This is a genomic window from Stenotrophomonas sp. YJH_SMC_58, from assembly GCF_059369635.1.
The window spans coordinates 283,108-337,874 of the sequence record NZ_JCAFSW010000002.1 but is presented as its reverse complement, the minus strand read 5'-3'; the positions used below and the strand labels follow the sequence as shown (position 1 = coordinate 337,874).

The following is a 54,767-nucleotide window of genomic DNA, read 5'->3' as shown; positions in this document are numbered from 1 at the left end:
CACCAGGTCGGTCGTGTCTGTACCTGGTACGTGGATGAGGACGCCGCGCTGCTGCGCTGGTCGCCGCTGGCCCGCGAGATCTTTGGGGTACAGACCGACGCCTTGCCGGTCGCGGATTTCTTCGCGCGCGTGCATCGCGATGATGCCGCGCGCCTGCAGCAGGCTTTCGACCAGGCCTTTGCCGGCGGCGCAGTGCTCGACCAGGTGTTCCGCCTGGTGCTGCCCGGTGGTGAAGTGCGCTGGGTCGGCGCGCGCGGACAGCGGGTGGAGGTGGCCGACAGCGAACGACGCATGATCGGCGCGTTGACCGACCTGAGCGAACGCTATCAGGCGCGCGAGCAGATGAGCGAAGTGGAACGCCGCTTCCGCCTGCTGTTCGACCGCAACCCGGCGCCATTCTGGGTGTTCGACCCGGACACGCTGCGCTTCATCGAGGTCAATGACGCTGCAGTGCGCCAGTACGGCTACAGCCGCGACGAGTTCCTGGCGATGAGCATCCTCGACATCCGCCCGCGCGAAGGCTGGGACGAAGTGCGTGGTGCCATCCAGCGGGCGCAGGTGGGCGATCCCCCCGACGCGACCGTGCGCCTGCACCGGCGCAAGGACGGCAGTGTGTTCGAGGTGCGCGCACACCTGTCCAAGCTCGACTTCGACGGACAGCCCGCGTGCCTGGTGCTGGCCGAGGATGTGAGCGAACGGCTGGCCTACGAGCGCGACCTGGCCTACCAGGCACGGCACAACCCGGCCACCGGCCTGCTCAATGTGCGCGCCCTGACCGACCAGCTGGACGAGCAGGAGGAGGGCTACACCATCGCCTTCGTGCAGCTGCGCGGGCTGCAGCTGGTGGCCGATACGCTGGGCCGTGAGATCGGTGATGCCGTGCTGCAGTCGATGGCGACCCGCTTGGGCGGGTTGGGCGCACGCTGCGGCACGCTGGCGTTCCAGCCGGCGGAGGACTTCGTGTTCGCCATCGGTGCCGAGCACGATACCCAGCGCGTGCTGGACGACCTGCTGCAGATCGTGTCGGCGCCGATGCGCGGCAAGGATTCACTGCACCAGTTCGAGCCGCGCATCGGCGTTGCGGTGCATGTGGCCGGTGACGGCCATAGCGCCGAACAGGTGATCGGCATGGCCGCGCAGGCGGCGCACGCGGCGCGTGCCGAGGGCAACGTGGTGGTCTGGTTCGACGCAGCGGTGACCACGCGGCTGGCCGACCGGTTGCGCCTGGCCGGGCGCATCCATGCGGCCATCGACAACGAGTTCCAGCTGTACTTCCAGCCGATCCGGCATGCCAGCGATGGCAGCCCGGCGGCGTTGGAGGCATTGCTGCGCTGGCCGCAGGCTGATGGCAGCTTCATTCCGCCCAATGAGTTCATCCAGCTGTGCGAGGACACCGGGCTGATCCTGGCACTTGGCCGCTGGGTGATCCGAGCGGCAGCGAAGGCGCAGCGGCGGTTGGTCGAGGCCGGGTGGGGCGAACTGCCGATTGCGGTCAACGTCTCGGCCGTGCAGTTCTTCAACAGCGACCTGGTGGCCGAGTTCACCCGCGCCCAGCAGGAGTTCGGGTTGGCGCGGGGTGCGCTGCATGTGGAACTGACCGAGAGCAGCCTGATGCGCAAGCCGGGGCAGGCGATGCAGACCATGCAGCGCCTGCACGAGCAGGGCATCAGCGTGTCGCTGGATGACTTCGGTACCGGCTATTCCAGCATGTCCTACCTGCAGCACCTGCCGCTGGACATCCTGAAGATTGATCGGAGCTTCGTGGCGGACGTGGAAACCAATCCACGCAACGCCTCGATCTGCCGCGCACTGCTGTCGCTGGGCCACAGCATGGGCCTGACCATCATCGCCGAAGGCGTGGAGACGCCGGGACAGCTGGACTGGCTGGCTGCGCACGGCTGTGACCAGGTGCAGGGCTACCTGCTGGGACGGCCGGCGCCGCTGGAACGGATCATCGACGCGCTGGATGAGGTCGCCGCCTAAGTGGTAGTGCCGGCCGCTGGCCGGCATTCGCCCAGGACCGGGAGGTGTCTGATTGCCGGCCAGCGGCCGGCACTACCGCAAACGCCAGGCTCGGCTACACCCCGGTTTCCACCAGGTGGTCGATGAAGCTGCGCACCTTCGGTGCCAGGTGGCTGCGGCTGGTGTAGACCGCGAAGATGCCGATCGGCGCGGCCTCCCACTCGGGCAGGACGCGCACCAGACGGCCATCGGCCAGTGCGTCTTCCAGCAGGAAGTCGGGCTGCAGGATCACGCCCATGCCGGCGATCGCCGCTTCGCGCAGCACATCACCGTTGTTGGCGTGCAGCAGGCTGCTTACCGAGACCTTCACTTCGCCGCCCGGTCCCTGCAGTGGCCAATGGTCGCCAGCGGCCCAGTAGCTGTAGCTCAGGCATGCGTGTGCCTGCAGCTCCTGCGGGGTCTGCGGGGTGCCGTGTGCGGCCAGGTAGGCCGGCGCGGCGCACAGGCTCACCCGCGATTCGCCCAGGCGACGTGCGATCAGCGTGGGACCGGGCTCGCGGGTGATGCGGATGGCCACGTCGTAGCCTTCCTCGACCATGTCCACCAGCCGGTCGGACAGCGCCAGGTCCAGCTCCACCTGCGGGAAGCGCTGGCGATAACTGGCCAGCAGCGGGCCGAGGCGGGCAATGCCCCAGCTCACCGGTGCGTTGATGCGCAGCGTGCCCGAAGGCTCCAGCGCCTGCGCGCCGATACTGGCCTCCAGCGCGTCGAATTCGGCCAGCAGGCGCACGCACTGGGCGTAGTAGGCGGCGCCGGCACTGGTCGGGCTGACCCGGCGCGTGGTGCGGTGGAGCAGGCGGGTGGACAGGCGCTTTTCCAGCGCCGCGACCTGGCGCGTGACGCCGGCGGTGGACATGTCCATGGCCTGGGCGGCGGCACTGAAGCCGTTGCGCTCGACCACCGCCACGAACACGCGCATCGCTTCCAGGGTGTCCATTGTTGCGCCTTGTGAAATAAATACGGTCAAACGATCGTATTTATCGGCCCGTGAAGGCGCAATAACCTGTGCCCACTCCCTTCAAGGTGCTTTGCCATGCACACCACGACCGCTCCTGTTTCGCCGCTGGCGCCGTATGGCGCCACCCTGCTGCGCCTGGCTCTGGGCGTGCTGTTCCTGGTCCACGCACTGACCAAGCTGCTGGTGTTCACCCCGGCCGGTACGGCGGCGTTCTTCGAGTCTCTGGGCCTGCCCGGTGTGCTCGGCTACCTCACCATCGGCGTCGAGCTGGTGATCACCGTCGCGCTGCTGCTGGGCATCTACGCACGCTGGGTGGGCCTGGTCGGCGTGCCGCTGCTGCTGGGCACCATCGTCACCGTGCACGGCGCCAACGGCTTCGGTTTCGCCAATGCCGGCGGCGGCTGGGAATACCCGGCGTTCTGGGCATTGGCGCTGGTGGTGCTGTTCCTGCTCGGCGATGGCAAGTGGACCCTGCGTTCGCGCTGATCGCCGCCTGATCCTGCAACTGGAGAATTCCATGTCCCGCCTGCCTTCGCTGTACATCTCCCATGGTTCGCCGATGACTGCCCTGCAGCCGGGCCAGGTTGGCGTGCGCCTGGCCGAGCTGGCGCGCGATCTGCCGACGCCACGCGCCATCGTGATGGCCTCGGCGCACTGGCTGGGCCGGCAGCCGCTGGTCGGTGCGCATCCACAGCCGCCGACCATCCACGACTTCGGTGGCTTCCCGCGCGCGCTGTTCGAACTGCAGTACCCGGCACCGGGTGATCCGGCACTGGCCGAAGAAGTGGCCGGCCGCATCGCCGCCGCAGGCCTGCCAGTAGCCATCGACCCGCAGCGTGGCCTCGACCACGGCGCGTGGGTACCGCTGCGGCTGTTGCGCCCTCAGGCGGACATCCCGGTGGTGCCGGTGTCGATCCAGCCGCTGCTCGGCCCCGAGCATCAGTTCGCGCTGGGCCGTGCGCTGGCGCCGCTGCGCGAACAGGGCGTGCTGCTGGTCGGCTCCGGCAGCATCACCCACAACCTGCACGACTGGGGCGACTACCAGGACGGCAAGGAAGCGGCGTACGTGCGGCCCTTCATCGAATGGGTGGAGCAGCGCCTGGCCGCCGATGACCGCCAGGCCCTGCTGGATTACCGTCGGCAGGCGCCGTTCGCCGAACGCGCGCACCCGACCGACGAGCACCTGCTGCCGCTGTTCTTTGCAATGGGCGCGGCCGGCGAGGGCGGTTTCGGCGCACGCCGCATCGATGCCGGCATCGATGCCGGCTTCCTTGCCATGGATCTGTACCGCTTCGACGGGGCATGAGCCGGGGCTGACGCGCGGCGGCCCCGGCCGTCGCGGCCATGGCCGCATGTGGTAGTTTTTTCCGGGTTTCCGGCGCTGGCCTCCAAGCCTCCCCACGCGCCGCTTCCTGGAAGAAGCATGCATACCATTGAAGTCGTCCTGGCGATGCTGGTGGCCGTTGTCGCCAGCGGCTACCTGGTTCGCGTCCTGCCGTTCTCGTTGCCGCTGCCGCTGGTGCAGATCGGCCTGGGTGCGGTCATCGCCGGGGTGTTCAACCGTGGCCACGCGCTGGAGCCGGAAGTGTTCTTCCTGCTGTTCCTGCCGCCATTGCTGTTCCTCGATGGTTGGCGCATCCCCAAGCAGGGCCTGTTCCGCGACAAGGGCGCGATCCTCGAACTGGCGTTCGGCCTGGTGGTGTTCACCGTCATCGGCGCCGGCTTCCTGATCCACTGGTTGATTCCAGTGATGCCGCTGGCGGTGTGCTTCGCGCTGGCGGCCATCGTCTCGCCGACCGACCCGGTGGCGGTGGGCGCGATTGCTTCGAAGGCGCCGATTCCCAAGCGCCTGATGCACATCCTGGAAGGCGAGTCGCTGCTGAACGATGCCTCGGGCCTGGTCTGCTTCCGCTTCGCGGTGGCGGCGGTGATGACCGGCACCTTCTCGCTGGCCACGGCCTCGCTGACCTTCGTGTGGGTGGCGGTGGCGGGATTGGCGGTGGGCGTGGCGGTGACGCTGGGTGTGTCCACCTTCCAGCGCTGGCTGTGGCGCCGCTTTGGCGAGGAGCCCGGCGCGGCGATGCTGGTCAACCTGCTCATTCCGTTCGCGGCCTACCTGCTGGCCGAAGAGATCCATGCCTCGGGCATTCTCGCCGCGGTCGCCGCCGGTATCGCGATGAGCTATGTCGAGCTGACCGGTCGCGTCTCCGGCAGCATGCGCGTGCAGCGCGCCGGGGTCTGGAACATGCTGCAGTTCAGCTTCAACGGCATCATGTTCGTGCTGCTGGGCGAGCAGCTGCCGGGCATCGTCGAACGCGCCACCACCACCATGAACGAGACCGGCCACCAGAGTGCGTGGTGGCTGCTGGTGTATGTGGTGGTGATCAATCTGGCACTGGTCGTGCTGCGCCTGTTGTGGGTGTGGTTGTCGCTGCGCTGGAACCTGCTGCGCGCGCGCCGTCGCGGCCTGGAGCGGGGCGAGGCACCGAACTGGCGCATCGTGGTGGCGACCTCGGTGGCCGGCGTGCGCGGTGCGATCACCCTGGCCGGTGTGTTGACCCTGCCGCTGTTCCTGCCCGACGGCAGTGCGTTCCCGGCGCGTGATCTGGTGATCTTCCTGGCCGCATCGGTGATCCTGTTCTCGCTGCTGGGCGCCAGCATCGCGCTGCCACAGCTGCTGAAGGGCCTGCAGCTGCCGGCTGACTCGGGCGAGCGCAAGGAAGAGGACCTGGCACGCCGGCTGTCGTCGAAGGCCGCGCTGGCCGGGGTCGAGCGCATGCGCCAGCAGCTGGTGATGAACCAGAACACCGAGAACGTGCAGCTGTACAACGACGCCGCCTCGCGGGTGAGCCTGCTCTACCAGCGCCACCTGGAGCGCGACAGTGATGGGCCCGACGTGGACCCGGAGAAGGTACGGCGCATGGAAATGGGCTACCGCCAGCTGCGCAGCGCCGGCCTCAATGCCGAGCGCGAGGAGCTGTTCCGGTTGACCCGGCGCGGGGTGATCTCCGATGAGATCTCGCGGCGCCTGATCCGCAACCTGGACCTGCTGGAATCGCGCAAGCGCGAATGACCGTGTACTCCGGGTGGGTGCGGACCTTGGTCCGCGTTGATCGGGGTCAGATCCCTTTCCGCAGGAAAGGGATCTGACCCCAGGATCCGGGAGCCGTGCTTATTCCGGCTTCTGGTCCAGGAAATACACCTCGACCTTGCCCTTGACCTTGATGGTCATCGGGTTGCCGCGGCGGTCGCGGGCCTTGCCGGCCTGCACGCGGATCCAGCCTTCGCTGACCGAGTATTCCTCGACGTTGTCACGCTCGACGTCGTTGAAACGCACGCCGACGCCGCGCTCCAGCGCCTGCGCATCATGGAAGGGGCTGGCCGGGTTGATCGCCAGGTGGTCGGGAGGGGTATCGCTCATCGCTTCATTCACAGTGACGGCCACCAAGGCCGGCTTCAGCGGCACAGGATAAACCGTAGAATGCCGGCCTGCCCCAGAGGAAGTTCCGCCATGCCCGACAACAGCGACTATTTCGACTTCGAGGAAGACATCCACGACTTCGACGAAGATGGCTTCGAGGCACGGGTCTGGAACCTGCTGGTGCTGATCAACCCGGGCGACGAGGAACTGGCCCTGCAGCAGTTCAACCGCTGGCGCGAGCACCTGGCCGAGGACGGGCAGCCGCTGGAAGCGGACAGCGACTGGCTGCCGGCCCTGTTCACGGCCATCGCCTGGCAGTCGGGTTTCGAGGTGGAACGCGACGATCTGGAATCGCTGCAGTCGGCGGTGAACGAGCTGTCGGCGCGCTTCAACCTGCAGCTGGACTGGGGCGGCGACCTGGATGACGAGGACTTCGCCGAAGACCTGGACGGCGTGCAGCTGATGTCCACCGCCTTCGACCGCCTGCGCGAGCACAACTACACGCTGTGGAGCGTGGATGCCGGCAGCGACGGCTTCACCGGCGTGATGGCGCTGACCCGCGACGACGACGCAATGCTGGCGCTGTGCTCGCTGCTGAACGTGGAAATCCGCCTGGGCAGCGACCCGTTCTGAGCGATGGGCCGATCCGCCCGGCACCACCCGGCGGGGACGTTCTGCTGGGCCCGCCCTGATGGGTTGATCCGCTGGAGACGACCCGACGGGGTAGCGTCGACTGTTGGTCGACTATCGCGCGCAGCGCGGGGTTCTCGCGGCCGGATGGGAGAGCAGTCGACTGACAGTCGACTCTACCCGGTCGGTGCCGGTTGGTGGCCGGCGAACCCGCGACGTGGCCTACGGCCGGTACTGCGCCCTGGCGTTGGCAATCACCGCTTTGACCAGGTCACGGTCGGTGTGCCTTGAGATCGCCCGCGCACCGAGCGCGATCGCCTGTGCGCGCAGCTCGGAAGTGACATCGTAGTGGGCACCGCTGGCCTTGTTCTGGAAGGCCCGCGGGGGAATGCCGAGCTGCGCCGCCATCGCGTGCAGCTCGGCCAGGGTGTCGGCCATCAGGTGCGCCCAGCGCTGTCCGCGCCAGGGATGCACCGCGTCATCGACGTAGACCGTCACCGCCGCGGCCGGTTCAGGCCTGCGGCTTGCTGTCGCTGTCAGCGGCCGGAGCGGCCGGAGCGGCCTCGGCAGCGGCTTCTTCGACCACGTTGCCCTCGGCGGCTTCGCCTTCCTCGCCTTCAGCAGCGTCGACGCCTTCGAACTCGGCGACCAGCTTGTCCAGGTACTCGTCGGCGGTCTGCTCGGATTCGGCCGCCAGGGTGTCCAGCAGCTTCTGCAGCAGTTCGGAGTATTCCAGGTTGACCTTGCGGCCTTCCTTTTCCTGCACGTTGGCCAGGTGCTTGAGCATGGCCAGCATCGGCACCGGGTTCTCGGCGTTGCCCATGGTCTGGCCGCCGATGGCCAGCAGCCACTCACGGCCCTGCAGGCCGATGGCCGCGACCACCTGGCCGTCTTCGTTGGTCAGCACGGCATGGTTCTGCACCTGCTGCTGGGCGTTCAGGCGCAGGAACGGGCGCTTGGCCTGCTGCTTCTTGCGCTTGTCGCGCTTGGCCTTGGAGTTCTGGGACATGGGGTGGGATCACCTGGAAACGGAAAGACCGCCATTGTAGCGGGTGCGCCGGGTGATGCCCCTGGTGCGTGCGGGCCCTGGTCCGCACGCTTTTCCCGGATGTGCGGACCAGGGCCCGCAGCTGCCGTCTACTTTGCCGGCCCCGGCGCGGCCTGCACGTCCGGGTCGGCGGTGGGCGCCGACAGCCCCACCTGCGGGCCGGCACCGGCCAGGGCGGCCTCCTCGGCGGCCTTGGTCATCACCACGATGCTGATGCGGCGGTTGATCGGGTTCTGCGGGTCGGTCTTGTCGAACAGCACCGACGAGGACAGGCCGACCACGCGGGTGATCTTGCTGTCCTCCAGGCCGCCGTCCACCAGTGCGCGCCGTGCGGCGTTGGCACGATCGGCGCTCAGTTCCCAGTTGCCATAGCCGCGTGCGGCCGAATAGGCGGTGATGTCGGTGTGGCCGGTCAGGCTGATCCGGTTCGGCACATGGTTCAGGTACTCGGCCAGTTCGTGCAGGATCTGCTGCGTGTACGGCTTCAGCGTGGCGCTGCCAAGGTCGAACATGGGCCGGTTCTGCTTGTCCACGATCTGGATGCGCAGGCCTTCCGGGGTCAGGTCCAGCAGCAGCTGGTCCTTGAACGGCTCCAGCGCCTGGCTCCTGCTGATCGCCTCCTGCAGTTCCTTCATCAGCGCTTCCAGCTGCTGCTTGTCGCGCTGCTGCTGGTCCACCGGCTGCGGCACGGCCTCCTTCTGGTTCTGGAAGGGATCGTTGCTGTTGCCGCGCGAGATGTCGGTGGCACCGCCCAACTTGATCATCGAGGTGCTGGCGCCGCCCGGGCCGGCCATGCCGGGCGCCGGCGTGGCGTTCTGCCCACTCAGCGGGCTGGGGTTGCGGAAGTACTCGGAAATGGCCGCACGGTCGTTCTTGTTGGTGGTGGCCATCAGCCACAGCACCAGGAAGAACGCCATCATCGCGGTCACGAAGTCGGCGTAGGCCACCTTCCACGAGCCGCCGTGGTGGGCGGCGTGGCCGGCCTTCTTGACCCGGCGGACGATGACGGTGGGCTTGTTCTCGGCCATGGCTTACTTGACCGTCTTCAGGTGCTGCTCGAAATCGGAGAAGGCCGGGCGCACGTTCGACGGCAGCGTCTTGCGGGCAAACTCCAGCGCGATCTTCGGGTTGTAGCCGCGCAGGCAGGCCAGCAGGGCGGTCTTGACCGATTCGTAGATGCGGCTGTCCTGTTCGGCGCGCGCTTCCATCGCCGCCGCCATCGGGCCGACGAAGCCGTAGCCCAGCAGGATGCCGAGGAAGGTACCGACCAGCGCACCGGCCACATGGCCGCCCACTTCGACGATGTCCCCGCCGATCGAGCCCATGGTGATGACGATGCCCAGCACCGCCGCCACGATGCCGAAACCGGGCAATCCGTCGGCGACCTTGGTCAACACCTGCGACGGCGCCATGGCTTCGGCGTGATGCTTTTCCAGTTCCAGTTCCAGCAGCGGTTCCAGCTCGTGCGGCTCGATGTTGCTGCCGATCATCAGGCGCAGGCAGTCGGTGATGAAGTCGATCAGGTGGTGGTCGGCCTGCACCTTGGGGTAGTTGCCGAACAGCGCGCTCTCGGCCGGCCGCTCCACATGGTCTTCCAGCGCCATGAAGCCTTCGCGGCGGGCCTTGTTGAGCAGTTCATAGAGCAGGCTGAGCACATCGATGTAGTCCTGCTGCTTGTAGCGCGGGCCCTTGAACACGCCCACCATGGCCTGCAGGGTCTGCTTGACGGTCTTGGCCGGGGTACCGACCAGGAAGGCGCCGAGCGCCGCGCCGCCGATGATGACCAGCTCGTAGGGCTGCCAGAGGGCACCCAGGCGGCCGTGGGCACCGAGATAGCCCCCGATCACGCTGATGATGACGACCAGGAATCCAACGATGATGAGCATGGGGCGACGCAAGGAGAGGGGATATCTCCTTGTCGGCCCGTCGCCCGGTTTTCTGAAGAGGGAATTCTGTGAAATCGGTCAAGGGGGGGTGTTTCAGCCCGCCACACCGCTTTCTGCGCCGCCACGCTGCAACGGGTCGGGCCAGGGCTCGCCATTGCCGGTGAACGAAAGTGAGACGGAGTTCAGGCAGTGGCGCTCGTAGGTGGGCGGCGGACCATCCGGGAATACGTGGCCCAGATGGCTGCCGCAGCGCGCGCAGGTGATCTCGGTGCGCACCATGCCATGGCTGGTATCGCGGATCTCGCGTACGTGCGCTGGGTCGAACGGAGCAAAGAAGCTGGGCCAGCCGGTGCCGGAATCGAACTTGGTGCTGGAGCGGAACAGTGGCAGCGCGCACAGGCGGCAGCAGTAGACACCCTCGCGTTTGTTGTCGAGGAATACCCCGCAGAACGGCGCTTCGGTGCCGTGCTGCAGCAGCACGCGGCGCTCCTCGCTGCTGAGGCCGGCAACCAGCGCCTCGGTCTGGGTGGCAGTGGGGGGCGTCAGATCGAAGGCGGTCATGGCGGCGCTCCGTGGGGTCGATGGCCTGGGGATGCCGGAAAACGTGGGGGTGCTGGCGCCCGCTTGCAAGTGTGATGGCCGTTCATGGGCGGCACACAGGCGTTGGCGCATGGTGAAGACGATCCACGTCGGAGCGTGCCATGAAACCGATCCTTCCCCTGTTGTTGATGGCCCTGCTGCCGCTGGTCGCGCAGGCCCAGGTACCGACGTCGTCGAGCCCGACCGCCACCCGCAGTGCCACCACCGTGGCACCGCAGCCGGTGGTGCCGCCACCACAGGCCGCGCGCCCGCAGCCGCAGGTACTGCCCTCGCCACAGCCGACGCAGCCGATCAAGTCCACCGGTCCGGCCCAGGTCGCGCCGGCGCCGGTCCCGAAGTCTGCCGACAAGGTCTATGACCGCAATGGCCGCATCGTTCCCGGGGTGCGCCCGGCCGGCCCGAACCGCGTGTTCGACTCGCGCACCGGCCGCTATTACGACAGCGTGCCGGCCGGCGATGGCCAGCAGATCAAGCGCTGACCTCCAACGCCAATCCAGGTGGGCAGCGGCTGCAGGCTGTGCGGGCTGAACGCACGAAAACAACGGTCTGCCAATCACTGCTTTTTCGCCTGCGATTAACCGTTCCGGGACCAACGTGACCGTGCGCCGGCATTTCGCCGCCGCATGTCCTTTGTCCACTGGATCGCGATCATGAAAAACCAGCAGAACCGTCATCCCGGCAAGGAACCGCAGGGCCGCAACCCGCAGCAGCAACAGCAACAGCAGATGGACCCGCAGCAGCCGCACAAGGGCGGCAAGCAGCAGGAACAGCGCTCGCAGAAACATCCACAGCAGCGTTGACTGTTGCCATGACCGGGGTCAGAGCCCGCAACGCGGGCTCTGACCCCGATCGCAACCGCTTCAATCCGGAATCGGCAAGCTCAGCGTTTCCTTCACTTCTTCCATCACGATGTAGCTTTTCGACTCGCGCACGTGCGGCAGTGTCAGCAACGTGCTGCCGAGCAGCTTGCGGTAGGAGGCCATTTCGCTGATCCGCGCTTTCAGCAGGTAATCGAAGTCGCCCGACACCAGATGGCACTCCAGCACGTTGGGCAGCTTCAGCGCCGCGCGCCGGAACTCCTCGAAAATGTCGCCGGACTTGTAGGCCAGGCTGATTTCCACGAACACCAGCAGGCTGGCCTTCACTGCGGCCGGGTCGAGGTGGGCGTGGTAGCCGGTGATCACCGCTTCGCGCTCCAACCGGCGCACGCGCTCCGTGCACGGCGTGGTCGACAGGCCGACCCGCTCGCCCAGTTCGGTGAAGGAAATACGGCCCTCGGCCTGCAGGATGCGCAGGATCTTGCGGTCGATCTTGTCCAGTTCGCGGGTACGGGTGGCCATGGTCGTCAACCTTGGGGAATGAATTGCAGGAGAACATCCTGCCGGTTGATTTCAAAACAGGCAAATCAACTGGGAATGGCTGTCTATACTTCCCCAATTATGGTCCCTGTGCGCTCCAGTGCAGGGAATGATCGGGTTGGAGAAGTCCCATGCGAGTCCTAGTTCTCGGCAGCGGCGTGATTGGTACCACCAGTGCCTGGTACCTGCGACAGGCCGGGTTTGAAGTCACGGTCATCGACCGCCAACCCGGCCCGGCGCTGGAAACCAGCTTCGCCAATGCCGGCCAGCTGTCGTTCGGCTACACCTCGCCGTGGGCGGCCCCGGGCGTGCCGAAGAAGGCCATCGGCTGGCTGTTCGAGAAGCACGCGCCGCTGGCGATCAAACCGGGCATGGACCTGGCCCAGTACCGCTGGCTGTGGCAGATGCTGCGCAACTGCACCCACGAGCGTTATGCGATCAACAAGGCGCGCATGGTGCGCATGTCCGAGTACAGCCGCGACTGCCTGAACGAGCTGCGCGCGCAGATCGGCATCGAATTCGAAGGCCGCGACCTGGGCACCACCCAGCTGTTCCGCACCCAGCAGCAGCTGGATGCCTCGGCGCAGGACATCGAGATCCTGGCCCAGTACGGCGTGCCGTACGAGGTGTTGGACCGCGCCGGCATCATCCAGGCCGAACCGGCCCTGGCGCATGTCGATGGCCTGGTCGGTGCGCTGCGCCTGCCGCGTGACCAGACCGGCGACTGCCAGCTGTTCACCCGTCGCCTGGCGCAGATGTGCGTGGAGGCCGGTGTCGAGTTCCGCTTCGACCAGGACATCACCGGCCTGGAGTTCGATGGCGACCGCATCACCGGCGTGCGCATCGACGGCAAGCTGGAAACCGCCGACCGCTTCGTGGTCGCGCTCGGCAGCTATTCGCCGGCGCTGGTCGCACCGCTGGGCATGCGCCTGCCGGTGTACCCGCTGAAGGGCTATTCGCTGACCCTGCCGATCACCGACCCGGCGATGGCGCCGACCTCGACCATCCTCGACGAGAGCTACAAGGTGGCGGTCACCCGCTTCGACGACCGCATCCGCGTCGGTGGCATGGCCGAAGTGGCCGGCTTCGACCTGTCGCTGTCGCAGCGACGCCGCGAGACCCTGGAGCTGGTGGTCAGCGACCTCTATCCGAAGGGCGGCGACCTGTCGCGCGCGCAGTTCTGGACCGGCCTGCGCCCGGCCACGCCGGACGGTACGCCGGTGATCGGCGCCACGCCGTTCCGCAACCTGTACCTCAACACCGGCCACGGCACCCTGGGCTGGACCATGGCCTGCGGCTCGGGCCGCTACCTGGCTGACCTGATGAGCGCGCGCCAGCCGCAGATCAGCACCGAAGGCCTGGATATTTTCCGCTACGGCCAGTACGGTCACGCGCCGCAACAAGAGAACCGCACATGCGTCCTGCCCGCGCGCTGATCGATCTGGGCGCCCTGCGCAGCAATTACCGGCTCGCCCGTGAACTGGGCGGTGGCAAGGCCCTGGCGATCATCAAGGCTGATGCCTATGGGCATGGCGCGGTGCGCTGTGCGCAGGCGCTTGAAGGCGAGGCCGATGGCTTCGGCGTGGCCACCATCGAAGAGGCGCTGGAACTGCGCCAGGCCGGCATCCGTGCGCCGATCCTGCTGCTGGAAGGCATCTTCGAACCCAGCGACATGGCGCTGGTGGCCGAGCATGATTTCTGGTTCGCCGTGGGTTCGCCGTGGCAGCTGGAGGCCGTCGCCGCCTTCGACAGCCCGCGCCCGTTGACGGTGTGGCTGAAGCTGGACAGCGGCATGCATCGCCTCGGCCTGGACGTGGACAGCTTCCGCGCGGCGCACGCGCGCCTGTCAGCGCTGCCGCAGGTCGAGCGCATCGTGCTGATGACCCACCTGGCGCGCGCCGACGAGCTGGACAGCGAACGCACCCACGAACAGGCGGCGACCTTCGCGCGCGCCATCGACGGCCTGCACGGCGAGACCAGCGTCTGCAACTCGCCGGCGCTGCTGGGCTGGCCGGACGTGCGCAGTGACTGGGTGCGCCCGGGCCTGATGCTGTATGGCGCGAACCCGCTGCCGGACGACACCACGCTGACCGAGCGCCTGCGCCCGGTGATGACGATGCAGTCGAAGGTGATTGCCGAACGCTGGATCGAAGCGGGTGAGCCGGTGGGTTATGGCGCGCGCTTCGTGGCCAAGGCGCGCACCCGCGTGGGTGTGGTTGCACTCGGCTATGCCGACGGTTATCCGCAGTTCGCCCCGAATGGCACGCCGGTATTGATCGATGGCCAGCCCGGCGCACTGATCGGGCGCGTGTCGATGGACATGCTGACGGTGGACCTGACCGCGCATCCGCAGGCCGCGGTGGGCAGCGTGGTGGAACTGTGGGGCAGTGCGCCGACGTTGGCGGAACTGGCGCCGCGATGCGGCGTGAGCGCGTACCAGCTGCCGTGCGCGGTCAAGCGCGTGGCGAAGGTGTACGTGTAGCGCCGAGCCCACGCTCGGCTTCGGTAGCGGCCGACCTTGGTCGGCGCCCTGTAATGCGTGTCGACCAAGGTCGACACCTACCGGGGGGCCTGGCGCGCAGCGGTCGCCATGCGCAGCTCCGGTCGCGGCCGACCTTGGTCGGCGCGGTGAATGCGTGTCGACCAGGGTCGACACCTACCGGGAGCCTGGCGCGCAGCGGTCGTCATGCGCGGCTCTGGTAGCGGCCGACCTTGGTCGGCGCCGTGAATACGTGTCGACCAGGGTCGACACCTGCTGAGGGGCCTAGCGCGCAGCGGTGGCCTGGCTGGCCAGCTGGCGCTTCACCCAGTCATCAATCAGGCGCTTCTCGTAGCGCAGCGGATCGCTGTTGGTCAGCAACCCACTGCCCTGCAGGTAGCCGGAGTCGCTCAGGCGGGCGTCGCCTTCGCTCACAATACGGCCGTCGGCGTCCTTCAACGTGTACTGCAGGGTGATGCGGGGCGGGTAGATATCACGCATCACGCGGATGTCGCGCGCACGCGGGCCGTGCCACGGCTCGTAGTCACCGGCACGCTTGATGTCCACCAGGGTGACATCGAGGGTCTGCCCAGGCTGCAGCGGCTTGGCAGCGGTGGTCTGCAGGTAGCGGGCCAGCTGCTGTACCCAGTCACCGCGTTCGGCCTCGAAGCGGTTGGTGCTCTGGCGGATCTCGGTGAACGTGGCCGGATCCGCCCATTTCACGCTGACCGGGCCATTGGCCTGCAACGCACGCGGCGCGTCCGTACCGGTTACGTTGCGCGCTGCAGCGTTGGCGCCGCCCGCCACCAGGGAGCCTGCCAGCAGGGCAATCACGAGTGCGCGTTTCATGACGGTCTCCTGCGTCCCCGCGCTGGGGACGATGTTGATCACGGATTGAGTGTGATCCGGTGGCCGGGTCACTGCAATGGCCGGCTGCGTCGTATGCAAGGGGGGTTACCGCCAATTCATCGTCGTCAACCCTGACTGACGGCGCTTGACGCTGTGAATACGCTCTCTGGAACATGCTGTATCTCCAATCCGGCCCGTCCAGACGCCCTTGTCCACACTGCCGCCCCTAGTGGAGCGCCCACCGATGTTGGTGCCGGCGCCCGAACCCGACCTGCATCATGGCGTGCTTGAGCGCATCAACGCCGGTTTCTGCGTGATCCAGGTGCTGTTCGAAGGCGACCGCGCGGTGGACTATCGTTTCATCGAGGTCAACGACGCCTTCGAGCGCCATACCGGCCTGAAGGACGCACGCGGTCAGCGCATGAGTGCGTTGGAACCGAACCACGAGGAAGACTGGTTCCGCATCTACGGTGAAGTGGCCCGCAGTGGTCGCCCCGCCCAGTTCGAGATGGAAGCGCGCGCCCTGGGCCGCTCGTTCGCGGTTGATGCGGTGCGCGTTGGTCGTCCGGGCGAAGACAAGGTCGGCATCCTGTTCTTCGACATCACCGCGCGCAAGCAGATGGAAGTGGAGCTGGGCGAAAGCGAAGCCCGCTTCAGCGCACTGGCCGATGGCCTGCCGATGCCGGTATGGGTGCTCGACGAGCGCGGCCACGCCCGCTTCGTCAACAGCGCCTTCAGCGAGTTTTTCGGTGGCGACGAAACGCGCGTTCCTGAAGATGTCTGGCGCGGCCTGGTGCATCCAGACGATGCGTCCGTATTCGAGTACGAGCTGCAGGAAGCACTGAAGGCGCAGCGTTCGATGCATGCGCTGGTACGTGCGCGGCGCGCCGACGGCCAGTGGCGCTGGCTGGAGATGAACGCGCGCCCGCGCTTCTCGCGCATGGGCCGCTTCATCGGCCTGGCTGGCAGCAGCCCGGACGTGACCGAGCGCCGCGAGATCGAACTGGCACGCGAGGAACTGCTGCAGTCCGAACGCGCCGCGCGCAGCGCCGCCGAGAACATGGCGCGGCTGAAGGACGAGTTCCTGGCCACGCTGTCGCACGAGCTGCGCACGCCGCTGACCACCATCCTCGGTTGGAGCGAGCTGCTGCTGCAGCGCGTGGACAACACCAGCCCGCTGTACAAGGGCCTGAACGTGATCGCCAACAGCGCCGGTGCGCAGAAGCGGCTGATCTCGGACATGCTCGACCTCAGCAGCATGCTGCTGGGCAAGGTACAGCTGGAGGTGGAAGTGCTGGACCTGCGCACGCTGCTTGGCGAAGCCATCGGCGCGCAGGAACTGGTGGCCGAAGGCAAGGCGCTGGACGTGCACCTGCAGCTGCCCGAGCAGCCCAGCCTGGTATTGGGCGATGCCACGCGCCTGCAGCAGGTGTTCTGGAACCTGCTCTCGAATGCGATCAAGTTCACCCCGGCCGAGGGCCGCATCGACGTTCAGCTGCAGGCCGACGGCATCCACTGGGTGATTACGGTGCGCGACACCGGCGATGGCATCGCACCGGAGTTCCTCAACCACCTGTTCAGCCGCTTCCGCCAGGCCGATGGCACCACCACGCGCCGCCATGGCGGCCTCGGCCTGGGCCTGGCGATCGTGCAGCAGCTGGTCGAACTGCACGGCGGCACCGTCGCCGCCGCCAGCGAAGGCCATGGCCACGGCGCCACGTTTACCGTGCGCCTGCCCCAGCACCTGCCGGATGCCGAGCGCCGGCCGCTGCGCGAAGTCATCAGCGGGCCGATCCTGGAGCCGGTGATCGTCGAACCGTATCCGCTGCGGGGCATGCATGTGCTGGCGGTGGAAGACCAGCCGGAGGTGCTGGAGTATCTGCGGCGCATGCTGGAAGAGCAGGGCGCCAGCGTGTCGGCGGCCAGCTCGGCCGGCGAGGCACTGGCACTGCTGGCCGACAACGGCCATCTGCAGTACCACGTGATGCTGACCGACATCGGCATGCCGGGCATGGATGGCTATGGGCTGGTGCGCACGCTGCGCGAGGACATGGGCGTGGACGCGGCAACCTTGCCTGCGGTGGCGGTGACTGCACTGGCGCGTGCCGATGACCGCCGCCGCGCGCTGGCGTCGGGCTTCCAGGAGCATGTCGCCAAGCCGTACTCGGTGGCGCAGCTGGTGGCTGCCGTACGCAAGGTGCAGGTGCCGCGCGCGGACGCGCTGCACTGAACATTCACGGCCGATCGGCGACCCTGCAATCAGGAGGTCGCCGATGTCCCGTATAGCTCCACGTATCCACACCGATCCGGCGCAGATCGCGCGCCTGGAAGCCCTGCTGCCGCAGCTGGATGGCGAAACGCAGGTGGAACTGATTCTGCACGATGGCCGCCGCCTGCTCGGCACGGTGGCCGTGAGGCCAACCGTGCAGCAATACCGCAACGTCGCTGGTGATGAAGGCAGCAACGGCCAGCTGCGCCTGGATGACTACGACACGCCGGTGCAGCAGCACCATGTGTGGTTGGACGAGATCGCCAGCATCCGCAGGTTGCCGCCGAGGGTTTGACGGCAACCTGCCGGGTCCATCCCCGCTTGGCGTGGATCTACCAGAGGTTGCAGTAGAGCCACGCCATGCGTGGCTGCTGCGCTCAGTGCTCGAAAAGGGTCGGCGTCGCCTCGAACCGGCGTGCATACGCCCGCTCCTCCGCAACCCTCGCCACCTCGTCATCGGCCAGGTCCGGCGCGCCATACACCGCATAGGCCACGCTGCCGTCGGCACCATGACCGACCTGGTGCAGCCGGTAGCGCGAGTGGCCGCCGCCGGTGTCCTCGGGGTAATGCACGGGCGGATGGCTGCCTTCCAGGTCCATTTCACTGTTGTCGACCACGCCACCGACGAACAAGGCTCGCATGCAGGTTCTCCTGGGTTTCCGGGGGAGCCTCTACCCTGAACGTTACGATGTTGCTGGCAGATCAAGGCCCCGTTCGGGTTTCGCAAAGCGGCTGCCGGGGCCGGCCCGGTCAAGCCGGTACAATGGACGGCCCTCACGCTTGAAGTACCCGCGCCGATGGCCTCCAGCGACGACGCCCCCCTGCAGACCCTGTTCCTGCCGTACTCCCAAGGCGCCCTGCGCTGGCCGGAAGGCTCCGTGGCTTTCCTGCGGGCCCGCGACGGCTGGCCGCTGCGCGAAGTGGCCGGCAACCGCGAGGTGCATTGCGAGCAGAGCTTCGCCCCGTTCGCGCAGCCGCTGCAGCAGGCCGCCGGCTGGACCGTCAGCGGCCAGCTGGATGATGTGGCCGGCAAGGGCCGCTACCCGCTGGTGCTGGTGCTGCCGCCGCGCCAGCGTGAAGAAGCCCGCGCGCTGTTCGCTCGCGCGCTGGCGCTGGTCGCCGACGGCGGCCGCATCGTTGCCTGCCAGTCCAACAACGAAGGCGCACGCTCGGGCGAGGGTGACCTCAAGCAGCTGACCGGCCTCGGCGGCAGCCTGACCAAGAATCACTGCCGCGTGTACTGGACCGCGCCGATGCAGGGCCAGCACGACGCCGACCTGGCCAAGCGCTGGTCGGCGCTGGATGCAGTGCGCCCGATTGTCGGGGGCCGTTTCCTCAGCCGCCCGGGCGTGTTCGCCTGGGATCGCATCGACCCGGCGTCGGCGCTGTTGGCCGAACACCTGCCGGCCGACCTGGCCGGGCGTGCCGCCGACCTCGGCGCGGGCTACGGCTACCTGTCGCGCGAGCTGCTGGAACGCTGCCCGAAGATCACCGCGCTGGACCTGTACGAAGCCGAGCAGCGCGCGCTGGCACTGGCCGAACTCAATCTGGCGCCGCCGCCGCGCCCGCTGCCGCTGCGCTTCCTGTGGCAGGACGTCACCGCCGGCATCGAACCGGGCTACGACGTCATCATCAGCAACCCGCCGTTCCACACGCCGTCGCGCGCCGATCGCCCGGACATCGGCCAGCGCTTCATCGCCGTGGCCGCGCAGGCGCTGCGCCCGGGCGGACGCCTGTACGTGGTGGCCAACCGCCACCTGCCGTACGAGTACACGCTCAACGAGAGCTTTGGCGCGGTGCGCGTGATCGCCGAGCGTGATGGCTTCAAGCTGGTGGAAGCGGTGAAGGGGAAGGGCAAGTGAAGCTGGTCAAGCTCATCGCCAACCTGGGCTATGGCAGCCGCAAGCAGGTGCAGTGGATGTTCCGCGAAGGCCGCGTCACCGACGCCGATGGCGAGGTGCTGTATGCCGACGACCAGGTGCCGCACGAGGCGATCCGTGTCGACGGCGAGCCGCTGGACCCGCCGGTGGGCCTGTCGATCGCGCTGCACAAGCCGGCCGGCTACACCTGCTCGACCAAGGACACCGGCCGCCTGATCTACGATCTGCTGCCGCCGCGCTTCCGCGATCGCGATCCGGTGCTGTCCACGGTGGGCCGCCTCGACCGCGAGACCAGTGGCCTGCTGCTGCTGACCGACGATGGCGGCCTGCTGCACCGGATCATCTCGCCGAAGTCGAAGCTGCCGAAAGTCTATGAGGTCGAGTTGAGCGACGACCTGCGCGGCGACGAGGTCGCGTTGTTCGCCAGCGGTACGCTGATGCTGGAGTCCGAGAAGACGCCCCTGCTGCCGGCTGAACTGGAAGTGCTGGATGCGCGCCACGCGCGCCTGGTGCTGCACGAAGGCCGCTACCATCAGGTACGCCGCATGTTCGCCGCCACCGGCAACCACGTGCAGGCCCTGCACCGCAGCCGCGTCGGCGGGCTGGACCTGCAGGGGCTGGACGAAGGGCAATGGCGGCAGCTCACCTCCACCGACCTGGATACGCTGTTCGCTCCATGACCACCATCGCTGCGCTGCCGTTCCTCCCCGACGCCGTCATCTTCGACATGGACGGCCTGATGATCGACAGCGAGCGGGTCTCGCTGGCCTGTTGGAGCGAGGCCGCCGACGAATTCGGACTGGGCCTGGACGAGGCCGTGTTCCTGCGCATGGTCGGCCTCGGTGACCGCGACACGCACGCGCTGTTGCGTGCGCAGGGGATCGAGGACAGCGTGATCGAGGCGGTGGCTGCACGCTGCCATGAGCTGTACGAAGCACGCACCCAGACCGGCCTGCCGCTGCGGCCGGGCATCCTGGAGCTGCTGGAGCTGTTGAAGGCGCACGCGGTACCGCGTGCGGTGGCAACCACCACGCGGCAGCCGCGGGCCAACCGCAAGCTGACGGCCGCTGGCCTGCTGCCGTACTTCGATGCGGTGATCACCAGTGGCGACGTGGCGCGGCCGAAGCCGGCGCCGGATATCTACCTGCTGGCCGCGCAGCGGCTGGGCCAGGCGCCGGAACGCTGCCTGGCGCTGGAAGACTCACCGGCCGGTACGCGTGCGGCGCTGGCGGCCGGCATGACCGTGATCCAGGTGCCTGACCTGGTGCATCCTGACGAAGAACTGCGCGCACTGGGCCACCGCATCGTCGGCTCGCTGGTGGACGCGCACGCGCTCCTGCTGCCGTTGTTGCCGAGGTAACCGGTAGGTGCCGACCGTTGGTCGGCACACCTGCCCCATCACACCCGCCCGAACACCAGCGCGGCGTTGGTGCCACCGAAGCCGAAGCTGTTGGACATCACCGTATCCAGCTTCTGCTCGCGGCTTTCGCGCAGGATCGGGAAGCTCTCCACCTTCGGGTCCAGCTCGCCGATGTTGGCCGAACCGGCAACGAAGCCATCGCGCATCATCAGCAGGCAGTAGATCGCCTCGTGCACGCTGGCCGCACCGAGCGAATGGCCGGACAGCGCCTTGGTCGAGGACAGCGGCGGCACCGCATCGCCGAACACTTCGCGGATCGCATTGAGCTCGGTGACGTCGCCCAGCGGCGTGGAGGTGCCGTGGGTATTGAGGTAGTCCAGCGGGCGATCGACGCCCTGCAGCGCCATCTTCATGCAGCGCACCGCGCCTTCGCCGGACGGAGCGACCATGTCGGCGCCGTCGGAGGTCACGCCATAGCCGATCAGTTCGGCGTGGATGTGCGCGCCGCGCGCAACGGCGTGGTCGTAGTCCTCCAGCACCAGCATGCCGCCACCACCGGCGATGACGAAGCCGTCGCGGTCCTTGTCGTACGGACGCGAGGCGCTGGCCGGGGTTTCGTTGAAGCTGGTCGACAGCGCGCCCATCGCATCGAACATCACGCTCATCGACCAGTGCAGGTCTTCACCGCCACCGGCGAACATGATGTCCTGCGCGCCATGGCGGATCATGTCCGCGGCCGCGCCGATACAGTGCGCCGAGGTCGCGCAGGCGGCCGACAGCGAATAGCTGACGCCCTTGATCTGGTAGGCCGTGGCCAGGCAGGCCGAGACCGTCGAGCACATCGTGCGCGGCACCATGTACGGGCCGACCTTGCGCACACCACGTTCGCGCAGCAGGTCGACCGCGCCGATCTGCCATTCGCTGGAGCCGCCACCGGAACCGGCGATCAGGCCGGTGCGCAGGCTGCTGACCTGCTCGGCGCTGAGCCCGGCATCGGCGATGGCATCGCGCATGGCCAGATAGGCGAAGGCCGCTGCATCGCTCATGAAGCGCTTCTGCTTGCGGTCGATCAGCGCCTCCAGATCGAGGTCGACACGACCGCCGACCTGGCTGCGCAGGCCCGCTTCGGCGTGGTCGGCCAGGGCGGTGATGCCCGAGCGCCCTTGGCGCAGCGCGGCCGAAACGGTATCCAGATCATTGCCGAGGCAGGACGTGATGCCCATGCCGGTGATGACGACGCGACGCATCAGAAGCTCCCGGTTTCGGTGAACAGGCCGACGCGCAGGTCGCGCGCGCTGTAGATTTCGCGGTCATCCACGTACATGCGGGCGTCCGACTGGGCCATCACCAGCTTGCGGTTGATGACGCGGCTGATGTCGATCTCGTAACGCACGAGCTTGGCTTCCGGCAGCACCTGGCCGGTGAACTTCACTTCGCCACAGCCCAGCGCGCGGCCCTTGCCGGGGGCGCCCAGCCAGGTCAGGAAGAAGCCGGTCAGCTGCCACATGGCGTCCAGGCCCAGGCAGCCGGGCATCACCGGGTCGCCAATGAAATGGCAGCCGAAGAACCACAGGTCCGGGCGGATATCCAGTTCGGCGCGTACCATGCCTTTGCCATGCGGTCCGCCGTCCTCGCGGATGTCGGTGATGCGGTCGAACATCAGCATCGGGTCGTTGGGCAGACGGCCGGCAGCGGTGCCGAACAGTTCACCGCGTGCGCTGGCCAGCAGCTGTTCGCGGTTGAACGCGTGGAGACGGGTCATGAAGCACAATCCTGGAAGCGAAGAACAGGGAAACAAGCGCCCGAGAATGCCCGTGGAAACTGCGCCGATCAAACATTTCAACCGTACGCAACCGTAGTGTTTTCAAGGGAATACGCGCATCCTGTTGATGTGCAACGACCATACTTCGGCGTGTGGCCCACCCCGCCCGGCCCCGCCTTTCCCAGCTGACATGACCCGACTGCGCAAGATCATCCACGTTGACATGGACGCGTTCTACGCGTCGGTGGAGCAGCGCGACGATCCGTCACTGCGTGGCAAGCCGGTGGTCGTGGCATGGCGTGGCGCCCGCTCGGTGGTGTGTGCGGCGTCCTACGAGGCGCGCGTGTTCGGCGTGCGTTCGGCGATGCCCGCCGTGCGTGCCGAGCGCCTGTGCCCGGACGCGATCTTCGTGCCGCCGGACTTCGCGCGTTACAAGGCGGTGTCACAGCAGGTGCGCGCGATCTTCCTGCGCCATACCGACCTGGTCGAGCCGCTGTCGCTGGACGAGGCCTATCTGGACGTGACCGAGCCGAAGAGTGGCATTGAACTGGCCACCGACATCGCCCGCACCATCCGCGCGCAGATCCGCGAGGAAACGAACCTGACCGCTTCAGCCGGGATCGCGCCGAACAAGTTCCTGGCCAAGATCGCCTCGGACTGGCGCAAGCCCGACGGCCAGTTCGTGATTCCGCCGCAGCGCGTGGATGCGTTCCTGGCGCCGCTGCCGGTGAACCGCGTGCCCGGCGTCGGCAAGGTCATGGAAGGCAAGCTGGCCGCGCGCGGCATCGTCACCTGCGGCGACCTGCGGCAGTGGGCCTTGATCGATCTGGAAGAGGCATTCGGCAGTTTCGGCCGCAGCCTGTACAACCGCGCACGTGGCATCGACGAGCGGCCGGTGGAACCGGACCAGCAGGTGCAGTCGATCTCCTCGGAGGACACCTTCGCCGAAGACCTGCTGCTGGAAGACCTGACCGAGGCGATCGTGCAGCTGGCCGGGAAGACCTGGAACGCCACGCGCAAGACCGAGCGCATCGGCCACACCGTGGTGCTGAAACTGAAGACCGCGCAGTTCCGCATCCTCACCCGCAGCTTCACCCCGGAGCGCCCGCCGGAATCGATGGAAGAGCTGCGTGACATCGCCCTGTCGCTGCGCGCCCGCGTCGACCTGCCGGCGGAGACCCGTTACCGCCTGGTCGGCGTCGGCCTTGGTGGCTTCCGCGAAAAGGAGGCGGTGGTGCAGGGGGAACTGTTCGAGCACGACATGATCAATCCCACAGATACCTAATCATCAAACAGTGGGGTCAGAGCCCGTTGCGCAGCAACGGGATCCGACCCCGTGCGCAGACATGCCACCCAGGCAGATCGCAGAGAACTGTCGAAGGCGGGGTGGGTCCGGTTGCGGGGGCGTGAGCGCCATGGATGGCGCGACCGAGCCTCCATGGACGGATTCACGGCGTCCCCCGCAACCGGACACACCTCGCCATCCCACGGATAGCCCGCTGTTGCTGTTGCTTCGGCTGTTGCCGTTGCATTGAGCAGGTGCAGGGCGCAGCCCTGCAAAAGCCTCCCCTACCTCACGGCCACTGCATCTCGCCCTTGGCCACCTTCGCACTCAGTTCCAGCGACGCCACGCCCGCCAGCTTTGGATAGCGCGCCTGCATCGCCTTCACCAGCGCCGCACTGTCCTTGGCCTTTGCCGTCTCGGCATCGAACGCGCGGATGTAGTCCGCCGTGAACACCAGCGCACTGACATCCAGTGCGACACCCGGCGCGTAATGCCCCGGCACCACCACCTTCGGCTTCAACGCCTGCAACCGCTGCAGGGTCTGCAGCCAGTCGGCGTGTGACTTCGGCGTCTGCGTGTCGGCCATCCACACGTGTTCACCGGCCACTACCGGAATGCCGCCGACGATCGCGCGCAGCGACGGCACCCACAACACCGTGCGGTCCGGGGTCGGGCCATCCAGGCCGATCAGCGGCAGGCGCTGGCCTTCCAGCTGCAGGGCATCGCCATCCAGCACCTGCGGCACCACGATGCGCGACGGCACGTCGGCACCCATCTTCGGCCCCCAGTAGGCCAGCTTGCCGGCCTGGGTCTGCTGGATGTGGGCAACGGTCTGCGCAGTGGCGACGATGCGTGCCTGCGGGAACGCGTCCTGCAGGGTAGCCAGGCCGAAGTAGTAGTCCGGATCACCGTGGCTGATGTAGATCGTTGTCAGCTGCTTGCCGCTGGCGCGGATCAGCTCGACCAGCTTGCGCGCATCGCTGGCACCGAACTGCGCGTTGACCAGGATCGCATCGCGGCGGCCTTCGATCAGCCCCGAGGACACCGAGAACATCGCCTGCGGACCGGGATGGAAGGTCTGCAGGTGCAGCTGGGATTTTGTCGCTGCCGCGGGCGCCGCGGTGGCCGGTGCGGCCAGCAGCGGCGCACTGGTGAAGCTGGCGGCCAGGGCGAGGGGAAGCAGCAGGGCAGCGGTGCGCATGGGAAATTCCTTGTGTCGAATGGGGAGCCGAACGTGGGCTATGCCGGGCGTCCTTGCCCGGGCCCCTGCGGGCCGTCGCAAGTGACGTTGGCAACGGCTCCTGCCGTTGCCTTCGGCTCTACAGGGCACGCGCGTCGATCAGTACGCCGCGGTGATGATCTGCTTCGGGTACTGGTGCGCTTCCAGCTCGGCGACGAACGCGGCGCCGTAGTCGGCATAGCTGATGCGGCTGTGGCCGCTGGCGTCGGCCAGGAAGGCCTTGGGCTGCACGCGGTACTGGCCGCGCTCTTCACCCGGGCCGATTTCGGCCGCCGGCGAGAAGAAGGTCCAGTCCAGGTCGTCCACCGCCTGCAGGCGATTGAAGGCTTCACGATGGGCCAGCGCGTACGCCTTGTAGGCCTCCGGGAAGGTGGGGGTATCGACCAGCTGCACGCCCGGCGCGACTTCCAGGCTGCCGGCGCCACCGACCAGCACCAGGCGCGGTACACCGGCCTTGCGCGCGGCGGCGGCCAGCTGCGCAGCCACGTCGCCGACGCGGCCGATGTCATCGCCCGGGCGCGGGCCGTAGGCGCTGGCCAGCACGTCGTGGCCGGCGATGGCGGCGACCAGGGCATCCTGGTCATCCAGCGGGGCGATCACCGGATGGGCACCGGCCAGTTCGGCCGGAAGATCCTGCGCGCTGCGCACGATGACGGTGAGTTCGTGGCCGTTGGCCAGCGCGTGGCGGGCGATCTGGCGGCCGATGTTGCCGGTGGAACCAACGAGGGCGATCTTCATGGCAGGACTCCGTGGGGTGGTATGGGGTGGGAATGGCGCCACTCTAGGCCGCTGCAGTCGCTCGAAAAACAGCGTATAACGCGCTTGTTTGTTGCATGGATCGAGCATATGGACCGATTGACCGCCATGACCGTGTTCGTCGAGGTGGCCGAGCGCGGCAGCCTCACCGCCGCCGCCGAGGTGCTGGACATGTCACGGGCGATGGTCACCCGCTACCTGGCCGAGGTCGAGGGTTGGCTGGGCGCGCGCCTGCTGCACCGGACCACGCGCCGGGTCAGCCTGACCGGCCCCGGCGAGGCGGCGCTGGTGCGCTTCCGGCAGATGCTGGCTATCGGCGAGGAACTGCACGGTGAGCTGGCCAGCGACGATCCCGAACCGCACGGCACGTTGCGGGTGACCGCCAGCGTGTCGTTCGGGCAGAGCCACCTGGCGCGGGCGGTGGCCGCTTTTGTCGCACGCCACCCGGCGGCGCGCATCGAACTGCTGCTGGTCGACCGCATGGTGAACCTGGTGGAAGAGCGGGTGGACCTTGCCGTGCGCATCGCCCGCCAGATCGATCCCAGCCTGATCGCACGACGGCTGGCCACCTGCCGCTCGGTGCTGTGCGCGACGCCGTCGTACCTGCACGCGCGCGGTACGCCTACCGCCCCGGGACACCTGGCCGGGCACAACTGCCTGACCCATCACTACGTGGGCAAGAGCCTGTGGCAGCTGCACCGCGATGGCCGTTCGCTGTCGGTGGCGGTGGGCGGCAACATCAGCGCCAACGAAGCCTCGCTGTTGCTGGAGGCGGTGCGTGCCGGCGCCGGCATCGCGATGCTGCCGACCTACCAGGTGGCGCCGCTGCTGCGCAGTGGCGAGCTGATCGAACTGCTGCCCGAATTCAGTCTGGACGAACTCGGCATTCATGCCGTGTACGCATCACGGCGCCAGCAGCCCGCTATCATGCGGCGATTCCTGGATTTCCTGGGCGAGTGTTTCGCCAGCCCGGCCTTCCAGGATCTGGATTGGCGCCCACCGGGCAAGGAGAACACATGAACCATGGACAGGCCTTGATCGACCACAACCGTGCTGCCTGGGACCGCCAGGCCAGCGAAGTGCGCGAATGGTCGCGCCCGGTGGAAAGCTCAACGATTGCCGCCGCGCGCGATGGCCGCTGGCAGGTGCACCTGACCCCGCGCGCGCTGCCGCTGGACTGGCTGGGGGATGTGCGCGGCCGCCGCATCCTCTGCCTGGCCTCGGGCGGTGGCCAGCAGGCCCCGGTGCTGGCGGCGGCCGGGGCGGAGGTGACCGTGTTCGATCTGTCCGATGGCCAGCTCGAGCAGGATCGTCAGGTGGCGGCGCGTGATGGCCTGCAACTGCGCACGGTGCAGGGCGACATGCGCGATCTGCACGCCTTCGCCAACGACAGCTTCGATGTGGTGTTCCACCCGATCTCCAACCTGTACGTGCCCGACGTCCGGCCGGTGTGGACCGAATGCCGCCGCGTGCTGGCGCGCGATGGCATGCTGATGGCCAGCTTCTACAACCCGGTGCTGTTCGTCGGTGCACGCGATCCGCAGCTGGATGCACAGGGCCTGATCCGGCCGCAGTACGCCATTCCCTATTCGGATCTGGAAGACCTGCCACCGGCCGAGCGCGAGGCGAAACTGGCGCGGGGCGATGCGCTGACCTTCGGCCACAGCCTGACCGAACTGATCGGTGGACAGCTGGATGCCGGCTTCGTCATCGATCGCTTCATGGAAGACTGGCAGCCGCAGCCGCGCTTCCTGATCGACCGTTACCTGCCCACGTTCCTGGCCACGCGCGCGCGCCGGATCGGTTGAGGCAGGCCTGCCCAAAATACTGCGGCGTACAATGGACGGCCCCACGTCATGCAGGTGCAGTCCCTTGCCGTATCCGTATCCGCTGGTCGTGTTCGACCTCGATGGCACGCTGGTCGACAGCGCTGCCGATATTGCCGAAGCGCTGAACCGCACGCTGGAGGACATCGGCGTGGCGCGTGTGCCGGAAGCCACCGTGCTGGGCTGGATCGGTGACGGTGTGCGTCGTCTGGTCGAGCAGGCGGTGCAGGCCGCCGGCAGCGAGGTGGACCTGGCCGAGGTGATGCCGGTGTTCATGGTGCACTACCGTGAGTGCCTGCTGCGCAGCCCGCGCCTGTTCGACGGCGTGGGCGAAGCGCTGGCGCAACTGCGTGCGCGCAGCGTGCCGCTGGCGATCTGCACCAACAAGCCCGAAGCACTGGTGCCGCCGCTGCTGCAGCACCTGGGTATCGGTGATGCATTCGCGCTGGTACTGGGGGGGGATTCGCTGCCGCAGCGCAAGCCCAGTGGCGAGCCACTGCGGCACATCGCCGCGCACTTCGGGCTGCCGGTGGAGTCCTGCCTGATGGTGGGTGATTCGTTGACCGACTACCGCGCCGCCGAAGAGGCCGGCATGCCGATCGCGCTGGTGCGCTACGGCTATCCGCGCGGCCTGGACCTGGCCACCGCGCATGCGGTGGCGGTGATCGACGACCTGCGTGAACTGCCGGGGTTGTGGGGCTGAAGCAGGGGGTAGTGCCGGCCGCTGGCCGGCAACCCGGGATGCGTTGCCGAAGGTCATGATGTTGCCGGCCAGCGGCCGGCACTACCATGAACGTTGCGCTCACTTCGGCTGGTAACGCACGCTCAACTGGTACTCGCGGCCGGGCTGGTTGAACCATGCCACCGTTTCGTAGCGACGGTCGAAGACGTTGGCGGCACGTGCCAGCAGCGACCACGATGGCGTCAGTGCGTACTCGGCGCGCAGGTCCAGCGTGCCGTAGCCTCCCACCTTCACCGTGTTGGCGGCATCGTCGTAGCGCTTGCCGGCACCCTGCACGGTCAGGCCTGCGCGGAAATCGCCGAAGCGACGGTCGATGTCCAGGCGCGCGGTCTGCTGCGCGCGGCGTGGCAGCCAGTTGTCGAACTGGGTGCTGCCGCCGGTGCGGTTGCGCGGGTCGGTGTAGCTCAGCTGCGCGTTGATGTCGAAGCCGGCCAGCAGCACGCCGCCGGTCAGTTCGGCACCGCGGATGCGGGCCTTCTCCACCTGCTGCATCTTGAAGGTCGCCGCATCGTAGGTGATCAGATCATCGATGCGGGTTTCATACACATCCAGGCCCCAGTGCCAGCCCTGGCCCTGCTGCGAAACGCCCAGGTTGGCACTCTTGGATTTCTCCGGGTTCAACGTGGGCACGCCGCTCCACGGGTCGTACAGATCGCTGAAGGTCGGTGCCTTGAACGCCGTGCCATAGCTGGCGTTGAGGCGCAGGCCGTGGCCCAGCTCCATCGCCCAGCCAACGCTGCCGGTGGCGTGGTTGCCGAACTGCTGGTTGTCGTCGTTGCGTGCGCTGGCCTGCAGCTGGTGGCGGCCGAAGCGGCCCTGGTACTGCACGAACACGCCGGTGTTGCGGCGGCTGTCGACCAGGTAACCCGCGCTGCTGCCATCCAGGTTGTCTTCGCTCCAGTCCACGCCTGCGCTCAGCAGCTGGCCCTCGGCCACGCCGAAATCGCCCTGCAGGGAGGCGCTGTCGCGGTGGGTCTGTGCGCTGCCACGTGCACCGAAGTCGCCGAAGTTGTCCGACTCGTTGTCACTGCGCCCGACGTTTGCGGTGAATGCCAGGCGCTCGGACGGGGTGTAGCGCACCTTGCCGGCCAGCACCTGCTGGCGGGTTTCCGAATAGTTGTAGTAACCGTCGTAATGGTTCTTGCCGTCGGCGCGCAGGGCGCTGCCTTCCACGTTCCACTGGTCGTTGAAGGTGTAGCCACCGCGCAGGCTCTTGGACAGGTTGCGGTAACCGTCGCGGTCGGGCTCGTCGGCGAAGCAGCCGGTGAACAGCGTGGCCGAGCCGCGGCAGGCATCGATGCCGTCGGAATGCTGGTAGGCGATGTCGGCACCGAACCAGCCGCGTTCGGTACCGCCGCCAATGCCACCGCTGGCTTCACGCAGGCCGTTGCTGCCACCGCCAAGCTGGAAGTGCGGGGCGAAATCGCCCTGGTTGCGGCGGGTGAATATCTGGATCACGCCACCGATGGCGTCGGCGCCGTACAAGCTCGACTGCGGGCCGCGCACGATTTCCACGCGCTCGATCTGCGCCAGCGGCAGGTCCTGGTACATGGCCAGGCCGAGGTCGGCGCTGTTGATGCGCACGCCGTCCACCAGCACTACGGTGTGGCCGGAATTGGTACCGCGCAGGAACAGCGAGCTCTGCTTGCCGAGGCCGCCGGCATTGGCCAGGTTGATGCCGGCGCGACCGCGCAGCAGTTCCTGCAGCGAAGTGGCCTGGCTGGATTCGATCTGGGCGCGGTCGATCACCTGCGCCGGCGCGATGCTGTCCTGCAGGGCGATCGGGGTGCGGGTGGCAGTGACCAGGATCTGGTCGAGCGCGGTGGTGTCATTGGCGGCCTGGGCCAGCGCGGGCAGGGCGGCCAGCACGGCCAGGGACAGCATTCGGGACTGCAGCTTCATGGGGGACTCCAAGTGCCACGCACGCCCGCGTGGCGAAGGGGAGGAGCCGCGAAGGCAGGCGTGCGCCGATGCCGCAGCGCACGCCACGGTCATCCAGCGCCATGCCCACCGCATCGCGACCTGAGGCTTCCGGGCCGGTCTCCGGGCTCGCCGCCGGGTGGCGCGAGGCCACCGTCCAGGCGCCTTCCCATGCCTGCGGCACAGTGGCGGTGTTGCCTGGAACTGACGTGCTTACCGTTGCGGGGGCAGCGCCGGCCTGGCGTGGAATCACGCGTCACCGGCTTCCCGTTTCAACCTGCCGGCCATGGCCGCAGGTCACCTGGAAGTGCGCGCAGTCTACGGCATCGCAGGCCGTCCCGTTGCGTCGCGCCTGCGCGACTGCCTTTGCTGTGCCTTTAGAATGGTTGCTCGATCCCGTGGTGCCGTTGCCGATGTCCGCCCGTTTTCCGCTGTACCTGCGTCGCCCGTCCGGGACGCGCGCATGATCCTCGACCTGGTCCGCCATGCCGGCAATGGCCGTGATGAGTTCCTTGATGGCCGCAGCGATCCACCGCAGCTGGCCCGCCTGCCGCAGGAACTGGTCGAGGCCTATGCCGGGCAACGCTGGGAGCGGGTGATCAGTTCGCCGCGGCTGCGTTCGCTGCACACGGCAATGGCCCTGGCCACCCCGCGCGGACTGGACGTGGAATCGGACGAGGAATGGGAAGAACTGGACTTCGGCGATTGGGACGGGCGGTCGCTGTTCGACCTGCCGGAGGATGCACTGGCGGCCTTCCATGCCGACCCGCACGCGTTCCCGCCGCCCAATGGCGAGAGCTGGGGCCACTTCGAGCGGCGCATCGCGCGCGCGCTGGATCGCCTGCTCGATGATGGCGATCCGGTGCCGACGCTGGTGGTCAGCCATGGCGGCCCGCTGCGCATGGTGCTGTCGCAGGTCTGCGGCCTGCCGATGTCGCTGTGCTGGGCGCTGCGCATCGACCACGGCACGCGCCTGCGGGTATGGCTGGAGCGCGGTGAGATCGGGCTGGTGGGTGAGCTGCTGGAGCTGCAGCAGCCCTGAGCGCACTCGCCGGGCATGGCCCGGTGCTACCGATCCCGCATCACACTGGTAGTGCCGGCCGCTGGCCGGCATCCCCAGGAACGCGGAGGCCTCAATCCTCGTCCGCGCCCTCGGCCACGCTGTCCTCAGCGTCATCGTCGGCATCGAAGCGCTGCTCATGCACCGGGCCCGACGCCGGGCCGGCTGCCTTCAGCGGATGCGCAGCGATGCGTGCTTCGTAATCCTGCACCAGTGCTTCACGCTGTGGCTCGCTCAGCTCCTGCCAATGGCAGTCCAGCAACGCGCCTTCCAGCGAGTACAGCAGGTTCAGGCTGGGCTTGAAGCCGGCGCGCTTGACCTTGACGAAGGCGCCGACGGCTCCGATCGCGACCAGGTCGTCGCGGCTGCGCAGGCCGACCTGGCGCAGCCACGCCGCACTTTTCGGGCCGATGTTGCGCAGCTTCGGTGCGCTCATCCCAGCGCCTCGACGAACACGCGGGCGATGGCTTCCAGGCCAGCCTGGTCGTCGGCATCGAAGCGGCCGACCTTCGGGCTGTCGATGTCGAACACGCCGATCAGTTCATCGCCGCGCAGCAGCGGCACCACCAGTTCCGAGCGCGAGGCCGAATCGCAGGCGATGTGGCCGGGGAAGGCGTCGACGTCCTCTACGCGCTGGGTCACGCGCTGGCTGGCGGCGGCACCGCACACGCCCTTGTCCAGCGGGATGCGCACGCAGGCCGGCAGGCCCTGGAACGGGCCGACCACCAGTTCCTTGCCGTCGTACAGGTAGAAGCCCACCCAGTTCAGGTCGGGCAGGGCGTGGTAGACCAGGGCCGAGAGGTTGGCCGCGTTGGCGATGCGGTCGGACTCGGCGTAGACCAGGCCACGGGCCTGTTCCAGCAGCTGGGCGTATTGTTCCGGCTTGCTGCCGGTGAGCGAGGCATTGGCGAACATGACAGCAGTCTAGCAAGCGCGCCGGGCCGGCGATAATGCACGCTCTGTTGCCCCGTTGGAGCCCGTCGATGCCGTTGCCCGCCACGCTGCCGCCCGCCCTGTTCGTCACCGGCACCGATACCGAGATCGGCAAGACCGCGGCCAGCACCGCGCTGCTGCACACGCTGCGCCGGCGCGGCCTGCGCGCGGTGGGGATGAAGCCGGTGGCCAGCGGCAGCGAAGACCTGGGCCAGGGCCTGCGCAACGAAGACGCATTGGCGCTGCAGGCGGCCAGCTGGCCGGTACCGGACTATGCCGATCTGAACCCGTATGCGTTGCGCCTGCCACTGGCGCCGGAGCTGGCCGCTGCCGAGGATGGCGTGCAGGTGGAGCTGGCGCCGATCGTGGCAGCGTTCGAGCGGCTGCGCGCGCAGGCCGATGTCGTGGTGGTGGAGGGGGTTGGCGGTTGGCTGGCACCAGTCTCGGCCACGCTCGACCAGCTCGACCTGGTGCGCGCATTGCGGTTGCCGGTGTTGCTGGTGGTGGGCATGCGGCTGGGCTGCGTCAACCATGCGCGGCTGACCGCGCAGTCGCTGCAGGCCAGTGGCGTGGAGTGCCTGGGCTGGATCGGCAACCACATCGACCCGGCCATGCAGCGCCAGGACGAAAACTTCGCCACGCTGCAGCGGCGCCTGCCGATGCCGTGCTGGGGGCGGCTGCCACATCTGCCGGGAGCGGATGGCCAGATCCTGAGCACGCATCTGCTCGATTGACCTGGGGTAGTGCCGGCCGCTGGCCGGCAACCTCGATGTATCCACCTGCGTGCAGTTGCCGGCCAGCGGCCGGCACTACCGTGCTGCGGCCGCCAGCTCCCGCGCGATCGCACCCAACCGCTCCACCGCGCCGATGAAGCGTGCATCCAGCGTCTGGCAGCACGACAGCCGCAGGCAATGGCGATACCGCGCGCCGCGTGAATACACCTGGCCGGGCATGAACACGATGTCCTCCTGCAGTGCACGCTCGAACAGCTCGCGCGTGTCCACGCCCGGCAGTTCCAGCCACAGCAGGAAGCCACCCTGCGGTTCGGTGGCGCGGGTGCCGGCCGGGAAGTGTTCGGCCACCAGCTGGCGCAGCCGTCCGACCTGTTCGCGGTACAGGCGGCGCATGCGATGCAGGTGATGCTCGTAGCTGCCCGCTTCCAGATAGGCCGCCACCGCGTCGCCCAGCAGCTGCGGCTCGCCGCCGGTGGACTGGAATTTCAGCAGCGCGATGCGCTCGGCGAAGCGGCCGCCATCGAGCCAGCCGATGCGGTAATCCGGCGCCAGCGTCTTGGAAAAGCCGCCGACCACCATCACCCAGCCATCGCGATCGAAGGCCTTCAGGAGTGGTGCCGGCGGTTCGCAGAACTGCAGTTCGGCATACACCGCATCTTCGATCAGCGGCAGCTGGCGTGCGTTGACCAGTTCGGCCAGGCGTTGCTTGGCGGCGGTCGGCATGGTGCAGCCGAGCGGGTTATGCACGGTCGGCATCACCACCAGTGCGGCCAGCGGCGTGTGCTCCAGCAGCGCGTCCAGCGCATCCACATCCAGGCCGAGCTGCGGATGGGTGGGCAGTTCGATGGCCTGCAGGCCGAGGTTGGCCAGCAACGGGTAGAGGTTGAAGTAGGACGGCGCCTCGATGCCGACCGCATCACCGGGCTGGGTGACCGCGCGTAGCGCCAGCTGCAGCCCTTCCATCGCACCGTGGGTCAGCAGCAGGCGTTCGCTGTGGGTATGCAGGCCCATGCGCGGGCCGCGGCGCACGATCTGCGCCAGCAGCCGTGGCGAGCCGTTGGGGCGTGCATAGGTCTCCACGGTCTGCTGGCCATGGCGCAGTACCTGCGCCGTGTGCTTGGCCAGCTGCGCGCCGGGGTAGAACTGGCGACCGCGCGGGCCGGCAAAGGCCAGGTCGATCACGCCGGGGCGGCGCTGTGCTTCCAGCACGCGGGCCATCAGTACCTGCTGCAGCGGCGCGGTGGGCGCAGACGGTGTGTCGCGCAGCGAACGTTCCGGCACCGACAGCCGCGGCGCGACCTCAAAGCCGGCCTTGGGCCGCGGAATGACCAGACCAGCGTCTTCCAGCTGGCGGTAGGCGGCGATCACCGTGTTCAGGCTGAGCCGGCGCTGCAGGGCCATCTGCCGCAGCGAGGGCAGGCGGCTGCCTACCGGAAGGCGTCCGCCGTGGATGGCCTCGGCCAGTTCGTCGGACAGCCGTTGGTAGCGGGGGGGGATCATTGCGCTCTGATCATCTGTATCCATCGAGTTTCCCGCCATCTGGTGCTGTACCCATGATGACGGCGAGCCTAGCATGTCGTTGTCGGCCGGGCCTGATCGGGGCACGGCCGGTACTTTCCAAGCGCACGGCTGGATGGCCGTGCGTCTTTTTTTGGTAGTGCCGGCCGCTGGCCGGCAATCCCTGGAACCGCAAGAGCCGGCCAGCGGCCGGCACTACCCGGGGCGTTACCGCATCGGCAGGAGCCGCACCGAGCGCCAGCCGGCCCCACGGAAATGCCGTCAGCGCATCGGCACCAGCGCTGCATCGCGCCGGTACAACGCCGGGAACTGCCTGCCCAGCGCGGCCAGCTTTGGCGCGTCGTAGTAGCGGATGTAGGCGGCCTGCGGGTAGTTGGTCATGTAGTTCTGGTGGTAGCTCTCGGCCGGGTAGAAGCGCTGGCCGCTGACCAGCTGGGTGACGATCGGTGCGCGGTAGCTGCCGGCCTGGCCGAGCTGGGCGATGTAGGCGCGGCTGGCTGCCTGCTGGCGGGCGTCATCAGTGAAGATCGCCGACCGGTACTGGCTGCCGTGGTCGGGCCCCTGGCGGTTGAGCTGGGTCGGGTCGTGCACCACCGAGAAGAACACCTGCATCAACTGCGCATAGCTGACCTGGCGTGGGTCGTAGTCGACCTTCACCGCTTCGGCATGACCGGTCTGACCGCTGCTGACCCGTTCATAGCGGGCATTGGCAGCGCTGCCACCGATGTAGCCGGACACCGCATTACTCACGCCTTTGACATGCTGGAACACGCCCTGCACGCCCCAGAAGCAACCGCCGGCAAACACCACGCTGGCGTGGGTGGCGTCATCGCGGAACGCAGCGTCGCCCGTGGGTACAGGGAGTGCCTGGGTCTGCGCGCTGGCTTCGACCGGTGCCGCGATGGCGCCATGGTCAACGAGCAGCACGCCGGCGATGAGTGCCGTGGCCACCAGTCCGGCAACGCCAGCGGCAATGCCCTGTTCAAAGGAGAATTTCATCGTGTCCTCCCGGTTCAACCGAAGGTGAAGGCATAGGCCTGCACGCCCGCATCGAGGAATTCGATCTCGAAGCGGTGCGGCCTGACCGTGCCGCGTTGGCGCACCAGCTGGTAGAGGCGGTGCTCGTCGACCACGCCGCTGCCATCGGCGCCGACATCAGTGCCGGCATCGGTGGCGGGCAATGGTTTGCCATCCAGCAGGACGCGGAAGCGCACCGGCTTTCCTTCCTGGCCCGGTGCCAGCACCAGGTGCAGGTCGCGCGCATGGAACTGGAAGGCGATGCGGCCACCGGCCTGCTGCAGCTGCGCAGCCTCGTCGGTAACGGTCCAGCGTCCGGACAGGCCCCACTGGTTCAACGCCAGGCTGGCCGGCAACGTGTAGTCGAACGCGGTGTCGCTGCGCTGCCCACCGGGCGAGGCGAACTGCTCGGCACGGGCGTGGCCCAGATAGGTTTCCGGCGAGCGCAGATTGCCCATGTCGGCCTGCGCAGCCACGCCCTTCAGATCGGCGGCGGCCGGATCGGCCGGCGGTGGCAGGTTCGTCTGGCCGGCCTCGGTCAGCAAGCGACGGATCACCTGTTCCGAGCGCGCATAGTTGCCCTCGCCGAACTGGTGGCCGCGGATGTTGCCCTGCGCATCGACGAAGTACTGCGCCGGCCAGTAGCGGTTGTTGAACGCGCGCCAGATCGTGTACTGGTTGTCCAGCGCCACCGGGTACTCAACCTTCAGCTGCTGCACCGCCTTCATGACGTTGCGCGGGTCACGCTCGAAGGCGAACTCCGGCGTGTGCACGCCGACCACTACCAGGCCGTGGTCGCGGTAGCGGCGTTCCCATTCGTGCACGAACGGCATCGCGCGCAGGCAGTTGATGCACGAGTACGTCCAGAAATCGACCAGTACCACCTTGCCGCGCAACTGCTGGGCCGTCAGCGGTGGGCTGTTGAGCCAGCCGGTGGCGCCGTCCAGCGCGGGCAGGGTGCCTTCCACTGGCAGCGGTGCATTGGCAGCGGCGTTGGCACCGGCCATCATCATCATCGGCGGAGCCGCCGGCTGCGCGCCGGGTACCGCATCCAGCAGGCCCTGCTCGATACGCGCGGTGCTGACCGTAGAAAGACGGGTCAGCAGGCCGGTATCCCAGCCCAGGCCGATCGCCACCACCGCCAGCAGTGCGGCCACGCCCAGTACCTTGCGCAGCACATCGCCGAGGCCGAGCCGCGCCTGCAGCGCGCGGAACACGCGGCCACCTACCCATACCGCCAGCGCCAGTGCGGTAATCGCGCCCAGTGCGTAGGCCAGCAGCAGCGTGCTGGTGCCGGCGCTGGCCCCGTGCAGCGCGGCACCGGTCAGCACCAGGCCGAGGATCGGCCCGGCGCAGGGTGCCCACAGCAGGCCGGTGGCGATGCCGATCAGCAGCGAGGTCCACGCACCGCCACGCCCCGCTGCGTCGGCCGCATCGGCACGCGCGCTCAAGCGGGCACCCACGCGCTGGAACGGCGCCAGCAGATGGTCGGCCAGTCTTGGCCAGAGCAATGCCAGTGCGAACAGCGCCATCAGCAGCAGGGCGATCCAGCGTCCGACCTGGTTGGCCTGTGCCACCCATTGGCTGCCCACCGCAGCCAGGCTGGCGACCACGGTGAAGGTGAGTGCCATGCCCAGCAGCAGCGGCAGCGTGCTGCGCAGGAAGGGGCGGTCGGCACGGGCGAACACGAACGGCAGCACCGGCAGGATGCAGGGACTGAGCAGGGTCAGCGCGCCCCCCAGGTAGGCAAGCAGCAACAGCAGCATCGTCAGGCTCCGGAAGCAGGGGAAGAACCGACCGGCACCCGCCAGCCATCGGCGGTACCGCCCTCAGCGGCACCGGGAACGAACACCATCGCCGCGCCGTTCATGCAGTAGCGAAGTCCGGTTGGGCGAGGCCCGTCGTTGAACACATGACCGAGGTGGCCACCGCAGCGGCGGCAGTGCACCTCCACCCGCAGCATGCCGAAGGTGACGTCGCGGTCTTCGCCGATGGCGTTGTGCAGTGGCGCCCAGAAGCTGGGCCAGCCGGTGCCGCTCTCGAACTTGGTGGAGGAGGAGAACAGCGGCAGCGCACAGCCGGCGCAGGCAAACGTGCCCTGCCGGTGTTCCCTGTTGAGCGGGCTGCTGTACGGGCGCTCGGTCGCCTGCTGGCGCAGCACTGCGTACTGCGCCGGGGTCAGGCGCTGGCGCCAGTCGGCATCGCTGCGCATGACCTCGAACTGTCGCGACGGGCGCGCTTCAGCGGCGGCCGGGGCGGCACGGCTGCAGGCCCCCAGGCCGAGCAGGCCGGCGGCGGTGGCAACACCGCCCAGGCCCAGCAGATGGCGTCGGGTAAGGGACATGGCGGACTCCGTGAAGGGGCGACGGGGCCATGCTGCGCCCGCCCGGGTCAACGAATCCTCACGCAGGATTCAATTTTTCGTGAGGTATCGGCGGCCATCCCGCGCCACAATGCAGCCAGCCTCCCCACTGGCCCCCGAGCTGCCGATGTCCACCAAACGCGTGCTGATCGTTGAAGACGATGCCCACATCGCCGACCTGCTGCGCATGCATCTGGGCGATGAGGGCTACGACGTCGCCCATGCCGCCAGCGGCGATGCCGGCCTGCGCCTGCTCGAGCAGGAAGGGCCATGGGATGCGCTGGTGCTGGACGTGATGCTGCCCGGCGTGGACGGCCTGCAGGTTTGCCAGCGTGCACGCGCGATGGCGCGCTATGTGCCGATCATCATCATCAGTGCGCGTGGCAGCGAAACGCAGCGCATCGTCGGCCTGGAACTGGGTGCGGATGATTACCTGGCCAAGCCCTTCTCGATGCCGGAACTGGTGGCCCGTGTGCGTGCGCTGCTGCGCCGGGCCGAGGCGATGGCGCAGAGCGCGCGCATCGATGCCGGCGCGATCGAGCTGGGCGGTCTGCAGCTGGATCCGGTCGCGCGTACCGCCTCGGTGGATGGCAACGCACTGGAGCTGACCCCGCGCGAGTTCGACCTGCTGCTGTTCTTCGCCCGTCATCCGGACCAGGTGTTCGCGCGCATGGAACTGCTCAACCAGGTCTGGGGCTACCAGCACGATGGCTACGAGCACACGGTCAACACCCACATCAATCGCCTGCGCAGCAAGATCGAGCCGGACCCGGCCAATCCACGGCGGCTGCTGACGGTGTGGGGCCGTGGCTACAAGCTGGTCGATCCTGCCGGGGCGGCGGCATGATCAAGCCGAACCTGTGGCAGAAGCTGGCGGCGGTGATCGCTGCGCTGATGCTGATGTGCTGCATGGCGTTGCTGGCGCTGCAGATGCGCGCCAACACCCGCCACGAGCAGGAAGTGGTGCAGCGGTTGTCGCTGGGCCTGGCCGAGCACATTGCCCAGCGCAGCGAACTGATGGACACCAGCGGCATGCGTGATGCCGCCGTGCGCGCGCTGTTCGGCCAGCTGATGGCGGTCAACCCCAGCGTCGAGGTCTACCTGCTGGACGACCAGGGCCGCATCCTCGGCCACGATGCGCCGACAGGCCATCTGGTGCGCAACCGGGTGGACGTGGCACCGCTGCGCCGGCTGCTGGCCGGTGCGCCGTTGCCGATCCTGGGCGATGACCCGCGCAGCACGGACGGCCGCAAGGTGTTCAGTGCCGCGCCGCTGATCGTGCAGGGTCGCCAGGCCGGTTATGTGTACGTGGTGCTGGTCGGCGAACACCGTCAGATGCTGTCCGACGACCTTGCCGCCGGCAGCCAGTGGAACACCACGCTGTGGTCGGTGATGCTTGTCGGCAGCCTGGGCCTGCTGGCCGGGTTGGTGGCCTTCTATTGGGTGACGCGCCCGCTGCGGCGGCTGACCCGGCGCATCCAGGCCTTTGACATCGACGCACCCACGCCGTTGCCGCCGCCGGAGCCGCTGCGTCCCGGTGAGCGCGACGAGCTGGTGATCCTCGAACACGCACACGCGCAGATGGCGCAGCGGCTGGGCGAGCAGTGGCAGCAGCTGCGCCAGCAGGACCTGCAGCGCCGCGAGCTGGTCGCCAACATCTCGCACGACCTGCGCACGCCGTTGTCGTCGCTGCACGGCTATCTGGAAACGCTGGCGCTGAAGGACGCCACGCTGTCGCCGGACGAGCGCCGCCGCTACCTCGGTATCGCGCTGGCGCAGAGCGCCAAGGTTGGCCGGCTTGCGCGTGCGCTGTTCGAGCTGGCGCGGCTGGAGCATGGCGAAGTGCGCCTGGAGTGGGAGGTGTTCGCATTGCCGGAGCTGCTGCAGGACGTGCTGCAGAAATTCGAGCTGGCGGCGCAGGCTCGCAACCAGTACCTGCACGCGGACTTCCCGCCCGGCCTGCCGCTGGTGCGCGCCGATCTGGGCCTGGTCGAGCGGGTGCTGACCAACCTGCTCGACAACGCGCTGCGGCATGCGCCCGACGGTGGGCGGATCGAGGTGTGCCTGCGCGCGACGCCGGACAGCGTGGAGGTCAGCGTGGCCGATGATGGACCTGGTGTTGCCCCTGCACTGCGCACGCAGCTGTTCCAGGCACCGGCCGCGCTGGGCGCGCGACGTGGAGAGAACGGCGGGTTGGGCCTGCTGATCGTGCAGCGCATCGTGCAGTTGCACGGCCGCCGCATCGAACTGCGTGACAGCGAGCGCGGCGCGTTGTTCGCGTTTGCGTTGCCGCGTGCGGAACCAGCGGCCTAGCAGGCCGCATCGCACTCGACGGCAGCGCCGCTTTCCAGCGGCAGGTGCAGTCGGATGCAGGCACCACCCAGCTCCGAATCGGTTACTTCGACCAGGCCGCCATGCTTGTCGGCCACCACCTGCACCAGCGCCAGTCCGAGGCCGAAACCGGGGCTGCCCGGATCCAGCCGCACATAGGGTTGCAGCACCTGGCCGCGCAGTTCGGGTGCGATGCCGGGGCCATCGTCCTCCACCTGCAGGCACAGCCAGCCGTCGTTGACCGTGCTGGCGATACGGATCTGCCGCCGCGCATAGCGCAGGGCATTGCCGAGCAGGTTGCGCAGTGCCAGTTCCAGCATGTGCCGGTTGACGTTGACCAGGCCCGCCGGCGACAGCACTTGCTGTACCGGCATCGGCAGCGGTGCGAACTGGGCCACCACGCCACGTACCAGTGCCGCCAGCTGCAGGCGCTGGCGGGTCAGCTGATGGCAGCGGCCGAGCGCGGCGTACTCGACGCCGGCATCGGTGAGGTGCTGCAGCCGATCGACATCAGTGCGCAGGCCGCCCAAGGCATCACGCTGGATCTCGTCCAGCGCGGTGTCCTCCAGGTCGGCCAGGCCGAAACGCATCCGCGCCAGCGGCGTGCGGACTTCGTGCGCCACTGCCTGCGCCAGCACGCGCTGGCTTTCCAGCAGCTGCTGCAGCTGCTCGGCCATGTGATTGAAGGCATTGGCCAGCGGCCGCACCAGCGCAGTGCCGGCGCGCGGCGCGCGGGTATCCAGCTGGCCGTCGCGCATCTGCCGGGCGGCCTGGGCCAGCTGCGAGACGTCGCGCCACAGGCGGTAGACCATCACGTACATCGGCAGCGCCACGGCCACCATCAGGATCAGCAGCAGGATCGCCACGCCTGACACTTCGCTGTCCTGCCAGCCCTCGTCAGGCAGCGCTTCGTCCAACGGCCCGAGCATCACCGCGTAGTCGCTGTCGCCGATCCGCTGCAGGCTGCGCATGTGCTCCAGGTCGATCTGCACCCGGCCGTTGCTGAAGGGGGGGCGCTGGCTGGCCGGCAGCGCCTTCATCGCCTCTGCCAACGGCACCATGCGCAGGGCATAGGCGAAGTCGGCGTCCAGTTCGCGCGCCAGCGTCGGCCACTGCTCGCGCGGGGTTTCGGCGAAGCGGTGCTGCAGCAGGGCATGGGTGCCACGCATTTCGGCCTGCAGTCCGGCTTCGGTGCGGTCTTCCAGCAGCGCATCCCAGGCCCACAGTCCCAGCACGATCAGCAACAGATGGGCAACCAGGAAGCCGATGCCGTAGCGGAGGAAGTGGAAGGCGTGGCCGCGCATCGCCGAGGGCGTACGCTTCATCCCCATGCCGAGCGGCTGAACAGGTAGCCGCGGCCCCGCACGGTCTTGATCCGTTCCGGCTGCTCCGGGTTGTCGCCCAGCTTGCGGCGCAGGCGCGAGATGCGGGCATCGATCGAACGGTCCAGGCCGTCGAAGGCGATCCCGCGCAGGCCGCGCAGCAGCGCATCGCGGTCCAGGATCTGGCCAGCATTGCTCGCCAGCAGGAACAGCAGGTCGAACTCGGCAGTGGTGAGCTCCAGCAGCGCGCCCTGCAGGTGCACGTTGCGGGTGGACGGGTCGATGCTCAGCTCGCCGAAGCGGAGGCTGCCGTCGCGTGGTTCGACCCGGCGGTGGCGGCGCAGGTGGGCGCGCAGGCGGGCCAGCAGCACCCGTGGTTCGATCGGCTTGCCGATGTAATCATCGGCGCCCAGTTCCAGTCCCAGCACCTGGTCGATGTTGTCGGTGCGGGCGGTCAGCACGCAGATGATGCCGTCATAGTGGGGGCGGATCTGCCGACACACTTCGAAACCATCCTGGTCGGGCAGGCCGACATCGAGCAGGACCAGGGCGGGCTTGTCGGCCAGGATCCGGGCCACCGCACGCTCACCGCTGCGCTCGTGGGCCACCTGGTAGCCATGCCGCTGCAGATAGTCGCTGACCATCGTACCCAGGCGGGCATCGTCTTCGACCAGTACGATATCCAGCATTTTCAAGGCCTCCGTGGACGCACACGTACCGCCACGGCACGAGCGCGGCGATGCTATCCCAGCCTTCGGGCCGCCCGGGTCCCGGGAGCGGGCGCCATTCAGCCGGGGTTGCTGGCGCACGGGCCGGGCCTCAGGCCTGGCAACAACTTGGCGTCCAGCATAGCCTGATGCTGTTACAAAACGTTACCTTCGTGATACGCACGGTGACCATCGCTGACAGCAAAGCGACTGACGCAGGGCCGGGGGCGGGCCGAGCATGGAGTCTCCTCCGCTCCGCGTGTCGCTCCCATGTCGCCCGCCGCCGCCTGCCTGCTGAACCCGTCCCGCCGCTGCCGCTGCGGAGGTGCCCGATGAGCGGCGTGGTCGGGGCCTGGCTGCCGCCCGCCGAGGACGAACACCTGCTGCAGCAGCTGGCGCCAATGCTGCGCGCCCTGCAGCAGCGCGGCCGGGGGCGCATCGGCTACTGGACCGACGCCGAGGCCGGCCTGGCGCTGGGCCACTGCCGGGCGCCAACCGATACGCCGTTGCAGCCCCTGAGTTCGGACTGTGGCCGTTACGTGCTGTGCCTGGATGGCCGGTTGTACAACCGGGCCGACCTGCAGTCGCAGCTGCGCGATCTGCCACGCAGCTGCAGCGATGCGCGGCTGCTGCTGCAGGCGATCATCGAATGGGGCGTGGAACGGGCGCTTTCCCGCATCGAGGGCGCGTTCGGTTTCAGCGTATGGGATCGCGAGTCGCGCGAACTGTGGCTGGCCCGCGACCCGGTTGGCGAGCGGCCGCTGTACTACGGCTGGTACCAGGGCCGGTTCCTGTTCGCCTCGGAAATGAAGGCACTCCAGGCCTTTGCCGGTTTCGCCCCGAGCATCGACCAGGATGCGCTGAGCCTGCTGCTGCGCCATGACTACGTGCCGGCACCGCACACCATCTACCGCGGCATCCACAAGCTGGTGGCAGGCGCGATGCTGCGCATCGATCTGAATGACCATGCGGCTGGCGGCTCCAGCCAGGCCGCACAGGGTGGTTCACGCTACTGGTGCGCACGCGATGCGATGCAGAGCGCACTGCAGGAACCGCTGCAGCCGGCGCCGAGCCTCGAGCAGGCGACCGACCAGCTGGAAGCTGTGCTGCAGAAGGCCATCGCCGCACGCATGCATTCGCCGCTGGCCTGCGGCGCGTTCCTGTCCGGCGGCACCGATTCCTCGCTGGTGACGGCGATGATGCAGGCACAGTCGACGCTTCCGATCGAAGCGTGGACGGTTGGCTTCGACGATCCCGGCCATGACGAGAGCGATTGGGCCTCGCAGGTCGCGCGGCATCTGGGCGTGCAACACCACCTGCACCGGATGGACGCGCGACAAGGCCTGGATCTGCTGCAGCGGCTGCCGCAGGTCTGGTGCGAACCGTTCGCCGATGCCTCGCAGCTGCCGACCCTGCTGGCCAGTGAACTGCTGGGCGCGCGCAAGCCGGTGGCCCTCACCGGCGACGGTGGCGATGAACTGTTCTTCGGCCACCCCAGCTATGGCCGCGCGCTGCGCAATGCGCGCCTGTGCGGTGGCCTGCCGGACTGGGTGCGTGATCTGGCGCGGCGCAGCGGCAACCGCATGAATGTCGAGCGCGGCCGCCTGGGCGGCTGGCGCGCACTGGTGGCGGAAGTCGCCGCCAACGACGTGGAAGGTCACTACCTGCAGCGCGTGACGCGCTGGCGGCAGCCGGCGCAGGTGGTGCTGGGTGCACGCGAGCCGATGACGATCTTCCAGCAGCAGGACACGGCGCTGCCGGCCGAGGCCCGCATCCAGCTGCTGGATTTCCGCATGGACCTGGCCGAGGGCATCCTCGCCAAGGTTGATCGTGCGGGCATGGCGGCGGGCGTGGAGACGCGCGCGCCGCTGCTGGACATGGAGGTGGTGCGGTTGGCCTGGCGCCTGCCGCAGCACCTGAAGTACCACGACGGTGAGCACAAGCGGATCCTCAAGCACCTGCTGGCGCGCTACCTGCCCGAGCCGCTGGTGTATCGCCCCAAGCGCGGCTTCGGACCGCCGATGGCGCGCTGGTTGGCGGGCCCGCTGCGCGACTGGGCGGAGGCGTTGCTGGACCCGCAGCTGCTGCGCAACCAGGGCTGCTTCGATGCGGCACGCGTGCGCGGCATCTGGGAAGCGTTCCTGCGTGGCGAACGCAAGTGGCACACGCACCTGTGGAACGTGCTGATGTTCCAGGCGTGGCACCAGCACTGGCACGTCAATCGCGGGCGTTGAGATTCCTTCGCGGTTTGTTCTGCGTGGCGCAGGGCGTAGGCCCTTGCGTACGAATGTCCTCCGGCGCCGGCCGTTGGCCGTCACCTCCCCCTTTACTTCGTACGCAAGGGCCTACGCCCTGCGTTCGGAGTTCGTCGACGCCTCGTTGAAAGGCGCCGCGAGCGCTGCGCTTTTCCTTTCCTGCCGCAAGCCGAGCCTCGTCGGGGCGGGCAGGGGTTTGGGCAAAGTAAAGGAGGAGGTGACGGCCAACGGCCGGCGCCGGGGGACATTTGCCCAGGCCCCTGCCTGTCTCGGCGGGGCCCGTCAGTTCGCGGGGAATCGGGACGAAGACACGCGTGTGGCGGATTCATTCTGCGTGGCGCCGGGCGGATGCCCTTGCGTACGAATGTCCTCCGGCGCCGGCCGTTGGCCGTCACCTCCCCCTTTACTTCGTACGCAAGGGCATCCGCCCGGCGTTCGGAGTTTGTCGGCGCTTCCTTGAAAGGCGGCCGCGCGTGCTGCGCTTTCCTCACCGCACACCGAGCCTCGTCGGGGCGGGCAGGGGTTTGGGCAAAGTAAAGGAGGAGGTGACGGCCAACGGCCGGCGCCGGGGGACATTTGCCCAGGCCCCTGCCTGCCCCGACGGGGCCCTTCAGCTCGCAGAGACGTCGGGCGAAGACGCACTTCGGTATCCAAACGCCAGGCAAAAAAAGACCCGGCAGAGGGAGGGATCTGCCGGGTCCGGATTGCGTGGGGGGAGGGACCCACGCAATGAGCGTTGCGTCGCGTCAGTGGTTGCTCGCGTCCGCCGTTGATTCGTTGTAGCCCTGCACCAGTTCGGACCAGGCCTTGCCGGCCTGCAGGCCGAGACCGACCACGTCCTGATGGGCCTGGCCCAGCCGCTGCAGGTTGTCCTGCCACAGCTGTGCGCCCTTGTTGAGCATCCCGGCCGTGTCGTCACTACGGGCCAGTTCACCCAACCAGCCGCCGGTCGCGGTCAGGTTGCGCTCCATCGCCTTCAGCTGCACGCCGAACATGCTTTCCGCGTTCTCCAACGCCAACCGGTTCGCGCGGGTTGCTGCGGCGGCGAGCTGGCGGGTGGCATCACTGAAGCGATCGCTGAAGGCGGCGGCCATGGGGCATCAGGGAGTGGCTTGATGCATTGCAGCATACGCTCTTGATGCCGCATTGCAACAAAAATAACAAAGGCGCCTAGGGTGCCTTTGAAAAACCTTTCAGATCAATGGGTTGATCAGGCCATCGGGCCCCGGTAGCGGCAGCCGGAGGTGCAGGTTTCGTGCACGGTGATCTCGCTCAGCGCCGGCAGGCTGGGCTTGAGTTCGTTCCAGATCCACACCGCCAGGTTCTCGCTGGTCGGGTTCTCCAGGCCGGGGATGTCATTGAGGTAGTGATGGTCCAGGCGGTCGTATATCGGCTGGAAGGCCGCCTTCACGTCGCCGAAGTCCATGATCCAGCCGGTCTGCGCCCCCGGCTCGCCCTCGACCTTCAGTTCCACCCGGAACGAGTGGCCATGCAGGCGCGCGCACTTGTGCCCCGGCGGCACGTTGGGGAGGCGGTGCGCCGCCTCGAGCATGAAGACTTTGAAGATTTCCATGGCGCGATTGTACGCCGCAGGTGGCCGGCCATCCTGAGCGGATGTTGGGCTTTCGTGAAGTAACTCTTTCCATCCGGATGAAGAGATGATAACTTCTCTTATATCCGTATGAAGAGATGTTATTGGCCGGACCCCGGCCAGGCATGGACTACTGCGGAACTACGTCGCCCTTTCCACCTCCCCCACATCGTCATGCCCAAGCACACCCTGCTCGTGGCGGCCCTGGCCGTCGCTCTGGCCGCGCCTTTGTCCGCCGCCGCCGAAACCTCCGCCGATGCCAGTGGCGAAGCCAGTACCCTGGCCGCCGTGCGCGTCACCGGTTCCAACATCAAGCGCACCGATACCGAGGCCTCCAACCCAGTGCAGGTGATCGGCCGCCAACAGCTGGAACAGACCGGAAAGGCAACCGTGGCCGATGTGCTGCGTTCGATCTCGGCCAACACCGGCAACGCCAGCAACGAAACCACCAACAATGGTTGGGCGTCCGGCTCGGCCGGCATCGGCCTGCGTGGCCTGTCGCAGAAAAACACGCTGGTGCTGCTCAACGGCCGTCGCCTGGCCAACTACGGCTTCCCGGCCGGTGGCCTGTCCGACACCTTCGTCGATCTCAATGCGCTGCCGCTGGTCGCGGTCGAGCGCATTGAGGTGCTCAAGGACGGCGCCTCGGCGGTGTACGGCTCCGACGCCGTGGCCGGCGTGGTCAACATCATCACCCGGCAGAACTTCGAAGGCGCCGAGATCGGCGGCAGCTTCGGCGGTGCCGACCAGGGCGGCCTGCACGAGCAGAACCTGAAGTTCGTCGGCGGCCTGGGTGATCTCGACACCGATGGCTACAACATCCTCTTCAGCCTGCAGGGGTACAACCGCGAGCGCCTGGACCAGGACGAACGCAACCTGACCAGGAGCGGCATCTACACCGACAAGCCGGGTGGCCGCTGGAACGGCTGGTCGGCCAAGGGCGCGCGCTACCTGGTCAACGGCGTCTCGGTGCCGATGCTCGATGCCAACGGTAACTGCCCGACCGGCACCACCCGCGTCGCCAGCGCACCGATCGACGGCCTGGCCGGCGACACCTGCGGCTTCAACCAGGCACCGTTCACCACGCTGATCCCCTCGACCAAGCGCTACCAGGCCTACGCCAACGGTACGTTCCGCCTGAACGACAACGTCGAAGCGTTCGGCGAAGTGCTGTACAGCCAGATCAAGAGTGCCGCGTGGTTCGGCAGCAGCCCGTTCTTCACCCTGGAGAGCGGCCGCTTCGCACTGAACGCAAACAGCGGCCTGGCCGAGCCGGTGTCGTCGCTGCTGCCGGCCAACAATCCGTACAACCCGTACGGCCGCGCGATCCCGATCGAGTACACCTTCTTCGACCTGGGCGGCACGATCAAGACCAACCGTTCCACCGCCTACCGCGGCGTGTTCGGCCTGCGTGGCACCACCGCGTCGTGGGACTGGGAAGTGGCCGCGTTCGGTGCACGCAGCAGCGAGCGCGAGAGCGTGTCCGGTGGCTTCGCCAACCGCTGGGCGCTGGCCGACGCGCTGGCCACGGGCAGCTACAACCTGCTCAACCCGGCGGCCACGCCGCAGTCGGTGCGCGATTCGATCAACATCGCCACGCTGCGTCCGGCCGAATCCAAGCTGCAGGGTATCGATGCGAAGATTTCCGGCAGCCTGGGCCATACCTGGGCCGGCGAGATCGGCTTCGCTGCGGGTGCCGAGTGGCGCCGCGAAAAGCTCGACTCCAACAACCCGTGGCAGATCGATGCCGGCCTGCAGGTGCGCCCGGCCATTGCCGAAGTACACGGCAAGCGCCAGGTCAGTGCGGCCTACGCCGAAGTGAACGTGCCGCTGGCCTCGACGCTGGAGCTGTCCGCCGCCGCGCGCGCTGATCACTACGATGATTTCGGCGATGCGTTCTCGCCGAAGATCGGCCTGCGCTGGCAGCCGCTGGATGTCCTGCTGGTGCGTGCGTCGGCGTCGAAGGGCTTCCGTGCGCCGTCGCTGTCGGAAAACTCCAACAGCACCAGCATCGCCTACGGCAGCGTGGTCGACCCGCGTGATCCGGACGTGCCGGGCTCGCGCCAGAACCCGACCTTCTTCACCGTCGGCAACAACGAACTGAAGCCCGAGCGCACCAAGAGCGTGAACTTCGGTGTGGTGCTGTCGCCGTGGGCCAACACCAACCTGAGCGTGGACTACTACCGCATCCAGCTGGACAACCTGGTCGGCACCAACAACACCCAGACCCTGGTCAACGACAACGTGGCCGGCGCCGTGCAGCGCGATGAGCGCGGCAAGCTGCAGGCGGTCTACAACCGCTACCAGAACCTGAGCGAGCTGAAGACCTCGGGCATCGATGTCGAGCTGCGCCAGCGCATCCCGACCGCGGCGCTGGGTGATTTCACCGTGTCCTCGGCCTACACCCACGTGCGCGACTACCGTCGCCCGACCGTGGTCGGTGGGCCGCTGGTCGACTACGCCGGCAGCAACCTGGGCGCGACCCTGCCCAAGGACAAGGCCACCACCACGCTGGACTGGAAGTACGGTGATTTCAACGCAGCCGTGACCTGGTACTACACCAGCAGCTACCGCCAGGAGGCCAGCACCGCCGCCAAAGCCGTGCAGCAGCGCGTCGGCAGCTACAGCCAGTACGACCTGTACCTGGCCTACACCGGCATCGACAAGCTGACCGTGTATGCCAAGGTGCAGAACCTGGCCGACAAGACGCCGCCGTACGACGCCTCGTTCCCGGGCATCCGCGCGCCGTACGACTTCAGCCAGTACGACCTGCGTGGCCGCTACTTCACGCTGGGCTTCGATTACCGCTTCTGATCCATCCGCCGCGGTCGGTCACCTGAGGGGACCGGCCGCGCGATCGTCTGCCGTTGTGTTCCAGGGGAGTCACCGTGTCCTTGCATCGCCGTGCCGTTCTTCCGTTGCTGCTTGCCGCCGCCACCGCCCTGTCCTCGCCGCAGCCGGCGCGGGCACAGAGCGCGTACTTCTTTCCGCAGGTCACCGACGCAGCGGCGTTCGATGCAGCGGTGCCGACGCCGGAGCAGTTCCTCGGCTACCCGATCGGCAGCCGTTACACCCGGCACGACCAGCTGGTGGCGTACTTCCAGGAACTGGCGAAACGCTCGGACAAGATCAACGTGCGCGAGATCGGCCGCAGCTATGAAGGCCGCCCGCTGTTGATCGCCACCGTCACCGCTGCAGGCAATCATGCGCGGCTGGAACAGATCCGCCAGCAGCACGCGACCCTGGCCGATCCGGCGCAGCCGCGCAGCGCCGCCGGTGACAGCCCGGTGGTGGTGTGGCTGGGCTACAGCGTCCACGGCAACGAGACCTCCAGTGCCGAGGCAGCGATGCTGACGGCGTACTACCTGGTGGCCAACCGCAGCGCAGAAACCCAGCAATGGCTGCAGCAGGCGGTGGTGCTGTTCGATCCGGCGCAGAATCCGGATGGTCGTGACCGTGCTGCCAACTGGCACAACGCCTGGGCGTCCGCCCCAGCTTCTGCCGACCCCGCCGACAAGGAACACGTCGAGCCGTTCCCGCAGGGTCGTACCAACCACTACTTCACCGATCTCAACCGCGACTGGCTGGCCCTGACCCAGCAGGACTCACGGCCGAAGGTGGAGGTGTTCCACCAGTGGTACCCGAACGTGCAGATCGACTTCCACGAAATGAGCAAGGACAGCACCTACTACTTCGAGCCCTCGCCGAAGAGCATGCACAGTCCGCTGATTCCGGCGGCGTCGTATGAATTCAACAAGACCCTCGCCAAGTACCACGCGCAGGCGCTGGATGCGCTGGGGTCGCTGTACTACACCGGCGAGAATTTCGACAACTTCTCGCCGGTGTACGGTTCCACCTATCCGGACTTCCATGGCGCTGTCGGCGTTACCGTCGAGCAGGCCAGCTCGCGCGGCCGCGTGCAGGAATCGGTGAATGGCCTGCTGACCTTTCCCTTCACCATCCGCAACCAGGTCGCCACCGGGCTGGGCACGGTGCGTGGCGCGGTGACCGAGCGCAGCGGCCTGTTCGACCTGCAGAAGCAGTTCTTCCAGAGCGCGCTGAAGCAGGCTGCGCAGCAGCCGGTGAAGAGCTTCGTGTTCGGCGACGCGCATGATCCGGCACTGACCCGGCGCCTGCTGGAACTGCTGCTGCTGCACCGGATCGAAGTGCGCGCACTGGACCGTGCAGTCACTGTCGATGGGCAGCGCTTCGATGCCGGCAGCGCCTACGTGGTGCCGGTGCAGCAGGCGCAGTTCCGCCTGGTGCATTCGATCTTTGCCGAGACGCCGCCGATCAAGGGTGATGTGTTCTACGGCAGCACCAGCTATGCGATCGCACCGGCCTACGGCGTGGCCTTTGCGGGCAGCCGCAGCCGTATCGAAGGCGGCGCACGCGTGGCCGCGCTGCCGTTGGAGCGGGGCGCGGTGCTGGGCGGCGAGGCCGGATTCGCCTACGCCATCGACTGGCGCGACTACAACGCCGGGCGCGCGCTGGCCGCGCTGCATGGCAAGGGCGTGAATGCACGCGCGGCATTCCAGCCGTTCACCACCGCGACCGCGCAGGGCGACATCAGCTTCGCCGCCGGCAGCCTGGTCATTCCGGTTGCCGGGCAATCGCTGCAGGGCGCGGCGCTGCTCGAGACAGTGACATCGGCCGCGCGCGAGGCGGACGTACAGGTCCACGCGCTGTCCAGCGGCCGCAGCCGCGAAGGCATCGACCTCGGCAGTGACGGCGTCAAGGCGCTGCGCAAGCCTGCGGTGGCACTGGTGATGGGCGAGGGCGTGGCCGCCACCGAAATCGGATCGGCGTGGTTCCTGCTCGACCAGCAGCTGCAGTTGCCGGCCAGCAAGCTGGATCCGCAGCAGCTGGGCAAGGTACCGCTGGACCGCTACACCACGATCGTGCTGTCCGGTGGCACCTACACGGGCGTCGATGCCACGGCGGTGGCTGCACTGAAGCGCTGGGTGCAGGGCGGAGGTTCACTGGTGACCTACGGCAGTGCCTCGAAGTGGGCGATCGAGCAGAAGCTGGCCGACGGCGAAAAGCTCGGCAAGGAAGAAGAGGCTGCTGATGCAAGTCGCCGCGCGTTTGGCGACCAGCGCGACATCGCTGCGATCGAGCGGGTCAGCGGCAACATTCTCAGTGCCGACGTGGATACCAGCCATCCGCTGGCATTCGGCGTGCCGCGCCGGCAGCTGGCGATCAACAAGGAGAACACGGTGACGCTGCAGCCGAGCGCGAACCCGTTCTCCACGGTGGTGCGCATCGACACGCCGCCGCGGGTGAACGGCTACCTGTCCGAGCGTAACCGCACGCGGGTGGCGGGTAGTGCGTGGCTGCTGGTGTCGGCGCAGGGGCAGGGCAACGTGGTGCTGTTTGCCGATGACCCGGCGCACCGCAAGTACTGGCACGGAACGGACCGACTGCTGATCAACGCGATCTTCTTCGGGAATCTGGTGAATCCGGCGAAAGCGCGGGGTTGAGGTGTTTGGCGCCGAGTTTCTGTTGTGCTTGGGAGGCAGGGGGCCTCAGCCAGGACGCGCCGTAAACCCATCCATGGGGGCTCGATGGCGCCATCCTTGGCGCCAACGGTCCTGGCTGAGGCCCCCTGCCTCCCATGACAGTTTCCTGCGGGCGCGGACGCATCAGACCCCAAGGCGGGAGCAAGGGCAAAAGCAAAAGCAAAAGCAAAAGCAAAAGCAAAGCCAGGAATTGCGACTTCGGCTTTTGCCTTTGAATTTGAATTTGAATTTGATCTTTCTTCTCCCGGCTACCCGGCGGGAGAAGAAGGCGCAGGCAATGCTTGAAGCGGATGGGCATGGGGGCAGCGCAGAACCGTTGGCGCCATGGATGGCGCCATCGAGCTTACATGGACGTATTTACAGCGTGTTCTGCGCTGCCCCCATGCCCATTCGCCCTCGGTACTGCCACCGCGTGCTTTATCACCCGGTAGCCCGCAACAAAAAAGGACGGCGCGTCAGCGCCGTCCCTCGATAGCCCCCGCGCAGCGGGAAGCACCCTCCATGTCAGCTGGGATCAGCCGGCGCGACCGCCGCCGTTGCCACCCTGGCCACGACCGCGGCCGCCACCATTGCCGCCACCACCACGGCGCTGGCCCTGGCCGGCACCTGCACGCTGCTGGCCATTGCCACCGCCTTCGCGGCGGCCACCGCCGGCCTTCTTCGGGCCTGCGTGCGCGTGGCGCGGCGCATCACCGTGCGGACGGCGCGCATGGCTCTTGCGCGGTGCGCGCTCGCCGGTATCGTGCTCGGCCTTGCCCGGCGCACTGTTGCCCCAGCGGATCGGCACCTGCAGCTCGAAGCCCGGCACATCGCGGATGTCCATGTCGCGGCCCAGCAGGCGCACGATCGCACGCAGCAGCTTCACTTCATCCTGTGCCACCAGCGAAATCGCCTGGCCGGTCGCGCCGTTGCGGCCGGTACGGCCGATGCGGTGCACGTAGTCCTCGGCCACCATCGGCAGGTCGAAGTTGATCACCTTCGGCAGCTCGTTGATGTCGATGCCGCGCGCAGCGATATCGGTGGCCACCAGCACGGTCACGCGGCCGGCCTTGAAGTCGCCCAGCGCACGCAGGCGCTGGCCCTGGCTCTTGTTGCCGTGGATCGCCGCGGTCTTGATGCCCGACTTTTCCAGGAACGAGGCCAGTTTGTCGCTGCCGTGCTTGGTGCGGGCGAACACCAGGGTCTGCTCGCGGCTGTCCTGTGCCAGCAGGTGCAGCAGCAGGTCGCGCTTGCGACCGGCATCGACCGGGTGCACGCGGTGGGTGATGGTTTCGGCCACGGTGTTCTTCGGCGTCACCTGGATCTGTTCCGGGTTGCGCATGAACTCCAGCGCCAGCTGCCGGATGTTGTCCTCGAAGGTGGCCGAGAACAGCAGGGTCTGCCGGTTCTGCTTCGGCAGCTTGGCCAGGATGCGCTTGATCGACGGCAGGAAGCCCATGTCGAGCATGCGGTCGGCTTCGTCCAGCACCAGCAGTTCAATGCCGGACAGGTCGATGCTGCGACGCTCCAGGTGGTCGATCAGGCGGCCCGGGCAGGCCACCAGCAGGTCCACGCCACGGCGCAGGATATCCAGCTGGTTGCCCATGCCGACGCCGCCGTAGATACAGGCGCTGGGAATGCGCAGGTACTTGCTGTAGCCGCGCAGGCTGTCGTGCACCTGGGTGGCCAGTTCGCGGGTCGGGGCCAGGATCAGCGCGCGCGGCTTGCGCGGGCCGCTGCGCACTTCCTGCGAGGCGGTGCCGAGGTGCTGCAGCAGCGGCAGGCCGAAGGCGGCGGTCTTGCCGGTGCCGGTCTGTGCGCCGGCCAGCAGGTCACGACCGGCCAGTGCCAGCGGGATCGCCTGCTGCTGGATCGGGGTCGGGTTTTCGTAGCCCTGCTCGGCAAGCGCACGCAGCAGGAAGGGCGCCAGGCCCAGCGATTCAAAAGACATTGAGTTTGCTCCAAGTACAAGAAACGCCTGTCCGAACGGACAGACGGGGGCAGATCAAACTGATCGGCTGACTCGGAGCGTTCCCGTGAACCGCGCTGCGAGAATTGGGTGCAGCCGGCACGAAGCGCAGGCTGGAATGCGTGACGAACGGCGTCGGAGTGGGGGCGGGCGAAGAGGGCGGACCCTGGTCGCCGGCGATCCCGGAGGGAAACGGACGGCCGCTGCAGACCGCGCAAGTCTAAACGATGTTTGAGACTTCACGCAAAAAGACCTGTTCAGGTAGGGGGTTCTCTGCAGGGCTGCGCCCTGCACCCCGCAGAGGCTGAAGCAACGTCAAAGGCCGGGTTCCTGTGGGAGGCGGGGTGGGTCCGGTGGCAGGGGGCGCTGCAAGTACGTCCATGTAGCTCGGTCGCCGCATCCATGCGGCTCACGCCCCTGTCACCGGACCCACCCCGCCTTCGACAGTTTTCCGCGATCTGTCGAATCTCATTCGATCAATTTCGGTGTCTGACGGATCTCGACGATGAATGATGTGGATGTTCGATCAGTCATTGGGAACCTGTCGGGGGTGGGGCGGTGTGGGTGGGCAGGACCGTTGGCGCCATGGATGGCGCCATCGAGCCCCCAGGGATGGGTTTACGGCGTGTCCTGCCCACTCACACCTCCCCGCCATCCCACGGAATGCAGGCTTTTGACGTTGCCGTTGCTTCTGCAGGTGCAGGGCTGCAAGCCCTGCCGAACCCCCCACTACGGTAGGGTGGGCCGATGCCGCGCTGCAGCTTGGCGCCGCCGCAGATTTGATTACACTTGAAACTTGTTTGCCCACGACTCCGGACACCCACCCATGAAGCTTGGTTCTTTGAAGGAAGGCGGCCGCGACGGCACCCTGATCGTCGTCTCGCGTGACCTGCGCCACGGCGTGCGCGCCACCGGCATTGCCGCCACCCTGCAGCAGGCTCTGGAAGACTGGAGCCACATCGCGCCGCGCCTGAACGCCCTGTACGAATCGCTCAATGCCGGCGACGCCGACGGTGTGTTCGACCTCGACCCGCAGGCCCTGGCCGCGCCGATGCCGCGCGCCTATGAATTCGTCGACGGCAGTGCCTACCTGCCGCACGTCGAGCGCGTGCGCCGCGCCCGTGGCGCCGAGGTGCCGGAGAGCTTCTACACCGATCCGCTGATGTACCAGGCCAC

Annotated in this window: 52 protein-coding genes and 1 riboswitch (2 of these 53 only partly in view); of the genes, 26 read left to right on the top strand and 26 right to left on the bottom strand. The window is 67.8% G+C overall.

Features of this window, described 5'->3' with window-relative positions; genetic code table 11:
• A protein-coding gene (locus AC5P68_RS03995) for a bifunctional diguanylate cyclase/phosphodiesterase (RefSeq protein ID WP_414498069.1) crosses the window boundary here: on the top strand, positions 1-1,983 show its 3' portion. The gene continues 1,080 nt to the left of window position 1, outside the view; 1,983 of the gene's 3,063 nt are visible here — the last part of the coding sequence; the start codon falls outside the window, past its left edge; its stop codon occupies positions 1,981-1,983.
• A 94-nt stretch (positions 1,984-2,077) separates the two neighbouring features.
• On the opposite strand, the gene AC5P68_RS03990 is transcribed toward AC5P68_RS03995, so the two are convergent.
• On the bottom strand, positions 2,078-2,959 hold the full coding sequence (locus AC5P68_RS03990; RefSeq protein WP_049431991.1) for a LysR family transcriptional regulator: 882 nt from the start codon (positions 2,957-2,959) through the stop codon (positions 2,078-2,080).
• Positions 2,960-3,055: 96 nt separating this feature from the next.
• Here AC5P68_RS03990 and AC5P68_RS03985 point away from each other — a divergent pair, with 96 nt between their 5' ends.
• From AC5P68_RS03985 to AC5P68_RS03975, 3 genes are all read left to right on the top strand, one after another.
• Positions 3,056-3,466, top strand: a complete 411-nt coding sequence (locus AC5P68_RS03985) for a DoxX family protein (protein ID WP_005407907.1) — start codon at positions 3,056-3,058, stop codon at positions 3,464-3,466.
• Between the two features lie 31 nt (positions 3,467-3,497).
• Positions 3,498-4,286 carry a dioxygenase family protein gene (locus tag AC5P68_RS03980; protein ID WP_033833706.1) on the top strand — a complete coding sequence of 263 codons (789 nt, stop codon included), beginning with the start codon at positions 3,498-3,500 and terminating at the stop codon, positions 4,284-4,286.
• Between the two features lie 117 nt (positions 4,287-4,403).
• Complete coding sequence (locus tag AC5P68_RS03975) at positions 4,404-6,053, top strand: Na+/H+ antiporter (RefSeq protein WP_005407909.1); 1,650 nt, start codon at positions 4,404-4,406, stop codon at positions 6,051-6,053.
• 99 nt (positions 6,054-6,152) lie between these two features.
• On the opposite strand, the gene AC5P68_RS03970 is transcribed toward AC5P68_RS03975, so the two are convergent.
• Positions 6,153-6,401, bottom strand: coding sequence for a DUF3297 family protein (locus tag AC5P68_RS03970; RefSeq protein WP_005415112.1), 249 nt, complete (start codon positions 6,399-6,401; stop codon positions 6,153-6,155).
• A gap of 90 nt (positions 6,402-6,491) precedes the next feature.
• On the opposite strand from AC5P68_RS03970, the gene AC5P68_RS03965 reads away from it, so the two are divergent.
• On the top strand, positions 6,492-7,034 hold the full coding sequence (locus AC5P68_RS03965; protein ID WP_005407911.1) for a DUF6630 family protein: 543 nt from the start codon (positions 6,492-6,494) through the stop codon (positions 7,032-7,034).
• A 219-nt stretch (positions 7,035-7,253) separates the two neighbouring features.
• On the opposite strand, the gene AC5P68_RS03960 is transcribed toward AC5P68_RS03965, so the two are convergent.
• From AC5P68_RS03960 to msrB (AC5P68_RS03940), 5 genes are all read right to left on the bottom strand, one after another.
• Positions 7,254-7,529, bottom strand: a complete 276-nt coding sequence (locus AC5P68_RS03960) for a DUF4031 domain-containing protein (protein ID WP_033833707.1) — start codon at positions 7,527-7,529, stop codon at positions 7,254-7,256.
• Positions 7,530-7,542: 13 nt separating this feature from the next.
• A complete protein-coding gene (locus AC5P68_RS03955) occupies positions 7,543-8,040 on the bottom strand; it encodes a hypothetical protein (RefSeq protein WP_049459303.1) in 498 nt (165 codons plus the stop codon).
• 128 nt (positions 8,041-8,168) lie between these two features.
• Complete coding sequence (gene motB / locus AC5P68_RS03950) at positions 8,169-9,107, bottom strand: flagellar motor protein MotB (RefSeq protein WP_005412123.1); 939 nt, start codon at positions 9,105-9,107, stop codon at positions 8,169-8,171.
• 3 nt (positions 9,108-9,110) lie between these two features.
• Complete coding sequence (motA, locus tag AC5P68_RS03945) at positions 9,111-9,965, bottom strand: flagellar motor stator protein MotA (RefSeq protein ID WP_005407915.1); 855 nt, start codon at positions 9,963-9,965, stop codon at positions 9,111-9,113.
• A gap of 93 nt (positions 9,966-10,058) precedes the next feature.
• Entirely contained in the window at positions 10,059-10,526 is a 468-nt protein-coding gene (gene msrB, locus AC5P68_RS03940; protein WP_005412124.1) for a peptide-methionine (R)-S-oxide reductase MsrB, read from the bottom strand.
• A 140-nt stretch (positions 10,527-10,666) separates the two neighbouring features.
• Between msrB (AC5P68_RS03940) and AC5P68_RS03935 the strand changes: the two genes are divergently transcribed.
• The gene (locus tag AC5P68_RS03935) at positions 10,667-11,044 is read left to right on the top strand and encodes a hypothetical protein (protein ID WP_033833708.1); all 378 of its coding nucleotides are present in this window, start codon (positions 10,667-10,669) and stop codon (positions 11,042-11,044) included.
• A 144-nt stretch (positions 11,045-11,188) separates the two neighbouring features.
• Complete coding sequence (locus AC5P68_RS03930; RefSeq protein ID WP_033833709.1) at positions 11,189-11,365, top strand: hypothetical protein; 177 nt, start codon at positions 11,189-11,191, stop codon at positions 11,363-11,365.
• A 60-nt stretch (positions 11,366-11,425) separates the two neighbouring features.
• On the opposite strand, the gene AC5P68_RS03925 is transcribed toward AC5P68_RS03930, so the two are convergent.
• Positions 11,426-11,905 carry an Lrp/AsnC ligand binding domain-containing protein gene (locus tag AC5P68_RS03925; RefSeq protein ID WP_004140558.1) on the bottom strand — a complete coding sequence of 160 codons (480 nt, stop codon included), beginning with the start codon at positions 11,903-11,905 and terminating at the stop codon, positions 11,426-11,428.
• A 149-nt stretch (positions 11,906-12,054) separates the two neighbouring features.
• Here AC5P68_RS03925 and AC5P68_RS03920 point away from each other — a divergent pair, with 149 nt between their 5' ends.
• Together AC5P68_RS03920 and alr are read left to right on the top strand one after the other, a co-directional pair.
• The gene (locus AC5P68_RS03920; protein ID WP_033833710.1) at positions 12,055-13,359 is read left to right on the top strand and encodes a D-amino acid dehydrogenase; all 1,305 of its coding nucleotides are present in this window, start codon (positions 12,055-12,057) and stop codon (positions 13,357-13,359) included.
• A complete protein-coding gene (gene alr / locus AC5P68_RS03915) occupies positions 13,338-14,405 on the top strand; it encodes an alanine racemase (RefSeq protein ID WP_005412128.1) in 1,068 nt (355 codons plus the stop codon). Before AC5P68_RS03920 ends, alr begins: the two co-directional genes overlap by 22 nt.
• 282 nt (positions 14,406-14,687) lie before the next feature.
• Here alr and AC5P68_RS03910 read toward each other — a convergent pair whose 3' ends face one another.
• Complete coding sequence (locus tag AC5P68_RS03910; RefSeq protein WP_049431987.1) at positions 14,688-15,251, bottom strand: DUF3016 domain-containing protein; 564 nt, start codon at positions 15,249-15,251, stop codon at positions 14,688-14,690.
• Between the two features lie 244 nt (positions 15,252-15,495).
• Between AC5P68_RS03910 and AC5P68_RS03905 the strand changes: the two genes are divergently transcribed.
• A complete protein-coding gene (locus AC5P68_RS03905) occupies positions 15,496-17,481 on the top strand; it encodes a hybrid sensor histidine kinase/response regulator (RefSeq protein WP_049402677.1) in 1,986 nt (661 codons plus the stop codon).
• 43 nt (positions 17,482-17,524) lie between these two features.
• Positions 17,525-17,815, top strand: coding sequence for a DUF3247 family protein (locus AC5P68_RS03900; RefSeq protein WP_024957100.1), 291 nt, complete (start codon positions 17,525-17,527; stop codon positions 17,813-17,815).
• 82 nt (positions 17,816-17,897) lie between these two features.
• Here AC5P68_RS03900 and AC5P68_RS03895 read toward each other — a convergent pair whose 3' ends face one another.
• A complete protein-coding gene (locus AC5P68_RS03895; RefSeq protein ID WP_005407925.1) occupies positions 17,898-18,161 on the bottom strand; it encodes a hypothetical protein in 264 nt (87 codons plus the stop codon).
• Positions 18,162-18,317: 156 nt separating this feature from the next.
• On the opposite strand from AC5P68_RS03895, the gene AC5P68_RS03890 reads away from it, so the two are divergent.
• Genes AC5P68_RS03890 through AC5P68_RS03880 form a run of 3 tightly spaced genes read left to right on the top strand, consistent with a single transcriptional unit; the run spans position 18,318 to position 20,760 of the window.
• A complete protein-coding gene (locus AC5P68_RS03890; RefSeq protein ID WP_111109134.1) occupies positions 18,318-19,382 on the top strand; it encodes a class I SAM-dependent methyltransferase in 1,065 nt (354 codons plus the stop codon).
• The gene (locus AC5P68_RS03885) at positions 19,379-20,080 is read left to right on the top strand and encodes a pseudouridine synthase (RefSeq protein ID WP_049402679.1); all 702 of its coding nucleotides are present in this window, start codon (positions 19,379-19,381) and stop codon (positions 20,078-20,080) included. The genes AC5P68_RS03890 and AC5P68_RS03885 overlap by 4 nt, the downstream gene beginning before the upstream one ends.
• Positions 20,077-20,760, top strand: coding sequence for an HAD family hydrolase (locus AC5P68_RS03880; protein ID WP_164208260.1), 684 nt, complete (start codon positions 20,077-20,079; stop codon positions 20,758-20,760). The genes AC5P68_RS03885 and AC5P68_RS03880 overlap by 4 nt, the downstream gene beginning before the upstream one ends.
• Positions 20,761-20,798: 38 nt before the next feature.
• Here AC5P68_RS03880 and fabB read toward each other — a convergent pair whose 3' ends face one another.
• Together fabB and fabA are read right to left on the bottom strand one after the other, a co-directional pair.
• Positions 20,799-22,007, bottom strand: coding sequence for a beta-ketoacyl-ACP synthase I (gene fabB, locus AC5P68_RS03875; RefSeq protein ID WP_111109132.1), 1,209 nt, complete (start codon positions 22,005-22,007; stop codon positions 20,799-20,801).
• Entirely contained in the window at positions 22,007-22,522 is a 516-nt protein-coding gene (gene fabA / locus AC5P68_RS03870) for a 3-hydroxyacyl-[acyl-carrier-protein] dehydratase FabA (protein WP_005407930.1), read from the bottom strand. Before fabA ends, fabB begins: the two co-directional genes overlap by 1 nt.
• 190 nt (positions 22,523-22,712) lie before the next feature.
• On the opposite strand from fabA, the gene dinB reads away from it, so the two are divergent.
• The gene (gene dinB, locus AC5P68_RS03865; protein ID WP_111188501.1) at positions 22,713-23,807 is read left to right on the top strand and encodes a DNA polymerase IV; all 1,095 of its coding nucleotides are present in this window, start codon (positions 22,713-22,715) and stop codon (positions 23,805-23,807) included.
• 289 nt (positions 23,808-24,096) lie between these two features.
• Here dinB and AC5P68_RS03860 read toward each other — a convergent pair whose 3' ends face one another.
• Both AC5P68_RS03860 and AC5P68_RS03855 read right to left on the bottom strand, forming a co-directional pair.
• On the bottom strand, positions 24,097-25,008 hold the full coding sequence (locus AC5P68_RS03860; protein WP_414498070.1) for an MBL fold metallo-hydrolase: 912 nt from the start codon (positions 25,006-25,008) through the stop codon (positions 24,097-24,099).
• 138 nt (positions 25,009-25,146) lie between these two features.
• Positions 25,147-25,785 (bottom strand): NAD(P)-dependent oxidoreductase, encoded by a 639-nt coding sequence (locus AC5P68_RS03855; protein ID WP_033835400.1) that lies wholly within the window; start codon positions 25,783-25,785, stop codon positions 25,147-25,149.
• Between the two features lie 108 nt (positions 25,786-25,893).
• On the opposite strand from AC5P68_RS03855, the gene AC5P68_RS03850 reads away from it, so the two are divergent.
• From AC5P68_RS03850 to gph, 3 genes are all read left to right on the top strand, one after another.
• Complete coding sequence (locus AC5P68_RS03850) at positions 25,894-26,823, top strand: LysR family transcriptional regulator (RefSeq protein WP_033835401.1); 930 nt, start codon at positions 25,894-25,896, stop codon at positions 26,821-26,823.
• Positions 26,820-27,611: a class I SAM-dependent methyltransferase gene (locus AC5P68_RS03845; protein ID WP_005412139.1), complete on the top strand. Its 792-nt coding sequence runs from the start codon at positions 26,820-26,822 to the stop codon at positions 27,609-27,611. Before AC5P68_RS03850 ends, AC5P68_RS03845 begins: the two co-directional genes overlap by 4 nt.
• Before the next feature lie 64 nt (positions 27,612-27,675).
• Positions 27,676-28,332, top strand: coding sequence for a phosphoglycolate phosphatase (gene gph, locus AC5P68_RS03840; protein ID WP_033835402.1), 657 nt, complete (start codon positions 27,676-27,678; stop codon positions 28,330-28,332).
• Between the two features lie 99 nt (positions 28,333-28,431).
• On the opposite strand, the gene btuB is transcribed toward gph, so the two are convergent.
• Complete coding sequence (gene btuB / locus AC5P68_RS03835) at positions 28,432-30,273, bottom strand: TonB-dependent vitamin B12 receptor (RefSeq protein WP_414498146.1); 1,842 nt, start codon at positions 30,271-30,273, stop codon at positions 28,432-28,434.
• 115 nt (positions 30,274-30,388) lie between these two features.
• Positions 30,389-30,611, bottom strand: a riboswitch (cobalamin riboswitch).
• Positions 30,612-30,754: 143 nt separating this feature from the next.
• On the opposite strand from btuB, the gene AC5P68_RS03830 reads away from it, so the two are divergent.
• On the top strand, positions 30,755-31,333 hold the full coding sequence (locus AC5P68_RS03830) for a histidine phosphatase family protein (protein WP_033835404.1): 579 nt from the start codon (positions 30,755-30,757) through the stop codon (positions 31,331-31,333).
• Between the two features lie 91 nt (positions 31,334-31,424).
• On the opposite strand, the gene AC5P68_RS03825 is transcribed toward AC5P68_RS03830, so the two are convergent.
• On the bottom strand, positions 31,425-31,787 hold the full coding sequence (locus tag AC5P68_RS03825; RefSeq protein WP_005407939.1) for a TfoX/Sxy family protein: 363 nt from the start codon (positions 31,785-31,787) through the stop codon (positions 31,425-31,427).
• Positions 31,784-32,266 carry a GAF domain-containing protein gene (locus AC5P68_RS03820; protein ID WP_005407940.1) on the bottom strand — a complete coding sequence of 161 codons (483 nt, stop codon included), beginning with the start codon at positions 32,264-32,266 and terminating at the stop codon, positions 31,784-31,786. Before AC5P68_RS03820 ends, AC5P68_RS03825 begins: the two co-directional genes overlap by 4 nt.
• 68 nt (positions 32,267-32,334) lie before the next feature.
• On the opposite strand from AC5P68_RS03820, the gene bioD reads away from it, so the two are divergent.
• Positions 32,335-33,018, top strand: coding sequence for a dethiobiotin synthase (gene bioD / locus AC5P68_RS03815; RefSeq protein ID WP_231522550.1), 684 nt, complete (start codon positions 32,335-32,337; stop codon positions 33,016-33,018).
• A gap of 75 nt (positions 33,019-33,093) precedes the next feature.
• Here the strand turns inward: bioD and AC5P68_RS03810 are convergent, their stop codons facing one another.
• The 4 genes from AC5P68_RS03810 to msrB (AC5P68_RS03795) form a co-directional block, all read right to left on the bottom strand.
• A complete protein-coding gene (locus AC5P68_RS03810) occupies positions 33,094-34,542 on the bottom strand; it encodes an aminotransferase-like domain-containing protein (protein ID WP_059036174.1) in 1,449 nt (482 codons plus the stop codon).
• 255 nt (positions 34,543-34,797) lie between these two features.
• Positions 34,798-35,535, bottom strand: a complete 738-nt coding sequence (gene msrA / locus AC5P68_RS03805; RefSeq protein WP_414498145.1) for a peptide-methionine (S)-S-oxide reductase MsrA — start codon at positions 35,533-35,535, stop codon at positions 34,798-34,800.
• 14 nt (positions 35,536-35,549) lie between these two features.
• Positions 35,550-37,319 carry a cytochrome c biogenesis protein DipZ gene (locus AC5P68_RS03800; protein WP_414498144.1) on the bottom strand — a complete coding sequence of 590 codons (1,770 nt, stop codon included), beginning with the start codon at positions 37,317-37,319 and terminating at the stop codon, positions 35,550-35,552.
• Positions 37,320-37,321: 2 nt separating this feature from the next.
• Positions 37,322-37,897 carry a peptide-methionine (R)-S-oxide reductase MsrB gene (gene msrB, locus AC5P68_RS03795; RefSeq protein ID WP_033835409.1) on the bottom strand — a complete coding sequence of 192 codons (576 nt, stop codon included), beginning with the start codon at positions 37,895-37,897 and terminating at the stop codon, positions 37,322-37,324.
• Between the two features lie 145 nt (positions 37,898-38,042).
• On the opposite strand from msrB (AC5P68_RS03795), the gene AC5P68_RS03790 reads away from it, so the two are divergent.
• Positions 38,043-38,762: a response regulator transcription factor gene (locus tag AC5P68_RS03790; RefSeq protein WP_005407947.1), complete on the top strand. Its 720-nt coding sequence runs from the start codon at positions 38,043-38,045 to the stop codon at positions 38,760-38,762.
• Positions 38,759-40,228 (top strand): sensor histidine kinase, encoded by a 1,470-nt coding sequence (locus AC5P68_RS03785; RefSeq protein ID WP_005407948.1) that lies wholly within the window; start codon positions 38,759-38,761, stop codon positions 40,226-40,228. The genes AC5P68_RS03790 and AC5P68_RS03785 overlap by 4 nt, the downstream gene beginning before the upstream one ends.
• Here the strand turns inward: AC5P68_RS03785 and AC5P68_RS03780 are convergent.
• Together AC5P68_RS03780 and AC5P68_RS03775 are read right to left on the bottom strand one after the other, a co-directional pair.
• The gene (locus AC5P68_RS03780) at positions 40,225-41,571 is read right to left on the bottom strand and encodes an ATP-binding protein (protein WP_033835411.1); all 1,347 of its coding nucleotides are present in this window, start codon (positions 41,569-41,571) and stop codon (positions 40,225-40,227) included. The genes AC5P68_RS03785 and AC5P68_RS03780 overlap by 4 nt on opposite strands.
• Positions 41,568-42,257: a winged helix-turn-helix domain-containing protein gene (locus tag AC5P68_RS03775; protein WP_005407950.1), complete on the bottom strand. Its 690-nt coding sequence runs from the start codon at positions 42,255-42,257 to the stop codon at positions 41,568-41,570. The genes AC5P68_RS03780 and AC5P68_RS03775 overlap by 4 nt, the downstream gene beginning before the upstream one ends.
• A 350-nt stretch (positions 42,258-42,607) precedes the next feature.
• On the opposite strand from AC5P68_RS03775, the gene asnB reads away from it, so the two are divergent.
• Entirely contained in the window at positions 42,608-44,509 is a 1,902-nt protein-coding gene (gene asnB, locus AC5P68_RS03770) for an asparagine synthase (glutamine-hydrolyzing) (protein WP_088436423.1), read from the top strand.
• A gap of 767 nt (positions 44,510-45,276) precedes the next feature.
• Here the strand turns inward: asnB and AC5P68_RS03765 are convergent.
• Positions 45,277-45,624, bottom strand: coding sequence for a phasin family protein (locus tag AC5P68_RS03765; protein WP_033835413.1), 348 nt, complete (start codon positions 45,622-45,624; stop codon positions 45,277-45,279).
• Between the two features lie 116 nt (positions 45,625-45,740).
• Entirely contained in the window at positions 45,741-46,103 is a 363-nt protein-coding gene (gene queD, locus AC5P68_RS03760; RefSeq protein ID WP_033835414.1) for a 6-carboxytetrahydropterin synthase QueD, read from the bottom strand.
• Between the two features lie 192 nt (positions 46,104-46,295).
• Here queD and AC5P68_RS03755 point away from each other — a divergent pair, with 192 nt between their 5' ends.
• Positions 46,296-48,935, top strand: coding sequence for a TonB-dependent receptor plug domain-containing protein (locus AC5P68_RS03755; RefSeq protein WP_184013746.1), 2,640 nt, complete (start codon positions 46,296-46,298; stop codon positions 48,933-48,935).
• Positions 48,936-49,009: 74 nt separating this feature from the next.
• A complete protein-coding gene (locus AC5P68_RS03750; protein WP_414498143.1) occupies positions 49,010-51,604 on the top strand; it encodes a M14 family zinc carboxypeptidase in 2,595 nt (864 codons plus the stop codon).
• A gap of 553 nt (positions 51,605-52,157) precedes the next feature.
• On the opposite strand, the gene AC5P68_RS03745 is transcribed toward AC5P68_RS03750, so the two are convergent.
• Positions 52,158-53,573 (bottom strand): DEAD/DEAH box helicase, encoded by a 1,416-nt coding sequence (locus tag AC5P68_RS03745; RefSeq protein WP_099484941.1) that lies wholly within the window; start codon positions 53,571-53,573, stop codon positions 52,158-52,160.
• Positions 53,574-54,417: 844 nt separating this feature from the next.
• Between AC5P68_RS03745 and AC5P68_RS03740 the strand changes: the two genes are divergently transcribed.
• Positions 54,418-54,767, top strand: partial view of a fumarylacetoacetate hydrolase family protein gene (locus AC5P68_RS03740; protein WP_049430901.1) — the 5' end (the start) only. It continues 640 nt past the right edge of the window; only the first 350 of its 990 coding nucleotides appear in the window; its start codon is at positions 54,418-54,420; the stop codon falls past the right edge of the window.

What these genes read in the sequence shown, in the direction of transcription:
- AC5P68_RS03990 (WP_049431991.1), bottom strand. Translation starts at nt 2,959, where the DNA reads ATGGACACCCTGGAAGCGATGCGCGTGTTCGTGGCGGTGGTCGAGCGC.
- AC5P68_RS03985 (WP_005407907.1), top strand. Translation starts at nt 3,056, where the DNA reads ATGCACACCACGACCGCTCCTGTTTCGCCGCTGGCGCCGTATGGCGCC.
- AC5P68_RS03980 (WP_033833706.1), top strand. Translation starts at nt 3,498, where the DNA reads ATGTCCCGCCTGCCTTCGCTGTACATCTCCCATGGTTCGCCGATGACT.
- AC5P68_RS03975 (WP_005407909.1), top strand. Translation starts at nt 4,404, where the DNA reads ATGCATACCATTGAAGTCGTCCTGGCGATGCTGGTGGCCGTTGTCGCC.
- AC5P68_RS03970 (WP_005415112.1), bottom strand. Translation starts at nt 6,401, where the DNA reads ATGAGCGATACCCCTCCCGACCACCTGGCGATCAACCCGGCCAGCCCC.
- AC5P68_RS03965 (WP_005407911.1), top strand. Translation starts at nt 6,492, where the DNA reads ATGCCCGACAACAGCGACTATTTCGACTTCGAGGAAGACATCCACGAC.
- AC5P68_RS03955 (WP_049459303.1), bottom strand. Translation starts at nt 8,040, where the DNA reads ATGTCCCAGAACTCCAAGGCCAAGCGCGACAAGCGCAAGAAGCAGCAG.
- motB (WP_005412123.1), bottom strand. Translation starts at nt 9,107, where the DNA reads ATGGCCGAGAACAAGCCCACCGTCATCGTCCGCCGGGTCAAGAAGGCC.
- motA (WP_005407915.1), bottom strand. Translation starts at nt 9,965, where the DNA reads ATGCTCATCATCGTTGGATTCCTGGTCGTCATCATCAGCGTGATCGGG.
- msrB (WP_005412124.1), bottom strand. Translation starts at nt 10,526, where the DNA reads ATGACCGCCTTCGATCTGACGCCCCCCACTGCCACCCAGACCGAGGCG.
- AC5P68_RS03935 (WP_033833708.1), top strand. Translation starts at nt 10,667, where the DNA reads ATGAAACCGATCCTTCCCCTGTTGTTGATGGCCCTGCTGCCGCTGGTC.
- AC5P68_RS03930 (WP_033833709.1), top strand. Translation starts at nt 11,189, where the DNA reads ATGTCCTTTGTCCACTGGATCGCGATCATGAAAAACCAGCAGAACCGT.
- AC5P68_RS03925 (WP_004140558.1), bottom strand. Translation starts at nt 11,905, where the DNA reads ATGGCCACCCGTACCCGCGAACTGGACAAGATCGACCGCAAGATCCTG.
- AC5P68_RS03920 (WP_033833710.1), top strand. Translation starts at nt 12,055, where the DNA reads ATGCGAGTCCTAGTTCTCGGCAGCGGCGTGATTGGTACCACCAGTGCC.
- alr (WP_005412128.1), top strand. Translation starts at nt 13,338, where the DNA reads ATGCGTCCTGCCCGCGCGCTGATCGATCTGGGCGCCCTGCGCAGCAAT.
- AC5P68_RS03910 (WP_049431987.1), bottom strand. Translation starts at nt 15,251, where the DNA reads ATGAAACGCGCACTCGTGATTGCCCTGCTGGCAGGCTCCCTGGTGGCG.
- AC5P68_RS03905 (WP_049402677.1), top strand. Translation starts at nt 15,496, where the DNA reads ATGTTGGTGCCGGCGCCCGAACCCGACCTGCATCATGGCGTGCTTGAG.
- AC5P68_RS03900 (WP_024957100.1), top strand. Translation starts at nt 17,525, where the DNA reads ATGTCCCGTATAGCTCCACGTATCCACACCGATCCGGCGCAGATCGCG.
- AC5P68_RS03895 (WP_005407925.1), bottom strand. Translation starts at nt 18,161, where the DNA reads ATGCGAGCCTTGTTCGTCGGTGGCGTGGTCGACAACAGTGAAATGGAC.
- AC5P68_RS03890 (WP_111109134.1), top strand. Translation starts at nt 18,318, where the DNA reads ATGGCCTCCAGCGACGACGCCCCCCTGCAGACCCTGTTCCTGCCGTAC.
- AC5P68_RS03880 (WP_164208260.1), top strand. Translation starts at nt 20,077, where the DNA reads ATGACCACCATCGCTGCGCTGCCGTTCCTCCCCGACGCCGTCATCTTC.
- fabB (WP_111109132.1), bottom strand. Translation starts at nt 22,007, where the DNA reads ATGCGTCGCGTCGTCATCACCGGCATGGGCATCACGTCCTGCCTCGGC.
- fabA (WP_005407930.1), bottom strand. Translation starts at nt 22,522, where the DNA reads ATGACCCGTCTCCACGCGTTCAACCGCGAACAGCTGCTGGCCAGCGCA.
- dinB (WP_111188501.1), top strand. Translation starts at nt 22,713, where the DNA reads ATGACCCGACTGCGCAAGATCATCCACGTTGACATGGACGCGTTCTAC.
- AC5P68_RS03860 (WP_414498070.1), bottom strand. Translation starts at nt 25,008, where the DNA reads ATGCGCACCGCTGCCCTGCTGCTTCCCCTCGCCCTGGCCGCCAGCTTC.
- AC5P68_RS03855 (WP_033835400.1), bottom strand. Translation starts at nt 25,785, where the DNA reads ATGAAGATCGCCCTCGTTGGTTCCACCGGCAACATCGGCCGCCAGATC.
- AC5P68_RS03850 (WP_033835401.1), top strand. Translation starts at nt 25,894, where the DNA reads ATGGACCGATTGACCGCCATGACCGTGTTCGTCGAGGTGGCCGAGCGC.
- AC5P68_RS03845 (WP_005412139.1), top strand. Translation starts at nt 26,820, where the DNA reads ATGAACCATGGACAGGCCTTGATCGACCACAACCGTGCTGCCTGGGAC.
- btuB (WP_414498146.1), bottom strand. Translation starts at nt 30,273, where the DNA reads ATGAAGCTGCAGTCCCGAATGCTGTCCCTGGCCGTGCTGGCCGCCCTG.
- AC5P68_RS03830 (WP_033835404.1), top strand. Translation starts at nt 30,755, where the DNA reads ATGATCCTCGACCTGGTCCGCCATGCCGGCAATGGCCGTGATGAGTTC.
- AC5P68_RS03825 (WP_005407939.1), bottom strand. Translation starts at nt 31,787, where the DNA reads ATGAGCGCACCGAAGCTGCGCAACATCGGCCCGAAAAGTGCGGCGTGG.
- AC5P68_RS03820 (WP_005407940.1), bottom strand. Translation starts at nt 32,266, where the DNA reads ATGTTCGCCAATGCCTCGCTCACCGGCAGCAAGCCGGAACAATACGCC.
- bioD (WP_231522550.1), top strand. Translation starts at nt 32,335, where the DNA reads ATGCCGTTGCCCGCCACGCTGCCGCCCGCCCTGTTCGTCACCGGCACC.
- AC5P68_RS03810 (WP_059036174.1), bottom strand. Translation starts at nt 34,542, where the DNA reads ATGGATACAGATGATCAGAGCGCAATGATCCCCCCCCGCTACCAACGG.
- msrA (WP_414498145.1), bottom strand. Translation starts at nt 35,535, where the DNA reads ATGAAATTCTCCTTTGAACAGGGCATTGCCGCTGGCGTTGCCGGACTG.
- AC5P68_RS03800 (WP_414498144.1), bottom strand. Translation starts at nt 37,319, where the DNA reads ATGCTGCTGTTGCTGCTTGCCTACCTGGGGGGCGCGCTGACCCTGCTC.
- msrB (WP_033835409.1), bottom strand. Translation starts at nt 37,897, where the DNA reads ATGTCCCTTACCCGACGCCATCTGCTGGGCCTGGGCGGTGTTGCCACC.
- AC5P68_RS03790 (WP_005407947.1), top strand. Translation starts at nt 38,043, where the DNA reads ATGTCCACCAAACGCGTGCTGATCGTTGAAGACGATGCCCACATCGCC.
- AC5P68_RS03785 (WP_005407948.1), top strand. Translation starts at nt 38,759, where the DNA reads ATGATCAAGCCGAACCTGTGGCAGAAGCTGGCGGCGGTGATCGCTGCG.
- AC5P68_RS03780 (WP_033835411.1), bottom strand. Translation starts at nt 41,571, where the DNA reads ATGAAGCGTACGCCCTCGGCGATGCGCGGCCACGCCTTCCACTTCCTC.
- AC5P68_RS03775 (WP_005407950.1), bottom strand. Translation starts at nt 42,257, where the DNA reads ATGCTGGATATCGTACTGGTCGAAGACGATGCCCGCCTGGGTACGATG.
- asnB (WP_088436423.1), top strand. Translation starts at nt 42,608, where the DNA reads ATGAGCGGCGTGGTCGGGGCCTGGCTGCCGCCCGCCGAGGACGAACAC.
- AC5P68_RS03765 (WP_033835413.1), bottom strand. Translation starts at nt 45,624, where the DNA reads ATGGCCGCCGCCTTCAGCGATCGCTTCAGTGATGCCACCCGCCAGCTC.
- queD (WP_033835414.1), bottom strand. Translation starts at nt 46,103, where the DNA reads ATGGAAATCTTCAAAGTCTTCATGCTCGAGGCGGCGCACCGCCTCCCC.
- AC5P68_RS03755 (WP_184013746.1), top strand. Translation starts at nt 46,296, where the DNA reads ATGCCCAAGCACACCCTGCTCGTGGCGGCCCTGGCCGTCGCTCTGGCC.
- AC5P68_RS03745 (WP_099484941.1), bottom strand. Translation starts at nt 53,573, where the DNA reads ATGTCTTTTGAATCGCTGGGCCTGGCGCCCTTCCTGCTGCGTGCGCTT.